Raw genomic sequence first — 57,671 nt, 5'->3', positions numbered from 1 at the left:
ATGGAAAGCAACAGGTTCCCGTTCTTGCTGACAATATCAACAAGCATGCTTACGACATGCTCGGCAGACTTATATCCAGCATTGTAATCGTTCTCACCATAATGCCAACCACCGATGCAAGTACATGTCTGCCATGGTTTCTCCTGCGGACGGTCTGGAATCCCCCGCTCCACATCCCACATCATAGCCTCCTTATGTATAGGCTCCAAAATCTTTCCGGTCACCACCATTTCAGGATTGGTATTGTAAGCATGGGCAAGGATATTGAGTCCGATGCTCTCATCACACCCATAAAACGGCAACACCGTGTCGTCGAAATAAAGCATGGCCGGATGATAGGCATTCACACATTGCAGCACACGGTTTTGAAATTTCATCTTGTATTCTTCGCTAGGCAAAGACACACCATTGCCCCATGCCCATTGTCCATGTATAGCACCTGCATCTTGCCATCCTGAACTGTGAGGATGACGTTGTGCATAAAGGTCCTGTGGGTCATAACCTTCCCACCATTTTCCCTTACCATCTTCTTTTGTCATATTGCCATCATACGGTTGGGCGATTTCAAACCACGACCAAGCATGGCTACCATGCATAGACACACCTAATGGCATTCCATACTTCTCGCAAGCCTTGGCCCATTCACCTACCACGTCACGTTTAGGACCGATATTCACTGAATTCCATGGTTGATAAGGAGAATCCCAACAGTCGAAATTATCATGATGCTGCCCCATGGCAAAGAAATAACGTGCCCCCATGCCATGATAGAGCCCAATGAGATGTTCGGGATCCCATTTCTCGGCTTTCCATGCGTTACACAAGTCCTTATAACCGAAGTCGGTATTAGGTACACAAGGATCACCGAAATGGCTTACATGCCAATTGTAATTTCCGCTGCCCTTGAAATACATGCCACGGGCATACCAGTCACCTCCCGCAGCCTGACATTGGGGATCCCAATGTGCCCAAATACCAAATTTGACATCCTGATACCATTCAGGACACTCCCACTTTCCCAAATTATCCCAATCAGGAGCGTATTCCCCCGTTGCAACAGGCACATCTTGTGCGTTTACAGAAAAAGAGGCCAAGAAAACAAATCCGGCCAAATTCTTTCTCAGATTCAGGTTTTTGTTTTTCATATCATCCTTACATTTAGGTAATTAATATAATGCAGACAAATAATGTCTACAAAAATAGAAGATTTTCCACAATATAAAGTAGGACTATCTTAACAAGGAATAGCATTTTATAAGCATCCTAATATATGTAAGATTGCTAATATTCCTATTTTAACAGGAATCCCAAAACAATGCAGGACTTTTAATTACCCTTCCCCCTATATAACCGAATCACGTAGCACCAAAACCGCCTCCGGTCCCATATTAAACAAAAGGTCGACCACACTCAGGTTAGGCAAGAAACCATGTTTCTCTCTAAACACCTGATAGTAAGAATTAGACACAAATCCCTTATCCATAGCTGAAGGCACTTTCGGGCTAATCTTCTCCCGAAAATCATCTACGGCATATTCGACATATCCCACAGCCGAATCCACGCTATTCATCCCATTTATGACACCATAAGAAGCCGTAGGTAAGACTTTCGGGTGCAAGTCTATAAGTTCGCAAACCTTGGCACGTATTGCTTCGTTAAAATCAAAAAGGAAGTCCCACTTCTGTGTATAAAACGGGAGGAAGTCGTCGGCATAATACTCAAAGAAAGGGCTGTTGCGGTAAGCCGTCTCCAAAGCATTCCAATGCAAATGCCGCCAATTGCCATGGTCGGAAATACGGATGTCTTTCATAAGGCACTTATCCGTGCCTGGCTTCACCACCGGGACGGTCAATGCCTGCACGCCGGAAGGAGAAGCGATGAGGCAACGGTTACGGTAGGTCTGCTTCACATAATGTTCATGAGCCTCCATCCACACTTCGGGATAGGCATACAGCTTGGCATAGTATTGCACTGGGCCGAAATAAGTCGTAGAAAGTAAACAAACAGTATTCATCATCATGGATTTGGATTCTCCTGAGACACCTTCATCATCGTGCGGTGAGCACGAAACCGGGCATACCAAGGCACTTTGGTATCCCAAGAATAAAGAATACGGCTCAACCTACCGATAATGTATGTATCGGGCACAAAACCGAAAGTTCGTGAATCGGCATGGTTACGCTCATTGGCCGACGACATCCAATAGTAGTCGTGGGTAAAACGGAAGCTTGACACGAAATGCCCTGACACACAAAGCGAATCATGGATAATGGCTGCATGCACCCCTTCGTGTAGATTAATCATACGGCAATACCATTGCATATTATCGGGCGTGAGCGTGACATAAGCATTCTTCCGTGGAAGCTCAACCACCCTGCATGGGCGACCGACACGCGGACAGGCACGATAGACCTTTCCCAACGAATCAATCCACAAGCTATCGCCAGGAACGGCATAACAGAACCCTACAAAAACATCGCGCTCATCTATAAACCGTTCATCATCCTCACCTGCAGAAGGATCGTTGAAAGCCACCCAATCGCCCCTTGGCACGGGTTCAGCCCACCAACGCACATCTCCCCACCAACGCATAGGCGACAGACGCAACCCGTATGCTATACGGTTCATCGCCACACGGTCACCTGCCATGAAGACGGGACGCTCGCCATCCTCAGGTATCTCGATGAGAGACACCCAACACCCTCTGACCAAGACCACCCCGATGGCAGCGGCCAGCAGCACGGCACACAATCGTCCAACCGTCTTCAACCTATGTCGTCTATTTGATATTGTCTACCCAACGGAACAGGCGATTCCACCGCACATGGCCGTCGAACCATCCACGGTCTTTATCCAACGAAAGCCAAATAAGTATCGGCTTGCCCACAATGTGGTCTTCGGGAACAAAACCCCAATAACGCGAATCGGCTGAATTATGGCGGTTATCACCCTGCATCCAATAGTAATCCATCTTGAACGTATAGCTGTCCGCCTGTTTTCCGTTAATGAAAATCTTCCCGTCCTTCACCTCAAGGTTATTGTGTTCGTATACCCTAATAGGACGTTCATACACGGCGATATTGTCCATGGTCAGTTTGACGGACTCACCTTTGGCAGGAATCCACAAGGGACCGTAATTGTCACGCGTCCAACCCGTCCAGGCATTGAGCGGATACAAACCATCAGGCACGGAATTCGCACTGTCGTAGGCAATACTGTCCACAATGTCCGTACAGGTTTTCAGGCGTTCGTAAGCACGACGCGTCAAAGGCATCGTCCCCGTTTCAGACAGCGAGGCCAGATCTTCCTGGCTGATGCCCAATTCACGCACCAACTCGTCCGGAATATCTTGTTTCAGACGTACGAAGTAATCGTACTGCACATTGTCCGGCTCCTTGTTGGGTTTCCCATCCAGATAGACCACATGATCCTTGATTTGAAGTGTCTGTCCGGGCAGTCCCACGCAGCGTTTCACATAATTTTCCCGGCGATCTACCGGCCGCGACATCACTCCTCCGAACATTTGGGATTTCTGGTCGATATACTGACGACCCATAGCATAAAGTTCGGCAAAGAAGTCACGCTGCTGCTGTCGGGTGAGCGAATCCAAAAGCGGATAACCACCATGCAGCTGCATATATTGCTGACCGCCGATACCGTATGCGATGGCATAAAAATCCATGTTCTGGTATTCCGGGTTCACGGTCACCGTATCGCCCGCCGGGTAATTGAACACCACGATATCGTTCAACTGTACCCGTCCGCCCGGAACACGCTCGTAATCCCACTGCGGCCATTCGATATACGACTTGCACCCCACAAGAGGCATTGTGTGCTGCGTAAGCGGCATGGACAAAGGTGTCTGCGGCTTGCGAGGCCCGTAGCTCATCTTGCTCACGAACAGGTAATCTCCCACGAGGAGTGACTTTTCAAGCGACGACGATGGTATCGTATAGTTTTGGAAAAAATAAATATTGACGAAATACACAGCCACCAAAGCGAATACGATGGCATCCACCCAACTCATCACCGTGCGCGTCACAGGATTTTCTGCTTCTTTCCACCATGTCCAAGGGATGAGTTTTGTAATATAAGCGTCGTAGATGAACGGCACAACCAACAATCCCCACCAACTCTTGATCCATACAAGAAAAGCCAAATAGAGGGCCATTACGACGCCCATCTTTATCCATTGTGCCCGTGTGGGCTTCTGCCTGAGTTTCTTCATGTCTTTCTTTCAAATGTCGTTTAAAATTGGAATAAATCATCCATCGTAAGCAACCCCTCATGTGTGGCCGTATATTCGGCAGCCAGTACGGCACCCAACGCAAACCCTTTCCGGTTGTGTGCGTCATGGGTAATCGTAATACTGTCTGCCTCGCTGTCATACACCACGGAATGAATGCCCGGAACCTCGCCACGACGCACGCTGTCGATACGCAATTCTTTTGTCGCACACGCCTCCGTACCGCTCACGGTTCCGTCCGGTGCCGTAAACGTACCCTTCACCCATTTGTCTTTACGGCCGATAGCATGGATAAGGTCTTCGGCCAACGTAATGGCCGTCCCGCTCGGTGCATCCAACTTATGCACATGGTGCACTTCCTCCATCTTCACATCGTAAGCCGGGAAAGCGGACATGATGCGTGCCAGATAACGGTTCACCGCCCCGAAGATGGCCACACCGAGGCTGAAGTTGCTGCTCCAGAAAAGCGTATGCCCCTCTTCGCGACACAAGCGGCGTACTTCTTCACCGTGTTCGGGTATCCATCCCGTACTGCCCGACACCACTTTCACCCCGGCGGCAAAAGCCTGAAGATAATTGTCGTATGCCGTTTGCGGTGTGGTAAACTCAATAGCCACGTCCGCGCTCCGGAAAGCTTCCGAAGCGAAATCTTCGCGGTTGTCGATGTCGATGATACTCACTATTTCATGGCCACGCTCCAAAGCGATCTGCTCTATCATGTGACCCATCTTGCCATAGCCGATTAATGCGATTTTCATATTTTTCAAGTAATATGCTGATATTTTCTCTCGCAAAGATAGGGATTTGACTTGAATTTCATTACTTTTGTTAGTAAAAATAAACTTTTCAGCCCTTGCACCATGGAAAAGCTGCTGCACTACATCTGGAAATACAAACTCTTTCCGCTCAAACCGTTGCAAACCACAGACGGCCTGACGGTGGAGGTCATCGACCCGGGAACACTCAACCGAGACGCAGGTCCTGACTTTTTCAACGCCAAAATCAAACTGGACGGTACGACATGGGTGGGCAACATCGAGATTCACGGACGGGCCGCCGACTGGTACGCCCACGGGCATCACGAAGACACCCACTACAACAACGTCATCCTGCATGTGACGGAAACAGCCGACCGCCCCGTCGTCACACAAGACGGGAAGACGCTTCCGCAACTCATCGTGGAAGTGCCCGGCTATCTGCGCGAAAACTACGAAGAATTATGCCGGACAACGGATTATCCGCGATGCCATCGCATCATTCCCCAAATCGACCCGTTCACGGTGCACAGTTGGATGAACGCCCTGCTTTACGAACGGTTGGAACAACGTGCACAAACCGTAGCCGCCCGTGTGGAAAAGCTGCAAGGCGATTGGGAACGGGCTTACTTCATCACCTTGTCCCGTAATTTCGGTTTCGGCATCAACGGGGATGCTTTCGAAGCGTGGGCACAGCATATCCCGTTGCAAGCCGTGGCACACCACCGCGACAACCTGTTCCAGATAGAAGCCATATTCATGGGACAGGCCGGACTGTTGGACTTCGATACCATTCCGAAGAAATACCGCGATGAAGCCATCGACGATGATTATTATCCCCGGTTGAAACGGGAATATGACTATCTGGCACATAAGTTTGCCCTTACGCCCATGGACGCGGCAGCCTGGAAATTCCTTCGCCTGAGACCGCAAAACTTTCCCCATGTGCGCATCGCGCAGCTCACCCAACTGTATTATAACCAAACGGCCGGATTTTCCCGGTTATTGGAAGCCCGGACATTGGAGGAACTGCACGACATGCTCTCCACACACGCCACCCCCTATTGGGAGTCGCACTATATTTTCGGATGTCCAAGCCACAAAAATACCAAGGCCCTGACGGTTGGCTCATTGAACCTTATCACCATCAACACCGTCGTCCCACTGCTGTATGCCTACGGACAAACCCATGGTAATGACAAATATTGCGAACGGGCCTTGCAATTCTTAGAACCGATCAAGGCGGAAAACAACTATATCACACGCCAATGGGCCGAATGCGGCATCAAAGTGGACAGCGCGTCGGATTCGCAAGCGCTCATCCAACTGAAAAAAGAGTATTGCGACCGGAAATACTGCCTGCATTGCCGCTTCGGCTACGAATCCCTGAAACGAAAAAACACTTCTGAATAAAATGAAAACGGATTATATCTTTGAACTGGAGATGAAGGTACGCGACTATGAATGCGACCTGCAAGGCATCGTAAACAATGCCAACTACCAACATTATATCGAACACACCCGGCACGAGTTCCTGCTCGCACAAGGCATCAGTTTTGCCGACTTGCACGCACAGGGCATAGACGCAGTGGTGGCACGGCTGAACATGGCCTTCAAAACACCCCTGAAAAGCGGAGACCGTTTCGTCAGCAAACTGCGCCTAGAGAAAGAAGGTATCAAATATGTATTCTATCAGGACATTTTCCGCCTGCCGGACATGAAATGTTGCCTGAAGAGCCAGGTAGATACCGTATGCCTGATAGAAGGCCGTTTGGGAACTTGCCGCGAACTGGACGACATCGTGCCGAAACCGGAAGATTAAGCTTATGACCGAACAGGAAACCATCTATACCATGGCACTGACGCGTACCCCACGCGTCAATACAGCCACCCAACACCGTCTGATGGAGGAGTTGGGCAGCGCAACGGCCGTATTCGACCACTGCCGCCATATCCGTGATTTTTATCCCGACGCTTCAGACAAACTGGCTGCCGCACTACAAGAAATGGAAGCCCAAGTGCCCCGTGCGGAAGAAGAACTGGAATTCAGCCAGAAACACCATATCAAATGTTTGTGCTACCACGATACAGATTATCCCTCACGCCTTCGGGAATGCGACGACGCTCCTTTGCTCCTTTATTATAAAGGCAATGCAGACCTGAACCGGACACATGTCATCAACATGGTGGGTACGCGCCACTGCACGGAATACGGGAAAGACATTTGCCGCCGCTTCGTGGACGAATTGGCTACCCTTTGTCCTGACGTGTTGGTGGTAAGCGGGTTGGCCTACGGGATAGACATCCACAGCCATCGTGCGGCATTGGACAACGGACTGGATACCGTAGGCGTACTGGCACACGGATTGGACCAGATATATCCCCGCCTGCACCGCGACACAGCCATACAAATGACGTCGCAAGGCGGACTGCTCACGGAATTCATGAGCCGTACGAACGCCGACAAGGTAAACTTCGTACGCCGGAACCGCATCGTGGCAGGCATGGCGGATGCCACCATCGTGGTGGAATCGGCCGAAAAGGGCGGCGCATTGATTACGGCAGACATCGCCACGAGCTACCACCGCGATGTGTTCGCCTTTCCAGGCCGCGTGAGCGACCCTTACTCACAAGGCTGCAACCGCCTGATACGGGACAGCAAAGCTGCCCTGCTGCAAAACGCGCAAGATTTCGTGGAAGCCATGGGATGGCAATCTCGTTCATCGGAAAAGCAAAAAGCCGACGGCATACAAGGCGAACTATTCCCCGACTTGTGCGAAGAGGAACAGCGTATTGTGGACTGCCTGCGCCAGTCGGAATGCCTGCAAATCAACGCACTGGCCGTGGCGACCAACCTTCCGGTACATAAACTCAGTGCGTTTCTCTTCAATCTGGAAATGAAAGGCGTGGTCAGACTTTTAAGTGGAGGAATGTACCGGTTGGCATGAAGAAGGAATCAAGAATATACATCTTGTTACATTCTCTTTTTCATCCGCAACACACTCATCAAAATGATACAAATTCAAACGAACCTGCAACATGGGAGAAAATGCCTTTTAAGAATTTGGTATATTTTTGCAACGGGGTTGGATGTTCCAATCTCATAATCATTAAATACACGAAAAAGATGAAGACATTAACAAAAGGTATTTTGGGAGTTGCTATTACCGCAGCATGCGCGTATTGTGGGTATACCACCTATGATTCTTACATTTACCAACAAGAAAACGCCTTGTTGCTCGCCAACGTGGAAGCGTTGGGACAGAATGAATCAGGACCATTAGGACCATCAGAATGCCCCGGCCCTGAAATTTATTCCATATCTGGTGTAATCGATGCACAACTGAGTTCTAAAACACATAAAAACGACTCAACAGATGTAGTCACAGTATATGCATGTAAGAAATGTGTTGCAACAGGAAGCGGAAGCTTACAAGGCACCAACAATTTGTATTTTGATTTTAGATATGAAAATGAAAGAGAGGAACCGTGTGACGGTAAACATTATAATTTGCCATCATTTTAATAAAGATGAAAATGAATTTAAGCAAAATATTGGCAACCATTATCATGGGACTTATATATGCTTCATGCACACCATCTGAGCATTTAAACAATATAAAAGTCGAACTTTTTGATAGTGGACATTCACTTACATTCTCTTCTTTTTTGGAGGGATATAAAATTATATCGCTATCTTCTGATACCTCTGAAGCCATTGTACACTACCCAGACAGGTTATTGTTCTTCGACAATAGAATTTTCGTCATGGATAGAGGAGGAAATAAAATCATCATGTATGATAGGAATGGGAAATTCCTCAAATCCACAGCAAAAATGGAGGGACGAGGACACAATGAATATATTCGGGTAATTGATGCCTCTATAGATGAAAAAGACAAAAAACTCTACGTACATTGTGACGCACCTTACCAAATGATGATATTCGACCTCGACCTCAATTTGGAAAAAATAATTCCTATGGATTATTATATGGGAGAAATAGCCATAGAAGGGAATCAACTTTATGGAATTTGTTACAATGAACCGAAAGATGGAGGCGGCTATAGATTTGTTACAGTAGACAAAAAGGACTTAAAAAAAGAACCCACAACACTCTTATCGTTTGAAAATGCAATAATAGGAAGATGGACATTGGGAAAATCCCTCATGCCTTGCCATGACGGAGTCTATGTTTGCCTACCATTCGATACTCGAATCTACAAATTCAAAGATGCAACTGTCACGGAAGAATATAACATGGATTTCGGAGAGAAGGGCCTCATTGAACATCCCGTGACCAAAGATATGAACCCAAGATGGTTTGATAAAAACTATCGCGACATCAATTGGTCTATTGTGAACATGACCGAATCTGATTCCATATTATTATTCAATACCAATAAAGCACACGCATTCATCATGAACAAGAACCAATACAAATGTAGTGGGTACTTGAATTTCGACAATGATATATTCCCTATCGCATGTGCAAGAATAATTCCATCACAAGGGCTGTCAAATGGAGTGGTTTACTTCACAATACCTAGTTCCATAGAAAACATGTTGGAACAAGTCAAGAAAGGCAATGAGCCATTGACACCTGCCATAAAAGAAATTAAGCAAAAGTTCGACCCTGACGGCAATCCTATGCTCATTGTTTGGGATATCAAATAATAAATCTCCGGCAGAAGTACTCCCTGCCGGAGATTTTCTCCTTAAAAACATGTCAAACCCAAAGAACAATCAAATGAAACACAATATTTTTTTATACACCGCCCTTCTGGCCTGCCTTTCATGCAGCACGAAACAAAAAGTGACGGTAGAATACAAGGACTACCGCCCCCTCAACATGTCGTCGTTCATCACCCTCCAAAAGAACATCCTGCTGGACACTCCGACAGAGGAAAAGCGTACCATAGAAGACTTTCTCCATATCGGACGGCTGCTTTTCGCCCAAGACAAACTGTACGTAATGGATGACAGGGGAAACAAAATCCTGATGTTCGACGATGAGGGAAAGTTCCTCAAATCCATAGGCGGTGCAGCAGGAGAAGTTTCCGGAAACCGCCTCAAAATACAGGATGCCGCCCTTGACGCACAATCACAAAAGCTCTATGCCTATTGCAGCACAACTTGCCAAATCATGGTGTTCGATCTCGACCTGAATGTGGAAAAGACCATCCCAATGGTTACTCCTTTTCTCGAAATCGGGTTGGACGGAAACTGCCTGTATGCCATCCGGACATCCCTGAAAAGAGACGGCTGCGAGCTTGTGGCGTTCGACAAGAACAGGTTGGAGGACGCGCCTTCCGTCTTGTGGAAACAAGCAGGTATCCCTTCCGGGAAACAAACTCCCGGAGAAACATCCATCCTGCCCGGAAAATCGCTTTCCCCTTCCAAGAACGGCACCTATGCAAGCTTGCCGCAAAGCAACCGGATTTGCCAAATACAGAACGGGAAAATCACGGCAACCTACAACTTGGATTTTGGCGGGCAAGCCCCTCAATCCGCTTCCTATAACATCTACAACATCTGTGCCTCGGACTCCTTCCTGATTTTCAACACGGACAGCTCTAAGTCATGGTTCATCCTGAACCGAAAGACCGGAAAATGCATCGTAGATGAAAACCTGCGCAACGACGTGTGCCTTGGGCAGAATTCCCGGATCATCCCCGTGCAAGGGAAGGACAACGGGTTGGCATACGACATGCCGGCCGTAGTCGTGTCACAAACGCTGCAGCACCTCAAAAAGCACAAGGAGGAATTCGAGCAATTCGACCAAATGAAATTATATCGTCCTTACCTGCCTTTCCTCGAAAAGGACATCGCTCCACAGGACAACCCGATGCTATATCTTTGGGAAATCAGGTAAACCGATATAAACTAACTTTCTGACCATTGGCATAAAGATACTCCACTTTTTTCTATTTCACCTTCAAAGGGTGTCAGACTTACAACCACAAAAAGCCATATATTTACTTTCAAAAAGACAACATCACAAAACCAGAATGATAAATACATGAACATTTCGCTATAAAAACATAAAATAAGGCCACAAAACGGTAAATCAGCGACAGGCCAACACTGCGATATTTGCAAACAGACGTACTTCCGCCCGCAAATTCCGCAAGGATTTCAAGGTTCCGTCCGAGTTCCGCAAAGCTGTCAGACAGAAAGTATGTTAAAAACATAAGCCATTTCGCAATACATATCCAAACGTAGTATTAAGCCGTTTTTGGGAACGAACAAAGCAATACCGTACCTTTGGAAAGAAATATAAAAAGGCGATGGAGCAAAGTATCTGGCAAGAGATAGGACAGCTATACCATTTCATGGCATCCCAATTAAAGAAATCGCTTTCTTTGGAGATTGAGAAGTTCAATGCTTCACAGAAGAAAGGTTTTGGCTTTCTTTTCTAAAATATATCAGGAGCAGCTTTTGTTTCTTCGGCAACGCCCCAAAACGCCCCCTCCAAGGGATTTCCCAAAAACACATTCCAGACGACCATAGACCAAAATAAAACGCGTCCACCCTGAACGGGGGACGCGTTTTATTTTCCATGCAAACGTGCTTAGGAAAAGCCTAAGCGCTCGCCTTTTAGTCGTTCAACTTTGCCTTGATGAACTCACGGTTCAGACGGGCGATATTGGCGATACTTTCACACTTCGGACATACGGCCTCACAAGCGCGGGTGTTCGTACAGTTACCGAATCCAAGTTCGTCCATCTTGGCAATCATGGCCTTGGCACGACGAGCAGCTTCAGGACGGCCCTGCGGCAACAAAGCCAACTGGCTCACCTTGGAAGAGACGAACAACATGGCAGAACCGTTCTTGCAAGCTGCCACGCAGGCACCGCAACCGATACAGCTAGCGCAATCCATGGCTTCGTCGGCATTCTGCTTCGGAATCAAAATGGCATTGGCATCCTGAGGCTGTCCCGTACGCACGGTCACATAACCGCCGGCTTGCATGATTTTATCGAAAGCCGTACGGTCTACCATGCAGTCTTTGATAACCGGGAAACCGGCGGAACGCCACGGCTCCACGGTAATCGTATCACCGTCCTTGAATTTACGCATATAAAGCTGGCATGTAGTGGCACCGCGTTCGGTCTTGCCGTGGGGCGTACCGTTGATATACAAAGAACACATACCGCAGATGCCTTCCCGGCAATCGTGGTCGAATACGAACGGCTCTTTGCCTTCTTCTACCAGTTGTTCATTCAAAATGTCCAACATCTCCAGGAATGAGGTATCGCCCGGTATGTCTTTCATCTCACGCTCGTCAAAATGGCCCTTGTCTTTCGGTCCGTTCTGGCGCCAATATCTAAGCTTAAATGATATATTTTTCTCCATTGTTGTTTTTCTTTATAATCGTTGAACAAACCGTTTATTAGCTCTTGTAGTTACGTGTCTGAACCTTGATGGCTTCGTAAACGAGAGGTTCCTTGTACAATACGGGAGCCACGTCGTCGGAGCCTTGGTACTCCCAACAAGACACGTAGAAGTAGTTCTCGTCGTCACGCTTGGCTTCGCCTTCTTCCGTCTGGTATTCTTCGCGGAAATGACCGCCGCAAGACTCGTTACGGTTCAGGGCATCGTAAGCGATGAGTTCGCCCATAGTGATGAAATCGTTCAGGCGCAAAGCCTTCTCCAATTCGATGTTCACGCCTTCCGTAGAACCCGGGATGAACAAGTTAGTCTCGAACTCCTGACGAATCTCCTTCAACAGTTTCAACGCTGTCTTCAGACCTTCTTCCGTACGGCCCATGCCGACATATTCCCACATGATATGACCCAGTTTCTTGTGGATGGAATCCACTGATTCCTTACCCTTGATGCCCATCAAATGGTCGATGCGCGCCTGAACGGCTTTCTCTGCCTCTGCGAATTCAGGCAGCTCGGTAGAGAAACGCGGAACGGTAATCTGGTCGGCCAGATAGTTCTGGATGGTGTAAGGCAGGACGAAGTAACCGTCGGCCAAGCCTTGCATCAAAGCGGAAGCACCCAAACGGTTGGCACCGTGGTCGGAGAAGTTACATTCACCGATGGCGAACAAGCCCTTGATGGAAGTCTGAAGCTCGTAATCTACCCAGATACCGCCCATCGTGTAGTGGATAGCCGGATAAATCATCATCGGGTTATAGTATTTCACGCCATTGATTTCGTTGGCCAACTTGCCAGGATTCACGTCGGTGATTTCTTCGTACATGTCGAAGAGGTTGCCGTAACGCTGGAGCACCACGTCGATACCCAAACGCTCGATACTCTCAGAGAAGTCGAGGAATACGGCCAAACCGGTATTGTTCACACCAAACCCCTTGTCACAACGCTCCTTGGCTGCACGTGAAGCCACGTCGCGAGGTACCAAGTTTCCGAAAGCAGGATAACGGCGTTCCAGATAATAGTCACGGTCTTCCTCCGGAATATCGCTGCCCTTTTTGGTTCCGGCCTGCAATGCCTTGGCATCTTCCAACTTCTTCGGCACCCAGATACGGCCGTCGTTACGCAGAGACTCTGACATCAAAGTCAGTTTGGACTGCTTGTCGCCGTGGACGGGAATACATGTCGGATGGATTTGTACGTAAGCGGGGTTTGCGAAATAAGCTCCCTTGCGGTAACACTGCATGGCAGCCGAACAGTTGCAGCCCATGGCGTTGGTAGAAAGGAAATACGTATTACCGTAACCTCCGGTAGCGATAACTACGGCATGGGCGGCAAAACGCTCCAATTTACCGGTCACCAGGTTGCGGGCGATAATACCGCGTGCACGGCCGTCCACCATCACCAAATCCATCATCTCGTAACGGGTGAACAATTTCACCGTACCGGCGTTCACCTGACAGCTCAAAGCCGAATAAGCACCAAGCAACAACTGCTGTCCGGTCTGTCCTTTGGCGTAGAACGTACGGGATACCTGTGCGCCACCGAACGAACGGTTGGCCAACATGCCTCCGTATTCGCGGGCAAAAGGAACACCTTGTGCCACACACTGGTCGATGATGTTGTTGGAAACCTCGGCCAAGCGGTACACATTGGCTTCACGGGCACGGTAGTCGCCACCCTTCACCGTATCGTAGAACAAACGGTAAACGGAGTCACCGTCGTTCTGGTAATTCTTGGCCGCATTGATACCTCCCTGTGCGGCGATGGAGTGTGCGCGGCGCGGAGAATCCTGAATACAGAAATTAAATACTTTGAATCCCATCTCGCCGAGAGAAGCTGCGGCAGAGGCACCGGCCAGACCGGTACCGACCACGATGATGTCCAAACGGCGCTTGTTGGCCGGATTCACCAATTTCTGATGTGCCTTATAATTGGTCCATTTCTCAGCTACCGGTCCTTCCGGAATCTTGGAATCGATTATCTTTGTCATAGTTCGTTTCAATTTAATGATTCATTAATTAATATTAGTAGCACACGCTTCCGCTGCAACCGCCGCAGAAAGAGAAATACAATGCCACTACCAAGAACATCAGGATGACGATAGTGGTGTAGATGTTGCCGATGCACTTCCAACGGTTGAACCACACCTTACCGTTCCAACCCAGTGTCTGGATGGCACTCCAGAAGCCGTGCGTCAAATGGAACCACAGGGCAGCAAGCCAGATGATGTACAATACGGTATAAACCGGACAACTGAACGTTTTCACGATGTAACCGTAACCATCCGTTGCGTGCAGGCCGCCCATGTAGGGATCGCCCATCAACTCGGCGAACATCATGTTATACCAGAAATTGTACAGGTGCAGAACCATGCCCAACACAACGATGATGCCCAACACCAACATGTTCTGTGAAGCCCACTCCACCTTGTCAGGCTTGCTCGTCACGTCGTAACGGTTGTTACCGCGCGCCTTACGGTTTTGCATCGTCAGCCAGAAAGCATAGATGATGTGAATAACCACCAAAGCCGCTAATGCCAACGTTGCCGCTACGGCGTACCAGTTGGAGCCCAGAAATTCACAAATCATGTTATAGCCTTCTGCCGAGAACAGAGCCACAACGTTCATCGACGCATGGAACGTCAAGAACAGGACAAGCGCGATACCGGTAACCGACATCACCACTTTCCTACCAATAGATGAATCACATAACCACATAAATGATTGAATTTAAAATATTTAATAAATAATATAAAGGAATTCCTACATCTTCATCCTCCTGATAAGGTTCTGCAAAATTACTCTAAATCCTGAATAACACAAAGAAATAGCCGAATTATATTCCTAAAAATCACTACTTTTGTAACCGTAAAAACAAGTTAAAAATGAAGTTCGACTACGATGTGATAGTGATAGGCGGCGGCCATGCAGGCTGCGAAGCAGCAGCAGCCTCTGCCAACATGGGAGCGCAAACCTGCCTTGTCACCATGGACATGAACAAGATAGGACAAATGAGCTGCAATCCAGCCGTGGGGGGCATTGCCAAAGGACAAATCGTCCGGGAAATAGACGCTTTGGGCGGCTACATGGGTATCGTGACCGACCGCACTGCCATACAATTCCGTATGCTCAACCGTTCGAAAGGACCGGCCATGTGGAGCCCCCGCGCCCAGTGCGACCGTGGAAAATTCATCTGGGCATGGCGGGAAATCCTGGAAAATACACCCAATTTGCATATCTGGCAAGACCAAGTGAAGGAACTCCTCGTAGAGCACGGAGAAGTGACAGGTGTGAAAACCTATTTCGACGTGACGATTCGGGCACGGTGCGTCATCCTGACGGCCGGCACATTCCTGAACGGCTTGATGCACATCGGACACACGCAGTTGCCCGGAGGCCGTGTGGCCGAACCGGCATCATACCATTTGACCGAATCCATCGCCTGCCATGGTATAAACTACGGGCGGATGAAAACAGGGACACCGGTACGCATCGACGGAAGAAGCGTACATTTCGAGGAAATGGAAATACAGGAGGGAGAACACGACTACCATAAATTTTCATTCATGGGGCGCGACCGCCAACTGAAACAACTTCCGTGTTGGACTTGTTTTACCAATCCGGAAGTCCACGAAGTACTGAGAAGCGGCTTACCGGATTCCCCCCTTTACAACGGACAAATCCAAAGCATAGGACCGCGCTACTGCCCGAGCATCGAGACTAAACTGGTCACCTTTCCCGAACGCGGCCAACACCAACTTTTCTTAGAGCCGGAAGGCGAAAGCACGCAAGAATATTATCTAAACGGATTTTCATCGAGCCTGCCACTCCACATCCAAATCGAAGCCTTGAAAAAAATCCCGGCTTTCCGCGATTTGGCCATATACCGTCCGGGCTATGCCATAGAATACGATTATTTTGACCCCACCCAACTGTACCATACGTTGGAATCGAAAATACTGCCGGGCTTGTTCATGGCCGGACAAGTCAACGGGACCACAGGTTACGAAGAAGCAGGCGGGCAAGGCATCGTAGCCGGCATCAACGCCGCCTTGAAATGTTCCGGAGGAGAACCTTTCATCATGCATCGCGACGAATCCTATATCGGCGTACTCATCGACGATTTAGTCACTAAAGGAGTAGACGAGCCTTATCGCATGTTCACGTCGCGGGCAGAATATCGTATCTTGCTTCGCCAGGATGATGCAGACGCACGCCTCACGGAACGTTCTTACCAGATAGGACTGGCTACACATGAACGCTATGACCATTGGCTTTCTAAAAAGGAAGCTGTCGAGCATATCGTAAGTTTCTGCAAAGACTTCTCGTTGAAACCGGCCCTGATCAATCCCGGACTGGAAGCTTTAGGCACGACACCGCTCAAATACGGATGCAAACTTTTCGAATTAATCAACCGTCCGCAAATCACGGTGAAAAACATTGCCGAACATATCACACCGTTAAAGGCTCTGCTCGACACATTGACCGACCGACGGGATGAAATCATCGAAGCTGCCGAAGTATTGATAAAGTATGATGGGTATATTGCCCGCGAAAGAATCATCGCCGACAAGATGCAGCGCTTGGAAAGCATTAAGATAAAAGGCCGCTTCGATTACAAAAGCATGAATTCCCTGTCTACTGAGGCCCGCCAGAAATTAGAGAAAATCAACCCGGAAACATTGGCACAAGCCGGACGCATCCCTGGCGTTTCTCCTAGCGACATCAACGTGCTGCTCGTGCTTTTGGGACGGTAGCCAAAAGCTCTACGTTTCACGTGAAACAAAACTTAAATTATCAACAGATAAAATACTGGTTATGAACAATCCAACATTACTGAAGAATCTGCGAAACATTCCGGACTTCCCTATACCCGGAGTTCAGTTCAAGGACGTAACGACACTCTTCAAAAACGCGAAGTGCATGAAGATCATGCTGAATGAATTGTATGAAATCTATAAGGACAAAGGCATCACAAAGGTGGTCGGCATAGAGTCGCGCGGCTTCGTCCTCGGTGCCGCCCTTGCGGTGAAACTGGGTGCTGGTTTCGTCATGTGCCGGAAACCCGGAAAGCTTCCGGCCGAAACCTTACAGGAAAGTTATATGAAAGAATACGGCAAGGATACGATAGAAATACATAAAGATGCCATTGACGAAAAAGACGTGGTGCTCATTCATGACGATTTGCTTGCCACAGGCGGTTCCATGAAAGCGGCCTACAACTTGGTGAAGAAGTTTAATCCGGCACACGTCTACATCAATTTCATTATCGAACTGACGGGCGAAGGATTGAACGGACGTGAGGTTTTCGACGAAGGCATTGAAATCAGCACCCTCCTACGTGTCTAAAAATTGCTTTTTCAACGGGGACATGCAGCACGCTGTATTGTCCCCTTTCCATATCCAATTCCAAACGCCATGACGACCGAAGAAAAAGAAAAGCTAGACGCTTATTTGAAAGGTATCGTCCTAAACCTGCCGGACAGCCCGGGATGCTACCAATATTTGAACGACGATGGGGAAATCATTTATGTGGGCAAAGCCAAAAACCTGAAACGGCGCGTCTATTCCTATTTCAGCAAAGACCACCAAAGCCGGAAAACAGCCATGTTGGTCAGTAAAATCAGGGATATCAAGTATATAGTAGTAAACAGCGAAGAAGACGCGCTTTTATTGGAAAACAACCTTATCAAACGCTATAAACCGCATTACAACGTGTTGCTGAAGGATGACAAGACCTATCCGTCCATTTGTGTGACCAACGAATACTTTCCCCGCATTTTCAAGACACGGCACATCGTACGCAACGGATCCACATACTTCGGCCCTTACAGCCACATCCCCACGCTGAATGCCTTACTCGAACTCATCAAGAACCTCTATCCGTTGCGCACGTGCCACCTCGCGCTCACACCTGAAAACATCCGTAGCGGAAAGTTCAACGTCTGTCTGGAATACCACATCAAGAACTGCAAAGGCCCCTGCATCGGAGCGCAAAGCCGCGAAGAATACCTCCAATCCATCCAAGAAGCCAAGGAAATCCTGAAAGGAAACACAGCCGAAATCAGCCGGAACATGCTCGCCGAAATGCAAGCGTTGGCGGCAGAAATGCGTTTCGAAGAGGCGCAGACCATCAAAAGGAAGTACAACCTTTTGGAAAGTTACCGGAGCAAGAGCGAAGTGGTGAGCAACGTCCTTCACAACATCGACGTTTTCTCCATTGAGGACGATGAAAACGCAGCTTACATCAACTACTTGCACGTGACGAACGGGAGTATCAACCAGGCCTTCACCTTTGAATATAAAAAACGGATGAACGAATCTCCCGAAGAACTGTTGACACTGGGCATCGCAGAAATGCGGGAACGCTACAAGAGCCGTTCCAAGGAAATCATCACCCCCTTTCCCATCGAAGTGGAAATGGAAGGCGTCACCTTCACCGTCCCGCAAAGGGGAGACAAGAAGAAACTGCTGGAACTCTCCGTACTCAACGTAAAACAATACAAACTGGACAGGCTCAAACAGGCCGAAAAGCTCAATCCGGAACAGAAAAGCGTACGGCTGATGAAAGAAATACAGCAAGCCATGCACCTTGAGAAACTCCCCATGCGCATCGAATGTTTCGACAATTCGAATATCTCGGGGACGGATGCCGTGGCAGCCTGCGTAGTCTTCAAAAAGTGCAAACCCAGCAAACAAGACTACCGCAAATACAACATCAAAACCGTGGTCGGGCCGGACGATTATGCCTCGATGAAAGAGGTGGTACGCCGCCGGTATTCACGCGCCATGGCTGAACAAGGCGAATTGCCCGACCTCATCATCACGGACGGCGGACGGGGACAGATGGAGGTGGTACGCGAAGTGGTAGAAGACGAACTCGGCCTGCGCATACCCATCGCCGGACTGGCTAAAGACGACCGCCACCGCACCAACGAACTGTTGTTCGGCTTCCCGCCGATCGTCATCGGTATGAAGACAGACAGCCCAGTGTTCCGGCTCATGACCCAGATACAGGATGAAGTGCACCGCTTTGCCATCACTTTCCATCGCGACAAACGCAGTAAACACCAAACCGTTTCGGCACTGGACACCATCAAAGGCATCGGCGAGAAGACCAAAACCCAGTTGCTCAAACGGTTTAAAAGCGTGAAACGTATCCGGGAAGCTTCGTTCGACGAACTGGCCGCGGAAATCGGGCAGGCCAAAGCGAAAATAATACAAGAAAACCTGCCTGCTGGAGCATGAGATGCAGGCTTTTTCCGTATCTTTGCAAAGAACCAAACGCACGCTAAACACATGAGAACCGTGATACAACGCGTCAGCCATGCGTCGGTGAGCATCGGCTGTCACTGCAAATCGGCCATACAAGGCGGACTTTTAATCCTGTTAGGTATAGAAGAAGCTGACAATGAAGAGGATATAGATTGGTTGTGCCGTAAGATTACAGGACTTCGCATCTTCGACGACGAAAACGGCGTAATGAACCGGAGCATCCTCGAAACAGGAGGTGACATATTGGTTATCAGTCAATTCACCCTGATGGCTTCGTACAAGAAAGGCAACCGTCCCTCGTATATCCGTGCTGCCGGGCATGCCACGGCTATCCCCCTCTACGAAAGCTTCTGCCGGAAATTGGGCGAAGCGCTTGGCAAACCCGTGCAGACGGGAGAATTCGGAGCGGAAATGAAAGTGGACCTGTTGAACCACGGCCCCGTCACCATCTGCATGGACACTAAAAACAAAGAATAAAAAAGGAAAATATGACTATAGACGAAGCACAGAAACAGGTAGACGAATGGATTAAAACGGTCGGTATACGTTACTTCAGCGAACTGACCAACATGGCTTGCCTGACCGAAGAAGTGGGCGAACTGGCCCGTGTCATGGCCCGCCGCTACGGCGACCAGTCTTTCAAGGAAGGAGAAAGCTGCAACCTGGAAGAAGAGATGGCCGACGTGCTCTGGGTACTGATTTGCCTGGCCAACCAGACGGGCGTGAACCTGACGGAAGCACTCCGCAAAAGCATCGAAAAGAAAACCCGAAGAGACAAAGAACGACATATTAACAATCCCAAATTACATTGAATCATGAGCGAGCACACACATCATCACGAGCCTGAAACCAGCAAGTACGAACAGGCATTGAAGAAGTACGACCTCAACCTCAGCGACGAGGCCGTGAAAGAAGCCGTGGCGAAAATCATCGCCGAAAAAGTGCCGGAAAACGACACTACGGAAGTCAAAAGATTCCTGATGGGCAGTGTGGAACTGACCTCATTGAACACCACGGACAGCGAAGAAAGCATCCTCCGCTTCACGGAACGCGTGAACGCATTCGAGGACACCTACCCCGACCTGCCGCACGTGGCCACCATCTGTGTCTATCCCTGCTTCGCACAAATCGTCAGCCAATCGCTCGAAGTAGAGGGCGTGGAAGTAGCCTGCGTGTCGGGCAGTTTCCCCTCCTCGCAAGCCCTGATTGAAGTCAAAGTGGCCGAAACGGCCCTGGCCATCAAGGACGGCGCCACGGAGATAGACATCGTCATGTCCGTCGGCAAATTCCTGAGCGGCGACTACGAGACGCTCTGCGACGAAATCAGCGAGCTGAAAGCGGCCTGCGGCGACCATAAGATGAAAGTCATCCTCGAAACGGGCTGCCTGAAGACTGCCGCGAACATCAAGAAAGCCTCCCTGTTGGCCATGTATGCCGGAGCGGACTACATCAAAACGTCCACCGGGAAACTCGAACCGGCCGCTACGCCGGAAGCAGCCTATGTCATGTGCCAGGCCATCAAGGAATACTATGACGAAACGGGCATACAGATAGGTTTTAAGCCCGCAGGAGGCATGCACACGGTACATGACGCCCTTGTGTACTACACCATCGTCAAAGAGGTCTTAGGCGAAAAATGGCTTACCAACCAGTGGCTGCGCCTCGGCACAAGCCGGTTGGCCAACCTGCTGTTGGGCGAAGTGACGGGAGAAGAGGTGAAATTCTTCTAATCCCTCCCCTTTTGACAGTTTGACAAAACGACAAACATGTCCCCACGAGAACGGCGCATTTGCATACCGGTGAAGCACACGTCGGTTCTACGCGATTCTCGCGCATCGTGAAAATGACATTCTGACACCCATGCGGATGGTTTGCTGACACCCAAAAGGCAGCACAACGCCACCGTCAGTACAAAACCCAATGCCTGCCACAAAAAAGCCGGAAACGGTGACAAATGTGGCAGGTATTTTTGTATGCTTTTCCGTCCCAAATAAAAGAAAAACCTTTCATTTCCGGAGGCCTTATCCCCCACTCCATCCCGTTCTCACGCCATTTTTCGGAGATTCCCATCCCAATCTGCTGAGAAACATTTTCCGCTTTCAGCCAAACGATTTTTCGTTCGGCTGAAAGAAATCTGGATTTTAGCAGAGAAATGCGCGATAAGAGCAATAATCCTATCTTAAATATTAAAACAAGAACATCTTTTTCCTCTATTTTATCTATCCTTTACCATAGCCCAACATGAAAAAAATAGCAAAATGTCATTGTTTCCAACAAGCACAAAGATATTTATTAAAAAAAACAGCTTTTACCATAATGCAGTAAGAACAAGATAAAAAAATACTTTCTCATTGAATCATTTGACGAAAACTATCTTATGACAGTGAACGACAAAACATGCAACGCGGACAGCAACTGTTCTTCAAGGAAAGGAGCTTGTACTACGCTTCCTTCCCCATACAGCAGCAGGGAAAGCGCGGCGATTGGGATTACCAACTCAAGGCCGTGTACGTCATCGCCATACTGAATTTCGTGTTCGACCACACCCACGACGGGTACTTCCACCACGAAGTGCAGTTGACCGACAGCAAGACCCGGGAGGTGTTCTACGACAAGCTGACGTTCATCTATCTGGAAATGCCCAAGTTCAACAAGAAAGAAGAAGAACTTGACAGTATGTTCGACAAATGGCTCTTCGTGCTACGCAACCTCACGCGGCTGATGGAAAAGCCCGCTACGCTACAGGAACGCGTCTTTACCCGGTTCTTCGAGGCAGCAGAAATCGCGAAGTTCACCGTAGAGGAATACCACCACTACGAAACGAGCCTGAAAGTATACCGCGACTGGAGAAACACCATTGACTTCGCCGTTCAAAAAGCCACAAAGGAAGGAGAACAAAAAGGGATGCAAATAGGGATGCAAAAAGGTATTGAAAAGGGAATGCAAGAAGAAAAGCTAAACATAGCCAGACAGATGAAAGCCAATGGCATACCAACCCATACGATAGCAGCCTGTACAGGATTGGATACGGAAGAAATCAATCGTCTATAATCGGACTGGAGGAAACAAATCATCCTCCCACCCTATTAAGACACTCGTTTCAATACGAAATCCAAGTACAAACGTAAGGCTTCACCTACGGCCTCGTTCCCGTCAGCACCTATCAAACCGACCGCTTGTTCACGAATTTCATCCATCTTACGACGGGCATACTCTATACCGCCCGACTGCTTGGTAAAGTTCACTAAAGCCGAGATTTCTTCTTCTGTGGCCCTGCCCGCACGTACTTTCAACGCCGTCTCATGCCACGTCTCTGCGCCAGGCTGAAGTACGGCATGCACCACCGGAAGAGTAAGCTTACCTTCTTTCATGTCATTTCCCGTAGGTTTACCTACTTCAGCATCATAATAGTCGAAGACATCGTCACGAATCTGAAAGCAGATACCTACGTAAGTGCCGAACTCACCCAAACGAAGGATTTCATTTTCCGATGCTCCTGACAACAAAGCACCGACTTCGGCACATACGGCAAACAAAGAGGCTGTTTTACGCCGAATCACTTCGAAATACTGATTTTCGCTGATTTCATCGGACTTCACGTTAGACAACTGCTGCAATTCCCCATCGGAAAGCGTCTGCCCCAAACGAGCGACCAAATCTACTACCCTCAGGTCACCGGCCATGGCCGCATGCTTCAAAGCCGTAGACAAGAGATAATCGCCCACCAAGACGGCTGCCTTATTATCCAAAAGGGCATTCACAGAGGACTGTCCCCTACGTACGCCACTCTCGTCTACCACATCATCATGCACCAGACTGGCCGTATGCAACATCTCCAAACTCACGGCGGCATGCAATACGGAATCATTGATTTCACCGTACTTTTTTGCAGCCAACAAAGTCAAAATCGGACGCATCAACTTCCCCTTACGGCTCAACACATGCCGCAAGGCTATCATGAGAAGAGGATTCTGGTGCTGCAGAGTAATACCGAAAAGCGACTCGAAATCTTTCATTTCACGCTCCACCGGTTTCCGGATTTGAGTTAATACGTCCATATAATCAGCTGATTTCGGAATACAAAATTACATAAAAATCAAAAGCCACTCATATTTTTTACGTAAATTTACGGAGAAAATCATCATAACGTATGGACAGACTTTTTTTACTCGATGCCTACGCGCTCATTTACAGGGCCTACTACGCATTCATCAAAAGCCCCCGCATCAATTCGAAAGGGCTTAATACATCAGCTATCTTAGGTTTTGTCAACACATTGGAGGAGGTGCTCAACAAAGAGCATCCTTCGCATATCGGTGTGGCTTTTGACCCTGCAGGTCCCACTTTCCGCCACGAAGCCTATCCCGAATATAAGGCACAACGGGAAGAAACACCGGAAGCCATCCGCACCGCCGTACCTATTATAAAAGATATCATACGGGCTTACCGTATCCCCATCCTCGAAGTCGCCGGATTTGAAGCTGACGACGTCATCGGCACTTTGGCCACACAGGCTGCCGCACACGGGAATTTGGAAACTTACATGATGACACCCGACAAAGACTACGGCCAATTAGTCAACGAGAGGGTCAAGATGTACCGTCCGAAATTCGGAGACAAGGATTTTGAAATCATGGGGGTAAAAGAGGTCACCGAAAAATTCGACATCTCTTCTCCGACCCAGGTCATTGATATTCTCGGACTGATGGGAGACTCGTCCGACAATATTCCGGGTTGTCCCGGTGTGGGCGGAAAAACCGCATCCAAACTCGTCAACCAATTCGGCAGCATCGAAAATCTGTTGGAACATACGGACGAACTAAAAGGCAGCATAAAAAACAAAGTGGAAACCCACCGCGACATGATTGCCTTCTCCAAGTTCCTGGCCACCATCAAGACGGACGTGCCCATTACGCTCGACTTGGAAGCACTCACCACAAAAGAGCCGGACGCAGAAGCCTTGCAACGTTTATTCGAAGATTTAGAGTTCCGGACTTTACTGGAACGAAAGTTCTCCAAAAAGCAACCTAGCGTAGAACCGGGCTTTTTCCAAGGCTCTCTCTTTGCAGAATTTGCAGACGAATCCCCGGAAGCAAGCAAATATTCAAATCTCAGCAAGTACAAAAAGGAGGATTTCGACTACCAACTCATTGAAACGAAAGAAGATAGGAGTCGAATCATTGACTTATTCGTTACAAAAGATTTTCTCTGTCTAGACACGGAGACCACCGGAACCGACCCCATCAGTGCCAAATTGGTGGGATTGAGCTTTAGTGTCAAGGAAAATCAGGCTTTTTACGTACCGATTCCGCAAGACCCTGAAGAAGCGCAAAAGATAGTTAATGAATTTAAATCAGTCTATGAAGACGAACGAATACTCAAAATCGGGCAAAACATCAAATATGATTTGATGGTATTACAAAACTACGGCATCACGTTGAAAGGCGAAATCTTCGACACGATGATTGCCCATTATCTTTTGCAACCTGAATTACGTCATGGCATGGACTATCTGGCCGAAGTCTATCTGAACTACCAGACCATCCATATCGAAGAACTTATCGGACCGAAAGGAAAGAACCAGAAGAACATGGCAGACCTTCCTCCGTCGCAAGTATATGAATACGCATGCGAAGATGCCGACATTACCTTGAAACTGAAAAACGTGTTTGAACCGAAGTTAAAGGAGGAAGGATGTTATGACCTGTTCCGCGAAGTAGAAATGCCGCTCATGCCGGTATTGGCTTGGATGGAACGCAACGGAGTGTGCATCGACACCGAAGCGTTGAAGGAAACTTCTACGCTCTACACCAAAGAAATGAACCGTTTGGAAGAAGAGATACACGCCCTGGCCGGTGAACCGTTCAACATAGCCTCTCCCAAACAGGTAGGCGAAGTCTTGTTTGAAAAACTGAAAATAAGCGAAAAGCCCAAGAAAACCAAAACAGGACAATATGTCACCTCGGAAGAAGTATTGGAAACATTACGCACACGCCATCCCATAGTGGAAAAAATCCTGGAACACCGAGGACTGAAAAAACTGTTAGGCACATACATCGATGCCTTGCCTAAGCTTATCAATCCCGAAACCGGACATATCCACACCTCCTTCAATCAAACCATTACCACGACCGGACGGTTGAGCAGCAGTAACCCGAACCTGCAAAACATCCCTGTACGCAACGAGGAAGGCAAAGAAATCCGTAAGGCTTTTATCCCGGAACCAGGTTGTGAATTCTTCTCGGCCGACTACTCCCAAATCGAACTGCGTATCATGGCTCACTTGAGTGGCGACCCACACATGATAGAGGCTTTCCGCGAAGGGCACGACATCCATGCCGCTACCGCCGCAAAGGTTTACAAAAAACCTTTGGAAGAAGTTACCCGCGAAGAACGAAGCAAGGCCAAAACAGCCAATTTCGGCATCATATACGGTATCACCGTATTCGGATTGGCCGAACGGATGAACGTAAGCCGTGCGGAAGCCAAAGAATTGATTGACGGCTATTTCACCACGTATCCCAAAGTGAAGGAATACATGAAGAAGAGCATTGAAACAGCGCGTGAAAAGGGATATACCGAAACCATTTACCATCGTAAATGCTATCTGCGCGACATCAACAGCCACAACGCAGTGGTGCGCGGTTATGCCGAACGCAACGCCATCAATGCCCCGATACAGGGCAGCGCGGCAGACATCATCAAAATTGCCATGATAGCCATTTACCGCCGCTTCCAGAAAGAGCACATACGTTCTAAAATGATTTTACAAGTACACGACGAATTGAACTTCAGCGTCTATCCGGAAGAAAAAGAACGCGTGCAGCAAATCGTCATCGAAGAAATGGAACGCGCCTACACCATGCAAGTCCCGCTCGAAGCCGATTACGGTTGGGGAAAGAACTGGTTGGAAGCACATTGATACTCCGGAAAACGTTATCGGAAAGTTCCAAAACCGTCCGCTCCAAAACGGGAAACCACCGCGCAGAGAATGGAAAATCACTTGGCGCAGAACGAAAAAGATTTCCCACATACCGGATTTATTCTTAATTTTGCACCTAATTAATAAGGTAATTGATAAAAACGAAATAAACTATGGCTTTAAAAGCAGGTATAGTAGGTTTGCCCAACGTGGGCAAGTCTACCCTTTTCAACTGTCTGTCGAGCGCCAAGGCACAGGCTGCAAACTTTCCGTTCTGCACCATCGACGCACAAATGGGACAAATCACCGTACCGGACGAACGTCTGAACAAACTGGCGGAATTGGTCCACCCCGGGCGCATCGTTCCGGCCACCTGTGACATCGTGGACATTGCCGGACTGGTAAAAGGAGCCAGTAAGGGAGAAGGCTTAGGCAACCAGTTCCTCGGTAATATCCGTGAGACCGATGCCATCATCCACGTATTGCGTTGTTTCGACAACGACAACATCGTGCACGTGGACGGGTCGGTAGATCCCGTACGCGACAAGGAAATCATCGACACGGAACTACAGCTCAAAGACTTGGAAACCATCGAAAACCGCATCAAACGCGTGGAAAAAGTGGCCAAAGTGGGCGGTGACAAACAAGCCAAAATAGAGTATGACGTGCTATTGCAATACAAAGAGGCTTTGGAACAAGGCAAATCGGCCCGTACCGTCACCTTTGAAAACGAGGACGAACAGCAAGCAGCCAAAAACCTCTTCCTGCTCACAGCCAAACCGGTGCTCTACGTCTGCAACGTGGACGACACCTCTGCCGCTCACGGTAATCCATACGTGGATACCGTACGCGAAGCCATCAAGGACGAAAATGCCGAACTGCTCATCATCTCCGCCCAAACGGAGGCCGACATTGCCGAACTGGAAAGCTACGAGGAAAAACAGATGTTCCTGGAAGACATGGGGCTGAAGGAATCGGGATGCGACCGACTCATCAAAGCCATCTACCACTTGCTGAACTTGCAGACGTTCATCACAGCCGGAGAGATGGAAGTGAAAGCCTGGACCTTCCGCAAGGGATGGAAAGCCCCGCAGTGTGCCGGCGTCATCCACACGGACTTTGAAAAAGGCTTTATCCGCGCGGAAGTCATCAAATACGAAGACTACATCCGTTACGGTTCGGAAGCAGCCGTGCGCGAAGCCGGCAAGATGGGAGTGGAAGGAAAAGACTATGTGGTGCAGGACGGTGACATCATGCACTTCCGTTTCAACGTATGACCGCCATGGACAGCCTGTTATTTATCACGTGGAATCCCGACCTGTTCGCTTTCCACCTCGGTTCATTCGGTGTGCGTTGGTATTCGCTGTGTTGGTGCTTTGCCCTGTTGGCAGCCTACGTATTGGTGCAACGCCTGTACCGCAGGCAGCACATCGCCGACAAACTGTTCGACCCGTTGTTTTTCTATTGTTTCGTGGGCATCCTCGTAGGTGCCCGTCTGGGGCACTGCCTGTTCTACGAACCGGACTATTTCCTTGCCCACCCCTTGGAAATGATTCTACCTATGCAACAGACGGCCAACGGTTGGGTGTTCACCGGTTACGCCGGACTAGCCAGCCACGGCGGCACGATAGGACTGATGCTCGCCCTATGGCTTTACGTCAGGAAAACGAAACTGAACATCATGCGCGTGTTGGACAACATCGCCATCGCTACTCCGGCCAGTGCCATGTTTATCCGTTTGGGCAACCTGATGAACTCGGAAATCATCGGCAAGCCAACCGATGTGCCTTGGGCATTCGTTTTCGAGCGCGTCGACATGCTGCCACGCCATCCCGGCCAACTCTATGAAGCCATCTGCTATTTCGTATTTCTCATCGTCGGATACGTACTTTATCATAAATATCCGCAGAAAGTCGGCACGGGATTCTTTTTCGGTTTCTGCCTGACTACCATCTTCACGGCCCGTTTCTTCATCGAATATACCAAAGAGGTACAGGAAGCCTGGGAAGCCTCCATGCTCATCAATATGGGCCAAATACTGAGTATACCCTTCATTCTTTTGGGAATCTATTGCATGGCGGGCGGCAAATTCTGTAAAAAGCTAGCCGAAAAGCATTAATCCGTCAGAACGAATGCCTACCCTTTCCTCAGGAATAAAAGTCACTGCATTCTGCATGGCATATGGGCTGACAGCCTCATGTGGTCAGGAAACCAAGTCGTTCACCTACGAATGTAAGGACGGGCAAAAAGGAGTGATACGCATGGAGCGTATCCACGACAGCCTGTACATCCTGCATCACCTCATAGACGGGGTAGGGCAATCTTCATGGGAACTGCCCTACCCCGTCTACTGTTTCGATTGCGGTGACCTGACCGGTGACAGTTGTCCCGAAATAGCTGTAGGGGTCATCAAGGCCACGCGCTATAGCCCTACCCGGGACAAACGCCTGTTTCTTTTCAAACTCTACCGAAGACGGCTGATACGTCCGTTATGGTTAGGCTCCAGAATGCCCCACCCTCTTGAAGACTTCCGCCTCGTAGGCGATTCAGTCCCCATGCGGATATGTACTTCCGAACGCAAACCCGACGGCACGCCGTGCAGGGCGTTATACCGTTTGGGAAACTTCGGGCCAGTATTCGAACGTTACCTCCAAGAATAAAACCTTAAAAACGAAATATCATGAAACGCTTTATTTTCCCCATTATTAGCCTCTTTGGCCTCATGGCCTTCCTGTGCATCGCTTGCAAGTCCCCGGCTAAAAAGCCAACAAAAGAAAAAGATGTGCAATCCGAAGAAAATGTGGGCTTCGACATTCCGCCCGTCCATCTGTTGACGGACAGCCTGCTCCCACAATATGTAGATTACAAGCAAGACATCAGCCATTTGAGTTACGAGGAACTGCGCATCCTCAGAAGTTATCCCTACGCCCTCCATGGCTATTGGTTCATGGAAGCCGACCTGAACAGCTTTTTCATCAACAAGACGGATTGGTATTTCAAACTCTGCGACACCCTATACTATGAATACGAATATGCGGTAAATTCGCGCCCATACGCCGACACGTATGACAAGGTCAAGCTCACCCCTACCGAAAAGGCTTTCATCGAAAGAATAGACCGGCGAATGGAAGAACTCGCCACACAGAAATACGTCACCGTTGATGGCTACAAGTTGCTCAACCCGTCGCTTTGCATCAACCTGTTCCAGATAGACCGTCCGGAACCAAAATTTATGGAAATGTTGAGCCGGTATAATTTCGTCATCGCCCCGACGGATTACGAGCAACTTTTCAATGTCTACGAAAGCAACGATTATCACCAAATGCCCAATTTCATCACTACCGACCTTTACCTGCAAGCCTTCCACATGTACTTCAGTTACGTGCTCAAAAGCCTGGAGAAAAACCATTTTACACCAACCCTTCGACGTGTCCTGCATGCCCTATACACCGAAAGCCTGAACTTGAGCCGCCAAAAAGCCATACAGGACGAAGCGGAATACGCCGCCACGTTCTTCGCCATAGCATATCAACTGCTCACCGGCAGCCATCTGCCCGTACCCCACGCTTACCAAGAAGCCTACAAAGACGAACTGCGGCACATCGCAGCTTGCGAAGACGGCTCTTCGGCCTTCCTTGGTTATACAGACATCATATTCCCGTACAGCCTGTTCAAACCGCGAGGACACTACAACCGTGACGAATCTACCCAAAGGTATTTCTGCACCATGATGTGGTTGCAATCTGCCGCTTTCTGCCGGGAAAAAACAGAAGCTCTGTGGCGCACCATCATCATGGCCGCAGCTTTCAACCGAATGGCCGACAATACACGAAAAGCCTGCCTCGGCATGTACGATGCCCTCACGTTCCTGATGGGAGAACCGGACAACGCCTCCATCATCGAAATAGCCGACTTCTTGGACAAACACAACCTCACAGCATCCGTTGCGGAAAAGGACGAAAACGTGGCCGCCCACGTGAACAGCCTGCTCACGGAAGTTTTCAAGACCCGTAACCGTATCACGCCCAAGATACAACTGAGTTGCAACGAAAAAATCAACTTCATGCCCCAACGTTACATGGCCGACAACGAAATATTAGGAACCATGGCTGATGCCACTCCCGGAAGCAACCGGGCCTATCCCAAGGGACTCGACGTGTTTGCCGCCTTCGGCGTGGAAAGCGCAGCCGCCCTGCTCGATACATGCTACCATGAGGACAAGAACTGGAAAGACTTCCGGAAAACAGCCGATAAAATGAAAGAGAAATTCAACCAAAAGGTAGACTGGAACCGCACGATGTACGATAAATGGATAGAATCTCTCATTGTCCTGCAACGCCCCGGGAAAAACTACCCCGGTTTCATGTGTACACCGGCTTGGAAATGCAAGAACTTACAGACGGCACTGGCCTCTTGGAGCGAGTTGAAACACGATGCCTTGCTCTACGGAGAACACCCTTTGGCTGCTGAATGCGGAGGAGCCGGGCTCCCCAACCCCATCGTTGTAGGATATGTAGAACCTAACTTGCCGTTTTGGAGGAAGCTGAAAGAACTACTCGTTCTGAACCGGAAAATATTGGAGAAAACGGGATTTGCCGACCAAGATCTCATGGAAAAGACAAGCACGCTGGAAGAAAAAGTAGACTTTTGCATCCACACGGCCGAAAAGGAACTGCGTAGAGAAACACTCACAGAAGAAGAATACGAAACCATACGCGTGATGGGCAGTTCGATAGAATGGTTCACACTCAGTGTCATCGAGCCAGGAGAACCCTACGATTCTTGGAACCACTTGAAAGGTACGGAACGTTCCGTGGCACTCGTTTCGGACGTGTACACCCGCAACATATCCGGATGCCCGAAAAACGGTATCCTTTACGAAGCCACGGGAAACGCCAATACCATCTATGTACTGCTCGACATCGGCGGACAAACTTATATCACCTGCGGAGCCATATTCGGTTACTATGAATTTACCCGCCCCTTGGGTGAGCGGCTCACCGACGAGGCTTGGCAACAGATGTTAAAAGAAGGCAAGACACCGCCTGCTCCAGAATGGATACGTCCTTACTTTCTGGACCGTCAACCCGAAGCCAACGAATGGATTTTTTACAGCACGGGATGTTAAGGTGGATATCGGGCATATTATGTGTCTTGTGCCTCTTCCCGGCCTGCCGCCGCACACAGGAAGAAGCCTCACTGGACATTCTGTTCACAGGCGACGTGCTGTTGGACCGCGGCATACGGCCTATGGCCGAACGGCGAGGTACGGCATGGCTTTTCAACAACGTAACCCCGGTTTTCCGCCAAGCCGATGCCGTGGTCATCAACCTGGAATGCCCACTGACCACCCGTACCACTCCTCTCAACAAACGGTTCATCTTCAGGGGAGAACCCGAATGGGCAAAAGACCTCCGGCAAGTCGGCATCACTCACGCCGCCATGGCCAACAACCATACCAATGACCAAGGGCGGCAAGGATTGGCTGACACCTACCAAGCCCTTCATACATCCGGCATTACCCCTTTGGGCTACGGATATTCCATGGAAGAGCAACTCACCCCCACCGTCATCCGGAAAAAGGGAATCAAGGTGGCCGTCTTCAATGCCGTACTCTTCCCTCTTGAAAACTGGCAGTACGCAGAGGGTCAGCCGGATGTATGCCGTCCCTCCATCGACCGACTTACAAGCCGAATCCGACAATACAAGGCAGAGCATCCTTCGTCGTTCATCGTGGCCGTACTGCACTGGGGCACAGAATTCCAACCCCATCCCCACGTACAGCAACGTCATTACGCCCATAAACTGATGCAAGCCGGGACGGATGCCATCATAGGACACCATCCACACGTCGTGCAACTCATGGAATACATCAACTCCCGCCCCGTATTCTACAGCCTCGGCAACTTCGTGTTCGACCAAAGCCACCCCGACTGCCGGAAAGCCGTGATGGCTCTCCTGCGCTTCAAGGCTTCCGGAGTGCAAGCAAAGGCCATTCCTATAGAAATCCGGCAATGCAAGCCTCAAATCATCCGGAAACAGCATGAAAACCGATAAAAAACACTATCTTTGTCCACAAAGAAAACCCATTAACCCTTTTCATCATGAAAAAGCTATTGACTTCTTTAGTGTGCCTGCTTGCCGTATGCAGCGGCATGTGCCAATCCCGTGCCAAAAACCATGTGCCCTTGGACTCCATCGTCCTGAGCGACCCTTGCATCCTGCCCGACCGTGCCACCATGACTTATTACATGACCGGCACAGGCGGTAAATTATGGAAAAGCAAAGACCTGCGGTATTGGGACGGCCCTTATACCGTGGCGGAAACCGACCCGGCTTCCTGGATGGGGCCGGAACCGATGATTTGGGCGGCCGAGCTGCATCCATACAAAGACAAGTACTATTACTTTGCCACGTTCACCAACCCGGAAGTGAAGATAGGTATTTTCCGAGGCAACGAAATCGAACGCCGTGCCTGCCATGTGTTGGTAAGCGACAAGGCCGAAGGGCCTTACCGCCCCATGGAAGACAAGACTTACCTGCCTGCCGAAAAACCTACGCTCGACGGTACGCTATGGGTGGACACCGACGGTAAACCCTACATGGTCTACTGTTACGAATGGCTGCAAACATGGGACGGCACAATAGAAAAAATAGAACTGAAACCAGACTTAAGCGGCAGCATGGGCGAAGGCCAATTGCTGTTCCGCGCCAGCGACTCCCCCTGGAGCCGCGAAGTCATCGATGGTGATACGGTGGCCAGCAAAGTGACCGACGGTCCTTACCTTTTCCGCACGCAGACCGGACGGTTGGGCATGATATGGACCAGTTGGATTTACGATGTTTATACCCAAGGAGTAGCCTATTCGGAAAGCGGCACATTGGACGGCCCGTGGGTGCAGGAAGAACAGCCCATCACCCCGCCCAACTTCGGCCATGGCATGTTGTTCCGCACGTTCGACGGCCAGTTGCTCATGTCCGTCCACAGCCACAAGGACATCAACGGACACTACCATCGCGTGCCACACCTCTTCAAGGTGGACGATTCCGGCGACAAGATTGTCGTGAAGGAAGAATATCGGTAAACCTAAAACTTTCATTTTCTCAGACAAAAATCAATCTCCGCAGAACGGAAAATCAATCTCAGCCGAACGATTTTTCATTCTAAGCCAAATGATTTTTCATTCTGCGGAAGAATTTTTCATGTACACAAAACCTTGTAATACATTCATTTATGTATTATCTGAATAACATACAGCTATCAAAATACGGAAAAGTGACAGATATATCAATACTCAGATAATAAAAAAAACGCCGCATACCCCCAAAAAAGGAAGTATACGGCGATATCTTATATGATTGCGTCCGGAATGTACAAACCGAGAAAGGCTAACGAACGGTACTTTATCACCTTATTTCTTGCGGTAAGCTATCGTGCCCGTGGCCTGGTTGGTGGGCATGACCAACACTTCGGCTATCTGGATATGCTCGGGCAAGGAAGCGGCGAAGTAAACCACCTCGGCCACATCGTCGCCCGTGAGCGGACGAAGCCCTTCATACACGTTGTCGGCCGCAGCCTTATCGCCACGGAAACGCACCACGGAGAAGTTCGTCTCCACCAATCCGGGCTTGACGTTCGTCACACGTACGGGAGTATCCACCAAATCTATACGCAAACCGTCCGACAGGGCCTTCACCGCCGCCTTGCAGGCACAGTACACGCTCCCGCCGGGATAAGCATAGTCTCCGGCAATGGACCCCATGTTGATGACGTGCCCCCTGCCCCGCTCCACCATGCCGGGCACCACGAGGCGCGTCATGGCCAAAAGGGCTTTCACGTCGGTGTCTATCACCACGTCCCACTCATTGAGGCTTCCTTCGTGTTCCTTATCCACCCCGATGACCAGACCGGCGTTGTTCACCAACACGTCTATGGCCTTCCACTCTTCGGGAAGAGAATCCAAGGCAGCACGGGCAGCGGCACGGTCGCGCACATCGAACGGCAACAGCCATACTTCGGCCCCATACTTCTCCTCCAATTCCGCCTTCACGGCATTCAGTTTCTCCACGTTACGGCCGTTCAGAACCAACCGATGCCCGTTCATGGCGAACTTGCGGGCGCATCCCTCTCCTATTCCCGAGGAAGCGCCGGTTATCAATACAGTTTTCTTTTCCATTGTCCTATTTTCCTGTTACGATACGTTTAATGTCATTCAATTTGTTCAGAGCCTCCACAGGCGTCAGGTTATTGATGTCGAGATGCAATATCTCGTCCCGGATTTGACACAGCACCGGGTCGTCCAGTTGGAAGAAGCTAAGCTGCACACCGTTGTCCGCCTGCATGACCTGCTTTGCCCCACGGCTGTTTTTCATCACATCCTTGCTGTTGGCAGATTCCAGTTCCTTCAATATGGTATTCGCCCGCGACACGATGCTCTTCGGCATGCCTGCCAACTTGGCCACGTGGATACCGAAGGAGTGCTCGCTTCCACCCCGTTCCAACTTACGCAGAAAGATGACTTTCTGATCCACTTCGCGCACCGACACGTTATAGTTCTTCACGCGGGGATACAACTTCTCCATCTCGTTCAGCTCGTGGTAATGCGTGGCGAAGAGTGTCCTTGCCTTCCCTTTTTTATTTTCATGGATGTATTCCACGATAGCCCACGCGATGCTGATACCGTCGTACGTGGACGTGCCACGCCCCAATTCGTCGAAAAGCACCAAGCTACGCGAGGATATGTTATTCAGGATATTGGCCGCCTCGTTCATTTCCACCATGAACGTACTCTCGCCCATGGAAATATTGTCGCTTGCCCCCACGCGGGTGAATATCTTGTCCACCAATCCGATATGGGCAGATTCGGCCGGAACGAAGCAACCTATCTGGGCCATAAGCGTAATCAAGGCCGTCTGGCGCAACAGAGCTGACTTACCGGCCATATTCGGACCCGTAATGATAATGATTTGTTGTTTCTCCGTGTCCAGATAGACATCGTTGGCAATATATTGCTCCCCTACCGGCAACTCCTTTTCAATCACCGGATGACGCCCTTGCTTGATGTCCAACACATCGTCATCTTGAATCACCGGACGGATATAACGGTTGTCTTGTGCCACTTGGGCAAAAGACAGCAGGCAGTCCAACCGTGCCAACAAATTGGCATTAATCTGGATGGCCGGCGTGAATTCGGCCAAGGCCAACACCAGTTCATTATACAACTTCGTTTCGAGCACAAAGATTTTATCCTGTGCGCCCATAATCTTTTCTTCGTATTCCTTAAGTTCCTGGGTAATGTAACGCTCGGCATTCACCAACGTCTGCTTGCGTATCCAATCGGCAGGCACTTTGTTCTTATGGGTATTCCGCACTTCCAGATAATACCCGAAGACATTGTTATAAGAAATCTTCAGGCTCGGGATTCCGGTGAGTTCCGTTTCTCTTTGCTGTATCTTCAGCAGATAATCCTTACCTTCAAAGGCGATATGGCGAAGCTCGTCCAATTCACGGTCTACTCCTTCGGCTATCACTCCCCCCTTGTTGACCAACAAAGGCGGGTCGTTCTGTATTTCGCGGGCTATGCGGTCGCGGATGGAAGCACAGAGGTTCAACTGTTCCCCTATCCTCTTCAAAGTCTCGTCCGAAGCATGCTCGCAAGCTATCTTAATCGGTTCGATGGCTTGTAAGGCCACTTTCAGTTGCACCACATCGCGTGGCGACACCCGTCCTACGGAAACTTTGGAAATGATGCGTTCCAAATCGCCCATCAGATGCAACTGGTCGCTAACCAGTTCCTTAAACTCCGGTTCGCGGAAAAAGTAATCCACCACATCCAAACGCTCGTTGACCGGCTTCTCGTCTTTCAACGGAAACAATATCCAACGGCGCATCAAGCGGGCACCCATCGGGGTAATCGTACGGTCTATCACGCCCAACAGCGAATTACCACCGTCTACCATGGAATTCAACAATTCCAGATTGCGCACGGTGAATTTATCCAAACGGACGTAACGCTCCTCTTCGATGCGCGAAATGGACGTGATATGCCCGATCTGGCTGTGTTGGGTCATCTCTAAATATTGCAGGATAACACCCGATGCCACGATGCCGCATTTCAAATGGTCGATGCCGAAGCCTTTCAGATTTTTCACTTCGAAATGCTTCAGCAGCTTTTCCGTGGCCGAACGTTCGGAAAAGACCCAGTCATCCAACTCGAACGTAAAAAACTTTGTTCCGAAATTACCCTCAAACAGATTCCGTTTTCCCCGCTCGAAAAGCACTTCTTTCGGCGAAAAATTCCCCAAGAGTTTGTCTACATATTCAGCCGTACCCTCTGCCGTGAGAAACTCTCCCGTGCTGATATCCAAAAAGGCTACGCCACAAACATTCTTATTGAAATGCACAGCGGCAAGGAAATTGTTTTCCTTGTAACTCAATACATTGTCATTCATTGAAACTCCGGGAGTCACCAATTCCGTAATTCCACGCTTCACCAATGTCTTGGTCAGCTTAGGGTCTTCCAACTGGTCGCAAATGGCCACACGCCGCCCTGCCCGGATGAGTTTAGGCAAATACGTATCCAAAGCATGGTAAGGAAATCCGGCCATTTCCACAGGCTCTCCATTCCTTCCGCCATTACTACGTTTTGTCAAGGTAATACCCAATATTTCAGAAGCAACGACGGCATCTTCACAATAAGTTTCATAGAAATCCCCACAGCGGAACAACATAATCGCATCGGGGTGTTTTGCTTTCAAATCATAAAATTGCTTCATCATCGGGGTCAACCCTTCTTTTGCCATAATCGCTAACTTTTTAGAATGAACCACAAAAATACGATTATTTTTTTTGATTTGAAATGGATTATTCTGTTTTTCTACAAGATACGAAAAACGGGACAACCCTCAAATCACAAGAGGAAAGCCCCGACAAACAAATCTTTAATCTCTCAAAATTTTTCTCATAAACACTCAACGAACTATTCGTTTGCTTTTCCTATTAAACCACTGCCTCACGCAGTCCTATGCTCAACATTATACTGTAACAATCTTTTTTACCTCAATCTAATACCTAACCTATCTACATCTCACGATGCTTTCAATATCGTCTCTTGTTTTAAGACAATGCAAAGTTACGCGATATTCCTGAAAGCCGCATGCTTTCGGACGTAATATTCCCATTATGCCTCTTTTTCTTGATTTACGTCAAGGAATATCCTGAAAAAATTCGCTGCGACATGTAAAATCCGTATATTTGTTTCCACGAAAATAGGAGGCGGCTCGGCAAAGACAAATCAGAAAACTGCGTTTTCATTTGTCTCTGCACTCGCCTTTCACTATCTTTGTACCTTATTATAAAAAGAAAAGAGATGAAAAAGGTAGAAGTCTCAGAACTTACGGAGAATTTTTTCGAAACGATCAGCAAAGAATGGATGTTGGTCTGTGCCGGCGATGCCAACCGATATAACATGATGACCGCATCATGGGGCGGAGTAGGGTGGTTATGGAACAAACCTGTAGCTTTCGTATTCATTCGTCCCGAACGCTATACTTTTGAGTTTACGGAAAACAACGACTTCATGACGCTCTCTTTCTTTGGGAAATCACCCAAGGCGCGTGAAGTATATAACTTGTGCGGTTCAAAATCCGGACGGGATATAGACAAGACACTCGAAAGCGGACTTACGCCATATCCCCTTGAAGAAGGCAAATGCGTAACTTTTGAACAGGCACGGCTTGCTTTGGCCGGCAGGAAGTTGTATGCCGGCAACTTGGCTCCCGAAGCTTTCCTCGACCCATCGCTCAACGGAAGATGGTACGGCAAACAAGGCGGTTACCATAAAATGTATATTGTGGAAATCACCGGCGCGTGGATAAACGACATCATTCTATAAACAGATTAAAATAAAAATATCAATATATAAGATGGAATACAATTTTAGGGAAATAGAGCCGAAATGGCAGAAATATTGGGTGGAGCACCAGACTTACAAAGTTGTGGAAAACAATAGCAAAGAGAAGTTCTACGTGCTCAACATGTTTCCTTACCCCAGTGGTGCAGGGCTTCATGTAGGACATCCGTTAGGTTACATCGCTTCGGATATTTACGCACGTTACAAACGCTTGCAAGGATTCAACGTATTGAATCCCATGGGATACGATGCTTACGGACTTCCGGCCGAGCAATATGCCATACAGACCGGGCAACACCCGGCCGTTACCACGGCAGCCAATATCAACCGCTACCGTGAACAGTTGGACAAGATTGGTTTCTGCTTCGACTGGGATAGGGAAGTACGTACTTGTGACCCGGCCTATTACCACTGGACGCAATGGGCTTTCCAAAAGATGTTCGACAGTTATTATTGCAATGACAGGCAGCAAGCACGCCCTATTGAAGAACTGATAAAGGCATTTGATAAAAAGGGTACGGAAAGCTTGAACGTGGCTTGTAGCGAGGAACTGCGGTTCACTGCCGAAGAATGGAAAGCCATGGACGAAAAGAAACGGCAGGAGACGCTCATGAATTACCGCATCGCCTATTTGGGCGAAACGATGGTGAACTGGTGTCCGAAACTCGGTACGGTGTTGGCCAACGACGAGGTAGTGGACGGCGTGAGCGAACGCGGAGGTTATCCCGTCGTTCAGAAAAAGATGCGCCAATGGTGCCTGCGTGTCAGTGCATACGCCCAACGCTTATTGGATGGGTTGGATACGGTGGATTGGACGGATTCATTGAAAGAGACACAACGCAACTGGATAGGACGCTCTGAAGGCACGGAAGTGCAATTTAAAATAAAAGACAGCGATAAGGAATTCACAATCTTTACCACACGGGCCGACACCATGTTCGGTGTCACGTTTATGGTATTGGCTCCCGAAAGCGAATGGGTACCGGAAGTTACCACCGAAGGGCAGAAGACGGAAGTGGAAGCTTATCTTGATGCCACCAAAAAACGTACGGAACGTGAACGTATCTCCGACCGCCGCGTAACCGGTGTGTTCTCGGGTTCGTACGCCATCAACCCTTTCACGGGCGAAAACATCCCTATCTGGATAAGTGATTATGTGTTGGCCGGATACGGGACGGGAGCCATCATGGCCGTACCGGCGCACGACAGCCGTGACTATGCCTTTGCCAAACATTTCAACTTGCCTATCATCCCGTTGGTGGAAGGCTGTGACGTGAGTGAGGAAAGCTTCGATGCCAAAGAAGGAATCGTAACCAATTCGCCACGCACCGGAGTGACTCCCTATATTGATTTCTCGCTCAACGGATTGACCATCAAGGAAGCCATTGCAGCCACAAAAGAGTATGTCAAAACGCATGGATTGGGTAGGGTAAAGGTTAACTACCGCTTGCGCGATGCCATTTTCAGCCGCCAACGCTACTGGGGCGAACCCTTCCCGGTATATTACAAAGGCAACATGCCTTACATGATTCCCGAAGATTGCCTGCCGTTGGAATTACCGGAAGTCAGCAAATTCCTCCCCACGGAAAGCGGGGAACCGCCATTGGGACATGCCACGAAATGGGCATGGGATACCGTAAACCGTTGCGTGACGGAAAACTCACACATCGACCACCAAACGGTTTTCCCGTTGGAATTGAACACCATGCCGGGATTTGCAGGCAGTTCTGCCTATTATCTCCGATACATGGACCCGAAAAACGACCATGCACTGGTAGACAAGGACGTGGATGCTTACTGGCAAAACGTAGACCTATACGTAGGCGGTACGGAACACGCTACCGGCCATCTGATTTACAGTCGTTTTTGGAACAAATTCCTGCATGACTTGGGTTACAGTTGCAAAGAAGAACCGTTCCAAAAGCTCATTAACCAAGGAATGATACAGGGACGGAGTAACTTTGTGTATCGTATCAAGGATACCAACACGTTCGTTTCGCTAAACCTGAAAGACCAATACGATACTACGCCCCTGCATGTGGATGTCAATATCGTATCGGGCGACGTGCTAGACATCGAAGCTTTCCGTAACTGGCGGCCGGAGTATCACGATGCGGAATTTATCCTGGAAGACGGCAAATACATCTGCGGATGGGCCATTGAAAAAATGAGCAAGAGTATGTTCAATGTGGTCAATCCGGATATGATAGTAGAGAAGTTCGGAGCCGACACGCTCCGCCTGTATGAAATGTTCCTCGGGCCAGTGGAACAAAGCAAACCTTGGGATACCAACGGCATCGACGGTTGTCATCGTTTCCTGAAAAAGTTCTGGGCCTTGTTCTACGACCGGACAGGTAATTTCCTGCCCACGGAAGGAGAAGCCGACAAGGAGTCATTGAAATCGCTGCATAAGCTTATCAAAAAAGTCACGGCGGACATCGAAGCCTTCTCTTATAACACTTCTATCAGTGCATTCATGATTTGCGTGAATGAACTTTCCCAACAAAAATGCCATAACCTGGGCATTCTTCGTACGTTGGTCACCCTTATGGCTCCCTTTGCTCCGCATATCGCAGAAGAATTGTGGCACGCCTTGGGAGAGGCAAAGAGCGTATGCGATGCCCTATGGCCTGAATGGAAGGAAGAGTACCTGACAGAAGACAGCATGAAACTGAGCATTTCCTTCAACGGAAAAACTCGTTTCACATTGGATTTCCCTGCAGATGCAGACAATGCTTCCATTGAAAAGACGGTACTGAACGACGAACAAACCCAAAAATATACAGAAGGTAAGCAAATAGTTAAGGTCATTATCGTACCGAAACGTATCGTAAATATAGTATTAAAATAGTGTCAAACCTTTTAGGAGACTACTTGTTTGTCAAGTAGTCTCCTATATAAAAATCTTTGTATTCAATAAATATGAAATACTCAAAAGAAGATATTTGGCAAGAAACCAAAGATTACATTAGTCTTTTTATAGGACTTACTATTTACGCGTTAGGATTCACCGCTTTTATCTTACCTTACCAAATTACAACCGGTGGATTATCCGGTGTATCCGCTATCATATATTACGCCACAGGTTTTCCTGTACAATATACTTATTTCTTGGTTAACGCAGCCTTACTTATCGCTGCCATCAAAATATTAGGCTTCCGTTTCTGTTTAAAAACGATTGTAGGTACATTAGCCCTGACATTTGAATTTGACCTTTTCCAAAAACTTTTGTCTGACGAAAGCGGACAACTTCCTACGATTTTAGGCGACCAGACTTTTATGGCCTGTGTGCTTGGAGCATGCTGCGAAGGAGTAGGGCTTGCCATTGTCTTTTTAAGTAACGGTAGTACAGGAGGAACTGATATCATAGCTGCCATTGTCAACAAATACCGCGACATCAGTTTAGGACGCGCATTAATGTTTTGCGATATTGCCATCGTATCTTCCAGCTACTTTGTGTTTCACGAATCGCAAAAAGTCGTATTCGGATTTTGCGTACTCATCATTTCCATGATTATGTTGGATTATTATATGAATAGTGCACGGCAATCCGTACAGTTCCTTATTTTTTCCAATAAACATGAAGAAATAGCCGAAGCCATTTGTAAACAACTTGACCGAGGAGTCACCATTCTTAACGGCGAAGGATGGTACAGCAAAGAGCCGAGGAAGGTACTGGTCGTTATGGCCAAACGAAGGGAAGGCATAGAAATATTCCGTCTCATTCACCGTATCGACCCCAGAGCCTTCGTTTCGCAAAGCAATGTGGTAGGCGTTTATGGTGAAGGATTCGATAAAATAAAAGTAAGATAAAATGAAAAAGAAATTAGTTTTTGCTACAAACAACGCCCATAAATTGAAAGAAATAAGGGCCATCTTAGGTAATAGCATCGAAATATTAAGTCTCGCCGACATTCACTGCCATGCCGACATCCCTGAAACAGCTGACACTCTTGAAGGCAATGCCCGACAAAAGTCACGGTACGTATACGAACATTACGGGTTAGATTGTTTTGCCGACGATACCGGACTGGAAGTAGAAAGCCTTGGAGGAGCACCGGGTGTGTATTCCGCACGTTATGCCGACGGACAAGGACATGATTCGCAAGCCAACATGAACAAACTCCTGAAAGAAATGGAAGAAAAAAATAATAGAAAAGCACAATTTCGCACCATTATCTCGTTAATAGAAAAAGGAGAAGAAAGGCAGTTCGAGGGAATCGTGAAAGGACAAATTACCAAAGAGAAACGCGGAGAATCCGGATTCGGCTACGATCCTATCTTTCAACCCGACGGTTATGATACCACATTCGCCGAACTGGGTAGCGACATCAAGAACCGCATCAGCCACCGCGCACGTGCAGTAGCTGCCCTCTGTGATTATCTTACAAAAGAATCTTAAACTTAAAAATCGGATTTTATGAAGAAATACATTTTATGGCTTATCGTCTTTATAGGTTGTACGGCCATTTCGTTCGGACAGGCTATCGGTTCGTGGAAAGCTTATCCGGCATTGCAAATATCTACTTATAATATACCGGTAGGCCATAAAATATATTCTCTTTGTAATGGAAATCTTTTCAGTTACAACACCGAAGATACGGAAGTCTACGTGTTCGACAGACTTAACGGGTTGCACGACACCAAAATACAATTCATAAGATATAGCAGTGCAAGCCAAAAGCTTATTCTTGTATATGAAAACGGAAACATTGACCTAATCTATCCGGACAACGAGGTGGTCAACATGAAACAGTTAAAAGACAAAAACTATCCCAACCTCGTCATCAACAATGTTTCCGTAGTAAACGAAAAAGCATATATATGCACGAACTTCGGAATAGTCGTGGTGAATATGGATAAAGAAGAGTTCGAAGCTACATACGATTTAAAATTGAACGTACATAGTTGTACGGCAGATGCACATTACATCTACCTTTGTTGTTCAGAAAACGGTTTCCACATTGGCAATCTGAAACTCAATTTGTTGGACAAGAACAATTGGAAACATATCAGCGGTAATTTTTTCCACGAACTAACATTCTTCAAAGATGAGCTAATCGGATTCAACAAGACTACAGGGTTGTTCATCGTTGACCAACAACACTATACAACCACAGCTCTGACAAAAGGAGCAAACTCTTTTTTTTCTTGCTCTGAAGACGTCATGCTCACCGGAAACTCTTCCAGTATCTATCTGTTCAACAACATCACAGACAAACAGGAAGTCAAACAAGACAATTTATTCAATTATTTAGTTTATAGCAACGATACATATTGGGCAAGCCAAGGCATAAAAGGCTTGCAGCCTTATGTCCTTTCAGGCAAGGCACTCTCTGCCACACAATCTGCCATCCAACCTAACAGCCCCATACGCGACTATTTTTGCAACATGCACTATAATGGCAATCGTTTGCTCATCGCAGGAGGGGACTTGAATTATAACGGCATAGACAGAGAAGGCACGGTTATGTATTACGAAAACGGAACATGGTATAACTTTAATGAAGACGGTATAATCAAACAAACCAATGTGAAATACACCAATACAAGCAGTATTGCACAAGATCCTTCCGACCCCACGCACCACTATGTAAGCTCGGCGGGACACGGATTGTATGAGTTCAAGGATTTCAAATTCATCAAGAGATATGATTATACCAACAGTCCACTGCAAACTATTTTGCCTGACAGCCCCCGCCCACAAGATTACGTACGCTGCGATGCCCTGCAATACGATACAGAAGGTAACCTTTGGATGGTAAACAGTGAGGTAGACACCATCTTGACCATATTGAAAAAAGACAATACTTGGACAAAACTGTATTATGAAGAGCTTAAAAAAGCCCCCAACCTTCCTGCTATGTTTTTCGATGACAAAGGAAGGCTATGGGTTCTCTCCAAAAGGAATTCCACCAATAAAGCTGGCGTTTTCGTATTGGATTACCACGGAACTTTGGAAGACACATCGGACGATATACATATAATAAGAAAAGATATCACCAACCAGGACGGAGTACAATATGATCCCTACTATTTCAACAGCTTTGCCCAAGACCTCAACAAGCAAATATGGGTGGGCACAAACGAGGGACTCTTCGTCATAGAAGACCCGGATGAATTTATCCAAAACGACGACTTCAGGTTCACTCAAATCAAAATCGCCCGTAACGACGGGACAGACTATGCCGACTACTTGCTCAATGGAGTTAATATCAGCAGCATAGCCATTGACGCAGCCAACAGGAAATGGATTGGAACGGGTGCAGACGGTGTTTACCTGATAAGCGAAGACGGGCAGAAAATATTACAACATTTCACTACGGAAAACTCTCCGCTCATATCTGATGAAATACAGAGCATAGCTGTCAATCCGCAAACAGGAGAAGTCATGATAGGTACCTTTTTAGGGCTTGTATCGTATATGAGTGATGCCAACACGCCTGCCGCAGAATTGGATAAAAGCAACGTGCGTGTGTATCCCAATCCCGTAAAACCGGACTACAACGGAGTCATCGCAGTAGACGGGCTGACCTTCAATGCTGAAGTCAAAATCACTACCGTCACAGGACAGTTGGTATATTCCGGCCATGCCAATGGTGGTCTGTTCACTTGGGACGGACGGAACCAAAGCGGAAAGAGAGTCTCTTCAGGAGTCTATAACATCATCTCCACCAATGCAGAAGGGAAAAAAGCCATCGTAAACCGCGTCACTTTTATCCATTAAAAGTATTTACGGCGGTTACCACCGAATTGATTTCCTCGTCTGTCAATAAAGGGGACATCGGCAGGCTCAATTCCTCACGATGAATACGCTCCGTCACCGGCAATGACAGCGAAGCGTACGCTGACAATGCACCTTGCCGATGGGGGGGGATAGGGTAGTGTACCAGAGACTGCACGCCACAATGCTCCAAATGCTCACGTAGTCTGTCACGTCCAGGAGTGAATATCGTAAAAATATGGAATACATGCGCATCTGCTTCGGTTGCCATTTGTGGCAAAACCACTTTCGGATTCTTTATTTCCTTCATATATCTGCAAGCCACCCGGCGACGGCGTTCGTTGTCTTCGTCCAACCGTCCGAGCTTCACATTCAAAACCGCCGCCTGCAACTCGTCCAGACGGCTGTTGATACCCACGTATGGATGCACATATTTGGCTGAAGAACCGTAATTGGCCAACATGCGTACCCGCTCAGCCAAATCCTTATCACCGGTCGTGACAGCCCCGGCATCTCCTAAAGCTCCCAGATTCTTGCCAGGATAGAAACTGAATCCTGCGGCATCCCCCAAAGCACCGGCTTTCACACCTCGATACACCGCTCCATGAGCCTGCGCACAGTCCTCTACCACCAACAAACCGTTTTTACGGGCCGTACGGCTTATCTCATCCATCCGGCACACCCTGCCATAGAGATGCACCACCATGACCGCTTTTGTGCGCTCAGAAATCAAATTTTCCACTTTCCCGGGGTCTATGTTGCAAGTATCCCATTCAGGTTCGCAAAGTACGGGTCTCAAACCGGCACGCATGACCGCCAATATGGAAGCTATGTAGGTATTTGCCGGCACGATGACTTCGTCTCCCGCCTTCATCCGCCCCATGCTGACGTAAGCCATGAAGATAAGCGTAAGGGCATCCAGTCCGTTCCCTGCCCCCACGCAATACCCGACCCCGCAATAACGGGCAAACCGCTGCTCGAAAGTCTCCACCTCTTTCCCGAACAGATACCATCCGGAACGCACTACCCGTGCTACAGCTTCCGACAATTCCAGTTCGAAAGAATCATTGATTTTCTTTAAATCCAAATATTTTACCATTACTTTACTTCAAACTTTTCAGGAAGCTAAATTACAACTATTTTTCTTTCAGGGAAATTTTTCAAGCTTTTTATTTCCCTACTTACAAACCTCTACCACTTCTGGAACCACAAGGATTTTATCATTCACGGAACCTTCATACTCCCTATATGACAAACGGTTAAAGTGAATGCTTAACACTTTTTATATCATTCAGGCACTGCATTTCCGGTGAAAGCCGGTGAAGGCACGGTGAACCCTTCCACCCCACAAAGTTCACCTTAACCGCTTGTCATCCAAACAGTATGAATGGGTGAAGCCTTTTTCAAGCAAAAAACCTATTAGGAGAGGAGTTCATAAAGCCCTCGGCACATCGTAAAATCATTCTCAGCAGATCTGAAAATCATTCACAGGAGATTGAAAAATCGTTTGCCGCACAAAATTACACGACTTTTCATACCTCCATCTCGTACGTATCATACACGACAGCCCGGCCGCCGAAACCCTCTTTTTGGAATATCAGCCCCTCATTCAACACACGGCCGCCTTCCTCTACGGAAGTCCCCATGTCAAAGCAAGGAACATCCTTGTATGTCTCGTGAATCAAATGGTGGAACAACAAATCCACGGCTCCGTACGCCCTTCCTTCGGGAGTGGAACCAATATATTGTACATGAACCACCCTTTCCGTCACGTACAACACGCAACCGGCCACTGTACGCTCCGCCGCACGGCAAACCCTGTACAGCAATATCTGTTGCGGAAACCGACGATGCAACAACATGATTTCTTCCAAGGTATGCACGGGACGCGACTGGTGGCGTTCCATCAGATTCCCTTCCAATACCGCCCAAAAAGACGTAAAATCGTCATCCTGCCTGATGGACAATCCTTCACGCAAAGCACACCTCACTTTACGTTTCCGAAGCGTACTGAATCCCCACGCTGCGGCAGAGGGAATGACCGTGGAAACTTTACGGCCTGATAGGCGTGCCCCAAAGCGGTACAATGCATACAAATCCTCTTCACTGGGATAACGGGCATATATATAAGGTACGGGCGAATAAATCCACTTGACTACCGATGTATACGTCCGTAAATAGCGAAAGATTTCCCCAAACAACCCCAACATGAGCGCAGCCGTCATCTTTTCATCCGTCACCACTCCGCCATACGTCAGTCCACGATGACTGCAAAACTCCGTCGCCGTACAGTGTGCGGGTAGCAAAGCATGCAGCCGTCCGTCCCTGTAAGCCATAAGGGAGAAGTCCGCGAAACGGTCGGCATGATAATCCATATAACCGCGCATGAAAAGGAAAGTCCCGTTGCGGGACTCCCGTACGAAACCGTCCCATTCTTCCTTACAGTCATCGCTATACCGCTTTATTTCCCATCCGGTTTCCATCTCCACACCACCTATCCTATTCATGAATGATACGCAGGAACTCTTCGTAAGAGTTTATATACATTTCAGGCCGGTAAGGTTGGGAAGACAAGACCAACAACACGGCGTCTTCTGAGAAATGCAGCAACTCGTTCCACGTGAGCGGCGGGATGAGAAGCCCCTTGTCCGGTGCGTCGAGCACATACGTCCGCCGTCCGTCCTTGTCTTCCAAGGCGATTGTCACGCACCCTTTCACGGCCACTAAGTACTGGTAGGTAATACGGTTGGCATGCTTGCCACGTTCATGTCCTTCGGGTACACCATAAATCCAGTATACCCGCTTCACTTCAAAAGGCAAATCCTTTCCGGTCTCAGCCACGGTAAGGCTACCACGTTCATCAGTAAAAGTCTTCAAACGCTTCATTACAATCCTAACTTCTCGGAGATTTCCAACATTCTGTGAATCGGTTTGACAGCCTTTTCCGCCACCTCCGCATCCACTACGATTTCCGGCCACTCATATTTCAAGGTATTATAGAGCTTTTCCAACGTAATCAACCTCATGTAATTGCATTCATTGCAGGCACACGTACTGTCGTCCGGAGGAGCCGGAATGAACGTTTTCTCCGGACAAGCCTTCTGCATTTCGTGCAGTATGCCGCTTTCCGTGGCCACGATGAATTCCTTTCCTTCATGGCGGATGGCATATTTCAGCAATGCTGCGGTAGAACCTACCACATCCGCCAGTTTCAACACTGCTCCCTTACATTCCGGATGAGCCAACACCTTGGCCTCGGGATGGGACTCTTTCAATTCCAATATCTTCTCCACGGAGAATTTCTCATGCACGTGGCAAGCTCCGTCCCAAAGTAACATATTACGTCCGGTAACGGAATTGATATAGTTGCCGAGGTTACGGTCCGGACCGAAAATGATCTTTTCGTCCGAAGGGAAACTTTCCACAATCTGACGGGCGTTGCTCGAAGTGACCACCACATCCGTCACCGCCTTGGTGGCAGCCGTGGTATTGACGTACGATATGACCGTATGGCCGGGATGTGCCGAGACAAACCGCGAGAATTCATCTGCCGGACAACTTTCGGCTAGCGAACAGGTGGCATTCAAATCCGGAACCAAGACCTTTTTGCCGGGACAGAGAATCTTATTGGTCTCTCCCATGAAATGCACACCGCACATGACGATGATATCCGCTTCGGTCTTGGCAGCCTTTTGAGCCAGTGCCAAACTGTCTCCCACGAAGTCAGCCAAATCCTGGATGATTCCTTCCGTATAGTAATGCGCCATGATGACGGCATTCTTCTTCCGGCAAAGTTCCCTGATTTCACTTTTCAAATCAAGCTCCTTTGCTATGGGTTCATCCACGAACCCCTTGTCTATCCATTCTTTCTTAACCATATATATATTATTAATTCTTATTTCTATTTTTTGAAAAAATCTAATGTAAATGATAATAGGCTGTTGATAGTGTCGATAAAAAAGAAGCCTGAAACTTGTTTTTTAAGTTATCAAAGCGGAGTATCGAGTAATGTGTCACTTTTCAACACGTGCCTTGGGACTCTTATTCTTTAAACTGAATGCATTATCGTATGTTCTTTATCGTTTTTAACGAGTTGTTCATAACCTACAAAGTTAAAAACTTTAATGGAAAAAGGCTGCATAAATCTGATGAAAATACGGTTTAAAGTTCATTTCTATCTTTTACTAATTTATTTGGTGGTTTGAAATATTCCTGTAACACGGTTGATTTTCTAAATCCAAAGTTTCTTTTCAATAATCTGTTTACGATTTGTGAACGAGTTATCAAGTAGTTTTTATGGGTTTTATTATCTTTGTGAACAAATATGTTGAAAGCAATGAGAAAACTTAAAATAACGGAACTGAATAGAATCTCTGCCGAAGAATTCAAGACGGCTGAAAAACTTCCTTTGATTGTGGTACTGGACCATGTAAGAAGCTTATATAATGTAGGTTCCGTATTCCGTTCGTCCGATGCTTTTAGGGTAGAATCCGTGTATCTGTGCGGAATCACGGCCACTCCGCCACAGGTGGAAATCCATAAGACGGCATTGGGGGCAGAAGATTCCGTGGATTGGGTATATTATGAGCGTACGCAAGATGCCGTGGAACATCTTAAGGCAGAAGGCTACGAAGTTTGGGCTGTGGAACAAGTGGAAGGCAGTGTCATGTTGCAGGATTTCCGGCCGGATAAGGCAAAAAAGTATGCTATCATATTAGGAAATGAAGTGAAAGGCGTGCAACAAGAAGTTGTTGACCAATGCGACGGGTGTATAGAAATACCCCAGTTCGGGACGAAACATTCTTTGAATGTTTCCGTTACAGCCGGAATACTGGTATGGGAGTTTGCCCGTAAGATGAAGTTGTGAACATATAAAGGTATGATGTCATAACGTACCGGCTTCTACCATCCTAACCACCCGTTCCGTCAGCCGGTCATCAGCTTCAGGGTCATAGTCTTTTTTCAGGCTAGCTCCGAATATGCTAGCAAACGCCTGATAAAATCCGGCTTTGAAAGGACCGAAAAAGGCTTTCACTATTTCGAAGGAACTTTGGTTGCATTCGCGGTCCACTAACTTGATGAGCAGTTTCCCCTGTGAATAAGTCAGCTTCTTCATTTGTGGGGTATATTGCTTTTTTATGCCTTTCTCTACAGCTCGGATGTGAGCGTCTTTTTCTTTTTTAGTAGGTAGTTTTTCCAGATATTCGTATGTCTCGGAGATGGTCTGGTTAACCATTTTGGCAATGGGAAGTGTTTTTTTCACGTTATAAACCAATTTGTTATATCGTATGATTTCCCTTTTGTTCTTAAACTTCAGTGGGGGATATACCGGAAGTTCGGGCATGATGATCACGGTGATGGAGTCGCCTTGATAAAATTCCTTTTGTGCTTTCTTGTAAAACACTACTTTTATTCTCGGTTCCCCATCTACAGGAATAAATTCTTCTTGCGCTTTCACTTGTAAAGTAAAGGCACCTAATAAGATTAATATGATAAGCCTGTATATTCCCATATCCGTTGCAAAAATATAAATTAAATACTTTCATCGCGTGTATTTTACAAAGAATAGTTCATTTTTTGTAGTATTTGCAATAGTTGTATGACATGGTATAAAGTATCTGTAACATTGTGTGGATTTTCAAATACTGTTTTTCCATACCTTTGCCTTCATCTTACCAATAAACTTATTAAAGATGAAAAAAACTGTTTTTTACATCCTTTTGATGGTATTTTTAGGTGGTTTTAGAAGTTATTCAGCTGATTTGCGGGCGACAGGGGACGTAAGTATCCAATATAAGGAGAATGGATTGGAGGGAGACAAGGGGCAAGCCGTGGATTCCGCTTTCCATATTTATTTGTGTTTCGGGCAATCTAATATGGAGGGGAATGCGGATATAGAAAGTGTCGACACGGAAGATGTGGACAAACGTTTCCGGGTCATGAGTGTCTGTGACGAGGATCTTAAAATGGGACGTACGCCAGGAGATTGGTACACGGCTGTTCCTCCGTTGTGCCGTTATGGGGCCAAATTGAGTGTGGCGGATTATTTCGGCCGCACTATGGTGGATAATTTGCCGGAATCTTGTAAGGTAGGTGTCGTGATGGTGGCCATAGGAGGAGCCGGTATAGATTGTTTTGACAAGGCTAGTTATGAAAAATATTATGAACAGGCCGATGAATGGCAGAAATATTTGATGGGGTTATATGGTGGGAATCCTTATGCGAAATTAGTGGAATTCGGCAAGAAAGCCAAGGAGCACGGCATTATCAAAGGCATTTTGTTGCATCAGGGGGAAAGCAACAATGGGCAAGCGGACTGGCCGGAGAAAGTGGAGAAAATCTACAGGGATTTGCTTTGTGATTTGGACCTTAAAGAAGAAGAGGTGCCTCTGTTTGCGGGGGAAATGCTGAGTGGGGCAGAAGGAGGAGTTTGCGCGGGGCACAATGAATATGTTGGCATGCTGCCGTGGTTGGTAAACGCGCACGTCGTTTCATCGGAAGGCTGTGAAGGGGCGAGTGACGGGCTTCATTTTACCTCTGAAGGTTACCGTGAAATGGGACGGCATTATGCCAGGGTGGTCTTAAATAAAGTGTATGGCATTCCGTTGGACATGCCGGACATGCCCGTGACAAATATAGATATGCCGGACAAGGACTTGGAAGTACAAATAGGGAAAGGGCAGAAATTGGAATTGATGGCTGCTTTTGAAGACGGGCATACGGAGGATGTGTCTTATATGGCCGAGTATGAAATAGAAAATACTGAAGTGGCAGACATCAAGGACGGGGAGGTACGTGGCTTTTCGCAAGGACGTACGGGAGTGAAGGCAACCTATACAGACGCGGCGGGAAAAATGTCCAGTCTGTCATTCACCCTCAATTCCACCTGTTTTCCTTTCGGTGAAGAATTCATTGAAACTGCATTGTTCGGGAACGGCACGTACCGCGAGGCCGTGAGGGCGTTTTTTCCGGGCGAGAATGGGCAGATGGGATGGAAGTATACCTATGGATTGGATATGAGCGGTTACAAGTACTTGGTATTGAAATTGGATAAAGTCCAAAAAGTAGGGGCTTGCATTATGCTTTATACAGAGAACAATATCTGGTCTGATTGTTGCCAATACCCTGTGGGAGGGGAGGTCTTGGTGGCCGTTCCCCTTCATGACATCACTTATACGAGTGGAGAACTTCAAGGCGAACCGGTGGACGTTTCCCGTGTCATGATTGTCGCCCTGTATGCCGGACAAAGTGGAGTTATTGATGTGGCCGACATGTATTTGACCAACAATGACGATTATTCGCCCGATGCAGTTCCTGTGTTTTCTATGGACTCCAAAGCCTCAAAGGCAGATGGAATAGTGTATGGCTTATCCGGCATCCGGATAAATGGAACGGATAATTTACCTAAAGGCATATATATAAGAGATGGAAAGAAGTTTGTAGTGAGGTAAAGCCTTTGTCACGTGGTGAATGCGGATTCTAATGCAGTGATTATTTGTAGGGGATAATTTGTCATACCGGAAATAGTTGCTTATATTTGAAGCATGGCAGAAAAACACTTTACTTGCATTTATCTACAACGCTTGTGGATAAACATGTTAATGTATTGTGTACTACAAATATATCCTGTGGATAAAGTCATTGCACAGCATTATTCCTGGGAAGAATTTGTAGAGAAGATTTCTGTGGATGAGTATGACGACGGGGAAGACATGAGTCCGCTTTTGGAAGAGTTGGCGGGATTGCATGAGCATCCTTTCAACCTGAACACGGCTACGAAAGACGATTTGGAACAGTTGCCTTTTCTGGATGCGGACGAGATAGAGGAAATCTTGGCATACGTGTACCGTTACGGCCCGATGCAATCGTTGGGAGAATTGATGTTGATAGAGGAACTGGACTACCAGACCCGTCAGTTCCTTGCTTTGTTCGTCTACGTGGAAAATCCTGTGGAGGAAAAAGAAAAGTTACGGTTGAAAACCTTGTTGAAAGGAGGGCGGCATGAGGTGACGAGCCGGTTGGATGTGCCTCTGTATAAACGTGATGGATATCAAATACCGGAAGATGAAGTATTGTTGAAAAACCCCAATAAGGTATATCTTGGTAATTCGTTGTACCATAACATACGCTACACTTATCAGTACAGGAACAGGCTGTTTTGGGGATTCACGGCGGAGAAGGACGCAGGAGAACCGTTCGGCAGTTATGGCAATATGGCTTACGATGCCTATTCGTTCCATTTCCTGTTGAAAGATTGTGGAAAACTCAAGGCATTGGCATTGGGAGACTACCGGGTGGGGTTCGGTGAAGGTTTGGTGGTGAACAGTGATTTTTCTTTAGGGAAATCCACTTTGTTTAATATGGGCGACACGAGACCGTCCATCAAGAAATTCTCTTCTACGTCCGAAACTTCCTTTTTCAGGGGAATGGCCGTTACTTTCCGTTTCGGGAAAGTGGACGTGTCGGCTTTCTATTCCTATTTGCCTACAGATGCCACTTTAAGGAAGGACGGGACGGTTTCTTCGTTGAAGACCGATGGTTTGCACCGTACTTTGTTGGAACTGTCCAAAAAGCATAATGTCATGGAGCAGTCTGCCGGGGCAGACGTGACTTGGAATACGGAATATTTTTCTTTGGGTGCGACTGCGTTTTACCAACATTTCAGTCGTTCTTTCTCAAAAGGCACGGAACTTTACCGGCAATATTATCCGGAGGGTAAGGATTTCCTGAATGCCAGTCTGCACTACCGTTGGCATCGTGACAGGTTTTCGTTTTCCGGCGAGACGGCGTTCAGCAACGTATATGGCGGTTGGGCCACGCTGAACAAAGCCATTTACCGTTTCAACCACCGGTACAGTGTGGTAGCTTTGCAGCGGTTGTTCGCTTACCAGTATGTGGGATTGCGTGCCAACAGCTTTTCCGAAGGTGGGGCGGTCAGGAACGAAAGCGGATTTTATATGGGAGTGGAGGCAGCCCCGCTGAACGAGTTGAAGTTGTCCGCTTATGTGGATTATTTTTATTTTCCGTGGGTGAAGTTTGGGATACCTCATGCTTCCGAAGGGGTGGAAGGGACGTTTCAGGCCGATTGGGTCGTATCGCGGAAGTGGGAATTGTCCGGACGTTACCAACTGAAGCGGAAAGAACGCTATGGGCAGCCTTACCTGTATCATAAATTGAAGGTGCAGGCGCAGTGCATGCCTTCAAAAGTCTGGGAATGGCGCGGGGTGGCACGATATACAAGGGTGAGGGACGTGTATGGACGGCATGTCGGAGGATACATGGGAGGGAGCATCCTGAAATGGAAGGACCGGAAAAACCGCTTGAATGTGGCCGGGTCGTGCGTGTATTTCGACAGCGAGGACTACAAGGCGCCGATGTCTTTCTATGAGCCTTCGTTGTTGTATGCCTTTGCTTTCATGACGATGTACGGACAAGGAATGAGGGCGGCGGTGAATGCCCGGTGGAACGTGGCAAAACATTGGATGCTGATGTGTAAATACGGGGCTACCGGATATTTCGACCGGGACGAGATAGGGGAGGGGTTGCAACGCATAGGCGGCCGATGGAAAAACGACCTTTCTTTCTTGTTGCGTTACAAGTTTTGAAAAAAGATTGTGTTACCTTTGCAGGTAGTTTTTTTAGAATATAGCCATGTCTACAGTCATTTATCCTTCTCCCATATTCGGGCCGGTGCACAGCCGTCGGTTGGGAGTTTCTTTGGGCATCAACCTGCTTCCGGAAGACGGGAAGTGGTGTACGTTCGATTGTGTGTATTGCGAATGCGGGTTCAACAAGGATTTCCGTCCCAGGAAGCCGTTGCCCACGCGTGAGGAAGTACATGTGGCCTTGGAAGAAAGGCTGAAGGACATGTCCGCGAACGGCCCTGTACCGGATGTGCTGACGTTTGCCGGAAACGGGGAACCCACCCTGCATCCGCATTTTCCGGAAATCATAGAAGACACCCGTGCCTTGCGCGACCGGTATTTCCCGAAAGCTAAAATCAGCGTGTTGAGCAATGCCACCCAAATATTCAGGCCGGAGGTTTTCGAGGCTTTGGGGAAGGTGGACAACAACATCCTGAAACTGGATACGGTGGACGGGGATTACATTAGCCGGGTAGACCGTCCTACGGGGCGTTATGAAGTGGGTCGGGTGGTGGAACGCCTGAAAGATTTCCGAGGCAAAGTCATCATACAGACGATGTTCATGAAAGGCATGTCGGACGGTGTGGACGTGGACAATACTTCCGACCGTTTCGTGGAACCGTGGTTGCGTGCCGTGAAGAAAATAGCTCCATCGCAGGTCATGATTTACACCATCGACCGCGAAACGCCCGACCATGAGTTACGTAAGGCCACGCATGAAGAGTTGGACCGCATTGCCGGACGCATCCGGCAAGAGGGATTGGAAGTTTCCGTGTCTTATTGAGAAGTGTTGCGGTCGGTCTACGAACCGTATGGCCGTATTTTCCATGATATCATCAGCAGGAAAGGCTTTATGAAGATGAATATCTGTAAGGATATTTGTTGTTTTTATATATTTGATATTCAAATGCTTGTAGTTTATAAATCAATCTGCGCCAAACGGAAAATCATTTGGCGCAGATTGAAAAATCGTTTGGCTGAGAACGGAATTTCGTTCTCCGTAGAATGAATTTTGTATAATAATTGGGTGATACTTTTTTATAAAAAGTGAGTTTTATCGGGCAGCAATAGTTTTTTTACTATATATCGCAAATGATCTTTCTTGGGTGAATTAGATCTGTTGTTGAATAATTTGCGTGAGAAAGTGCGAGTCAAGAACGTTCAAAGTTCCGAATCGTTTTTGTTTCTTTGTTAGTATTATATTTATTTTTTCACTATATTCACGACCTAAATATTCAAAGTTAATTTTTTGTTTTATGAAAAAGATTTTGTTTTTTGTTGCCTTGTTTGCAGGAATTTGTATGATTGCAATCGGTGCCTATGGTTGGAATGTTTATTCTAATAGCGCAAAAGGCTCACTTCTTTTCATGGAAAATGTAGAGGTGTTGTTTCGTGGTGAATCGGTAGATGGATACACTAAATTTTTTGGCGAATGCAGTCGCCCATGTGAATATAAAGCATGGGGTTCTTGTAAGTCAGGAGACCCGGATGAGTGCTATCCTTCTGACTGCTGTTGACATTTGGGGTTCGCTTGTTGGACTTAATGAAGTCTTACAAGCGGACTTTTTGATGTAATTCGTACAAGAAAGAAATAAAGTTCATTGCTAACTTAGAAAAACATGAAAATGAGCAAGTATGCGTATATTGCGATTTTTATTGCTATGGTAATTTTCTCTTGCGGTAAGGATACGGCAGACGACAATGCCAAGGTGTTTACTATAGAAGATTCTGATTTCAAAGATTGGAACAGTTTTTTGCAAATAAAAGAAGAGGTAAGACTTCAAGGTAATGACAGCTCTTGCATTATCACATATTGTGATAAGTGCATAGTAGATAGTGGCTATATGTACTTTTGGGATCACAAGGCGAAAGTCATATACCGCTTTTCTGCTGATGGTAAGTTCGTCTGTAAGATAGGAGAGAGAGGGCGTGCTTTATCCGAGTATATTGAAATTAAAGATATGCAGGTGGACAAACAAGCTTCTGTGCTGAAAGTGCTTGACGACAGAGGAATATTGAACTACCGCTTACAGGACGGAAAATTCATTGGACGCACTAACTTTTTTTCGTCAATACCAACCGAATATGATAGGTTTGCTATAATAGGAAAGGACAGTTTTCTTTGTTTCACTGACATCCGAAACAAATTCAGCATAGTTTTGGACACGCCTGCCGGGCAAGAAGGATTGAGGGAAAGCAAGAGGTTTCATTTGGTCACAAATTGTTTTTATACGTATGATGGCCGGTGTAGGGTGGTGTCTGATTATGGTGAGTTTTATATTGATGAATATGCAGATGGCAAACTTACGACATTGTACAAATTTGATTTGGGAAACAAGCAACTTCCTGGCAATGTGCTGCCCCAAACATTAGAAGAATTTAATGTGGTGGACAATGACCCTACATACTTTAAGTGCATTACAGACGTTTACGAAACGTCGTCATGGCTTTATGCTTTGTTTGTTGGGCCAGAACAAACTTATTATCATGCATTCATAAACAAAAACTCAGGTAAGTATGTGTTCGGCAAAAACTTGGATGTTGTCATTATTGGGGCTGACGAAACGTATTTTTATGCGTTGGTTTATCCTGGATATATCTCACCAGAGTCTGACATATGGAACATTGTCAAATCAAAGCCGAATGAAGATAATGAAGATCCAATATTCATAAGATTCTCGATAAATGAAAACAAAGTATAGCATATTTGGGAACTTGACTTTATGCTTTATTTAGGAAATATCTATAGACTCCATGACTCTGCAGTATGGTTTGCGAAGAATTCACCGGACGCATAGACAACAC

Annotated in this window: 47 protein-coding genes and 1 pseudogene (1 of these 48 running past the window's edge); 32 read left to right on the top strand and 16 right to left on the bottom strand. The window is 47.7% G+C overall.

Annotated elements, in window-relative coordinates; translation table 11 throughout:
- From AC5RDV_RS05430 to dapB, 5 genes are all read right to left on the bottom strand, one after another.
- Nucleotides 1-1,145: the 5' portion of an alpha-L-fucosidase gene (locus AC5RDV_RS05430; RefSeq protein WP_282747735.1), read on the bottom strand. The gene continues 1,990 nt to the left of window position 1, outside the view; the window shows 1,145 of its 3,135 coding nt (coding positions 1-1,145); its start codon is at nucleotides 1,143-1,145; its stop codon lies beyond the left edge, outside the window.
- A gap of 197 nt (nucleotides 1,146-1,342) precedes the next feature.
- Nucleotides 1,343-2,017 (bottom strand): WbqC family protein, encoded by a 675-nt coding sequence (locus tag AC5RDV_RS05425; RefSeq protein WP_040602932.1) that lies wholly within the window; start codon nucleotides 2,015-2,017, stop codon nucleotides 1,343-1,345.
- Nucleotides 2,017-2,769, bottom strand: coding sequence for a signal peptidase I (lepB, locus tag AC5RDV_RS05420; protein ID WP_282747736.1), 753 nt, complete (start codon nucleotides 2,767-2,769; stop codon nucleotides 2,017-2,019). Before lepB ends, AC5RDV_RS05425 begins: the two co-directional genes overlap by 1 nt.
- Before the next feature lie 10 nt (nucleotides 2,770-2,779).
- Nucleotides 2,780-4,228: a S26 family signal peptidase gene (locus AC5RDV_RS05415; RefSeq protein ID WP_282747737.1), complete on the bottom strand. Its 1,449-nt coding sequence runs from the start codon at nucleotides 4,226-4,228 to the stop codon at nucleotides 2,780-2,782.
- Between the two features lie 20 nt (nucleotides 4,229-4,248).
- Nucleotides 4,249-5,004: a 4-hydroxy-tetrahydrodipicolinate reductase gene (gene dapB, locus AC5RDV_RS05410; protein ID WP_282747738.1), complete on the bottom strand. Its 756-nt coding sequence runs from the start codon at nucleotides 5,002-5,004 to the stop codon at nucleotides 4,249-4,251.
- 102 nt (nucleotides 5,005-5,106) lie between these two features.
- On the opposite strand from dapB, the gene AC5RDV_RS05405 reads away from it, so the two are divergent.
- The 7 genes from AC5RDV_RS05405 (at nucleotide 5,107) to AC5RDV_RS05375 (ending at nucleotide 11,423) form a co-directional block, all read left to right on the top strand.
- On the top strand, nucleotides 5,107-6,414 hold the full coding sequence (locus tag AC5RDV_RS05405; RefSeq protein WP_282747739.1) for a DUF2851 family protein: 1,308 nt from the start codon (nucleotides 5,107-5,109) through the stop codon (nucleotides 6,412-6,414).
- Nucleotide 6,415: 1 nt separating this feature from the next.
- Nucleotides 6,416-6,823: an acyl-CoA thioesterase gene (locus AC5RDV_RS05400; RefSeq protein WP_282747740.1), complete on the top strand. Its 408-nt coding sequence runs from the start codon at nucleotides 6,416-6,418 to the stop codon at nucleotides 6,821-6,823.
- Between the two features lie 4 nt (nucleotides 6,824-6,827).
- Nucleotides 6,828-7,949, top strand: a complete 1,122-nt coding sequence (dprA, locus tag AC5RDV_RS05395; RefSeq protein ID WP_276787505.1) for a DNA-processing protein DprA — start codon at nucleotides 6,828-6,830, stop codon at nucleotides 7,947-7,949.
- A gap of 179 nt (nucleotides 7,950-8,128) precedes the next feature.
- Nucleotides 8,129-8,527, top strand: a complete 399-nt coding sequence (locus tag AC5RDV_RS05390; protein WP_147639903.1) for a hypothetical protein — start codon at nucleotides 8,129-8,131, stop codon at nucleotides 8,525-8,527.
- A gap of 5 nt (nucleotides 8,528-8,532) precedes the next feature.
- Nucleotides 8,533-9,678 carry a DUF4934 domain-containing protein gene (locus AC5RDV_RS05385; RefSeq protein ID WP_008628099.1) on the top strand — a complete coding sequence of 382 codons (1,146 nt, stop codon included), beginning with the start codon at nucleotides 8,533-8,535 and terminating at the stop codon, nucleotides 9,676-9,678.
- Nucleotides 9,679-9,751: 73 nt separating this feature from the next.
- Nucleotides 9,752-10,876, top strand: coding sequence for a DUF4934 domain-containing protein (locus AC5RDV_RS05380; RefSeq protein WP_282747741.1), 1,125 nt, complete (start codon nucleotides 9,752-9,754; stop codon nucleotides 10,874-10,876).
- Between the two features lie 415 nt (nucleotides 10,877-11,291).
- Nucleotides 11,292-11,423 (top strand): hypothetical protein, encoded by a 132-nt coding sequence (locus AC5RDV_RS05375; protein WP_008628092.1) that lies wholly within the window; start codon nucleotides 11,292-11,294, stop codon nucleotides 11,421-11,423.
- Between the two features lie 178 nt (nucleotides 11,424-11,601).
- On the opposite strand, the gene AC5RDV_RS05370 is transcribed toward AC5RDV_RS05375, so the two are convergent.
- From AC5RDV_RS05370 to AC5RDV_RS05360, 3 genes are read right to left on the bottom strand one after another with little or no spacing between them, the layout of a single operon-like run.
- Nucleotides 11,602-12,360: a succinate dehydrogenase/fumarate reductase iron-sulfur subunit gene (locus tag AC5RDV_RS05370; RefSeq protein ID WP_008619073.1), complete on the bottom strand. Its 759-nt coding sequence runs from the start codon at nucleotides 12,358-12,360 to the stop codon at nucleotides 11,602-11,604.
- Nucleotides 12,361-12,397: 37 nt separating this feature from the next.
- Entirely contained in the window at nucleotides 12,398-14,380 is a 1,983-nt protein-coding gene (locus AC5RDV_RS05365; protein WP_008628089.1) for a fumarate reductase/succinate dehydrogenase flavoprotein subunit, read from the bottom strand.
- A 34-nt stretch (nucleotides 14,381-14,414) separates the two neighbouring features.
- A complete protein-coding gene (locus tag AC5RDV_RS05360; RefSeq protein ID WP_040602903.1) occupies nucleotides 14,415-15,107 on the bottom strand; it encodes a fumarate reductase in 693 nt (230 codons plus the stop codon).
- A 167-nt stretch (nucleotides 15,108-15,274) separates the two neighbouring features.
- Between AC5RDV_RS05360 and mnmG the strand changes: the two genes are divergently transcribed.
- From mnmG to AC5RDV_RS05325, 7 genes and pseudogenes are all read left to right on the top strand, one after another.
- Entirely contained in the window at nucleotides 15,275-17,146 is a 1,872-nt protein-coding gene (gene mnmG / locus AC5RDV_RS05355; RefSeq protein ID WP_282747742.1) for a tRNA uridine-5-carboxymethylaminomethyl(34) synthesis enzyme MnmG, read from the top strand.
- Between the two features lie 61 nt (nucleotides 17,147-17,207).
- Nucleotides 17,208-17,738: an adenine phosphoribosyltransferase gene (locus AC5RDV_RS05350; RefSeq protein ID WP_008619069.1), complete on the top strand. Its 531-nt coding sequence runs from the start codon at nucleotides 17,208-17,210 to the stop codon at nucleotides 17,736-17,738.
- Between the two features lie 69 nt (nucleotides 17,739-17,807).
- Nucleotides 17,808-19,637, top strand: coding sequence for an excinuclease ABC subunit UvrC (uvrC, locus tag AC5RDV_RS05345; RefSeq protein ID WP_282747743.1), 1,830 nt, complete (start codon nucleotides 17,808-17,810; stop codon nucleotides 19,635-19,637).
- Nucleotides 19,638-19,688: 51 nt separating this feature from the next.
- Nucleotides 19,689-20,141 (top strand): D-aminoacyl-tRNA deacylase, encoded by a 453-nt coding sequence (gene dtd / locus AC5RDV_RS05340; RefSeq protein ID WP_008628081.1) that lies wholly within the window; start codon nucleotides 19,689-19,691, stop codon nucleotides 20,139-20,141.
- A gap of 11 nt (nucleotides 20,142-20,152) precedes the next feature.
- On the top strand, nucleotides 20,153-20,476 hold the full coding sequence (locus AC5RDV_RS05335; RefSeq protein ID WP_282747744.1) for a nucleotide pyrophosphohydrolase: 324 nt from the start codon (nucleotides 20,153-20,155) through the stop codon (nucleotides 20,474-20,476).
- A gap of 3 nt (nucleotides 20,477-20,479) precedes the next feature.
- Nucleotides 20,480-21,394: a deoxyribose-phosphate aldolase gene (gene deoC / locus AC5RDV_RS05330; protein ID WP_282747745.1), complete on the top strand. Its 915-nt coding sequence runs from the start codon at nucleotides 20,480-20,482 to the stop codon at nucleotides 21,392-21,394.
- Between the two features lie 667 nt (nucleotides 21,395-22,061).
- A pseudogene (locus AC5RDV_RS05325) lies at nucleotides 22,062-22,715 on the top strand (Rpn family recombination-promoting nuclease/putative transposase); the annotation flags it as partial.
- A gap of 35 nt (nucleotides 22,716-22,750) precedes the next feature.
- On the opposite strand, the gene AC5RDV_RS05320 reads toward AC5RDV_RS05325, so the two are convergent.
- Nucleotides 22,751-23,722: a polyprenyl synthetase family protein gene (locus tag AC5RDV_RS05320; RefSeq protein WP_008628075.1), complete on the bottom strand. Its 972-nt coding sequence runs from the start codon at nucleotides 23,720-23,722 to the stop codon at nucleotides 22,751-22,753.
- A 92-nt stretch (nucleotides 23,723-23,814) separates the two neighbouring features.
- Between AC5RDV_RS05320 and polA the strand changes: the two genes are divergently transcribed.
- The 7 genes from polA (at nucleotide 23,815) to AC5RDV_RS05285 (ending at nucleotide 33,671) form a co-directional block, all read left to right on the top strand.
- Nucleotides 23,815-26,586 (top strand): DNA polymerase I, encoded by a 2,772-nt coding sequence (gene polA, locus AC5RDV_RS05315; protein WP_282747746.1) that lies wholly within the window; start codon nucleotides 23,815-23,817, stop codon nucleotides 26,584-26,586.
- Nucleotides 26,587-26,759: 173 nt separating this feature from the next.
- Nucleotides 26,760-27,863: a redox-regulated ATPase YchF gene (ychF, locus tag AC5RDV_RS05310; protein WP_282747747.1), complete on the top strand. Its 1,104-nt coding sequence runs from the start codon at nucleotides 26,760-26,762 to the stop codon at nucleotides 27,861-27,863.
- Nucleotides 27,860-28,705 carry a prolipoprotein diacylglyceryl transferase gene (gene lgt / locus AC5RDV_RS05305; protein WP_282747748.1) on the top strand — a complete coding sequence of 282 codons (846 nt, stop codon included), beginning with the start codon at nucleotides 27,860-27,862 and terminating at the stop codon, nucleotides 28,703-28,705. Before ychF ends, lgt begins: the two co-directional genes overlap by 4 nt.
- A gap of 55 nt (nucleotides 28,706-28,760) precedes the next feature.
- Nucleotides 28,761-29,246 carry a nuclear receptor-binding factor 2 gene (locus tag AC5RDV_RS05300; RefSeq protein ID WP_282747749.1) on the top strand — a complete coding sequence of 162 codons (486 nt, stop codon included), beginning with the start codon at nucleotides 28,761-28,763 and terminating at the stop codon, nucleotides 29,244-29,246.
- Nucleotides 29,247-29,266: 20 nt separating this feature from the next.
- Complete coding sequence (locus AC5RDV_RS05295) at nucleotides 29,267-31,714, top strand: DUF3160 domain-containing protein (protein WP_282747750.1); 2,448 nt, start codon at nucleotides 29,267-29,269, stop codon at nucleotides 31,712-31,714.
- Complete coding sequence (locus tag AC5RDV_RS05290) at nucleotides 31,708-32,643, top strand: CapA family protein (protein ID WP_282747751.1); 936 nt, start codon at nucleotides 31,708-31,710, stop codon at nucleotides 32,641-32,643. Before AC5RDV_RS05295 ends, AC5RDV_RS05290 begins: the two co-directional genes overlap by 7 nt.
- A gap of 47 nt (nucleotides 32,644-32,690) precedes the next feature.
- Nucleotides 32,691-33,671 (top strand): glycoside hydrolase family 43 protein, encoded by a 981-nt coding sequence (locus AC5RDV_RS05285; protein WP_423804213.1) that lies wholly within the window; start codon nucleotides 32,691-32,693, stop codon nucleotides 33,669-33,671.
- Nucleotides 33,672-33,998: 327 nt separating this feature from the next.
- Here the strand turns inward: AC5RDV_RS05285 and AC5RDV_RS05280 are convergent, their stop codons facing one another.
- Entirely contained in the window at nucleotides 33,999-34,763 is a 765-nt protein-coding gene (locus AC5RDV_RS05280; RefSeq protein ID WP_008628058.1) for an SDR family oxidoreductase, read from the bottom strand.
- A gap of 4 nt (nucleotides 34,764-34,767) precedes the next feature.
- A complete protein-coding gene (gene mutS / locus AC5RDV_RS05275) occupies nucleotides 34,768-37,389 on the bottom strand; it encodes a DNA mismatch repair protein MutS (protein ID WP_282747752.1) in 2,622 nt (873 codons plus the stop codon).
- A gap of 566 nt (nucleotides 37,390-37,955) precedes the next feature.
- Here mutS and AC5RDV_RS05270 point away from each other — a divergent pair.
- The 5 genes from AC5RDV_RS05270 to porZ all read left to right on the top strand — a co-directional run bounded on the left by AC5RDV_RS05270 (nucleotide 37,956) and on the right by porZ (nucleotide 45,225).
- Nucleotides 37,956-38,480: a flavin reductase family protein gene (locus tag AC5RDV_RS05270; protein ID WP_008628054.1), complete on the top strand. Its 525-nt coding sequence runs from the start codon at nucleotides 37,956-37,958 to the stop codon at nucleotides 38,478-38,480.
- A 31-nt stretch (nucleotides 38,481-38,511) separates the two neighbouring features.
- Nucleotides 38,512-41,349 carry a leucine--tRNA ligase gene (leuS, locus tag AC5RDV_RS05265; protein WP_282747753.1) on the top strand — a complete coding sequence of 946 codons (2,838 nt, stop codon included), beginning with the start codon at nucleotides 38,512-38,514 and terminating at the stop codon, nucleotides 41,347-41,349.
- A 71-nt stretch (nucleotides 41,350-41,420) separates the two neighbouring features.
- The gene (locus AC5RDV_RS05260) at nucleotides 41,421-42,311 is read left to right on the top strand and encodes a YitT family protein (RefSeq protein ID WP_008628050.1); all 891 of its coding nucleotides are present in this window, start codon (nucleotides 41,421-41,423) and stop codon (nucleotides 42,309-42,311) included.
- Nucleotide 42,312: 1 nt separating this feature from the next.
- Nucleotides 42,313-42,900 (top strand): non-canonical purine NTP diphosphatase, encoded by a 588-nt coding sequence (locus AC5RDV_RS05255; RefSeq protein ID WP_130893800.1) that lies wholly within the window; start codon nucleotides 42,313-42,315, stop codon nucleotides 42,898-42,900.
- Between the two features lie 18 nt (nucleotides 42,901-42,918).
- Nucleotides 42,919-45,225 (top strand): type IX secretion system anionic LPS delivery protein PorZ, encoded by a 2,307-nt coding sequence (porZ, locus tag AC5RDV_RS05250; protein WP_282747754.1) that lies wholly within the window; start codon nucleotides 42,919-42,921, stop codon nucleotides 45,223-45,225.
- Here the strand turns inward: porZ and AC5RDV_RS05245 are convergent.
- The 4 genes from AC5RDV_RS05245 to nadA form a co-directional block, all read right to left on the bottom strand.
- Complete coding sequence (locus tag AC5RDV_RS05245) at nucleotides 45,215-46,321, bottom strand: DegT/DnrJ/EryC1/StrS family aminotransferase (RefSeq protein WP_282747755.1); 1,107 nt, start codon at nucleotides 46,319-46,321, stop codon at nucleotides 45,215-45,217. The genes porZ and AC5RDV_RS05245 overlap by 11 nt on opposite strands.
- 433 nt (nucleotides 46,322-46,754) lie before the next feature.
- The gene (locus tag AC5RDV_RS05240) at nucleotides 46,755-47,729 is read right to left on the bottom strand and encodes a GNAT family N-acetyltransferase (RefSeq protein ID WP_282747756.1); all 975 of its coding nucleotides are present in this window, start codon (nucleotides 47,727-47,729) and stop codon (nucleotides 46,755-46,757) included.
- Nucleotides 47,722-48,108 (bottom strand): sugar 3,4-ketoisomerase, encoded by a 387-nt coding sequence (locus AC5RDV_RS05235; RefSeq protein WP_276787547.1) that lies wholly within the window; start codon nucleotides 48,106-48,108, stop codon nucleotides 47,722-47,724. Before AC5RDV_RS05235 ends, AC5RDV_RS05240 begins: the two co-directional genes overlap by 8 nt.
- Entirely contained in the window at nucleotides 48,108-49,100 is a 993-nt protein-coding gene (gene nadA / locus AC5RDV_RS05230; RefSeq protein WP_008628038.1) for a quinolinate synthase NadA, read from the bottom strand. Before nadA ends, AC5RDV_RS05235 begins: the two co-directional genes overlap by 1 nt.
- Before the next feature lie 458 nt (nucleotides 49,101-49,558).
- Here nadA and AC5RDV_RS05225 point away from each other — a divergent pair, with 458 nt between their 5' ends.
- Nucleotides 49,559-50,089 (top strand): RNA methyltransferase, encoded by a 531-nt coding sequence (locus AC5RDV_RS05225; protein WP_040602922.1) that lies wholly within the window; start codon nucleotides 49,559-49,561, stop codon nucleotides 50,087-50,089.
- Nucleotides 50,090-50,107: 18 nt separating this feature from the next.
- Here AC5RDV_RS05225 and AC5RDV_RS05220 read toward each other — a convergent pair whose 3' ends face one another.
- Entirely contained in the window at nucleotides 50,108-50,734 is a 627-nt protein-coding gene (locus AC5RDV_RS05220; protein ID WP_008628035.1) for a DUF4294 domain-containing protein, read from the bottom strand.
- Between the two features lie 181 nt (nucleotides 50,735-50,915).
- Here AC5RDV_RS05220 and AC5RDV_RS05215 point away from each other — a divergent pair, with 181 nt between their 5' ends.
- From AC5RDV_RS05215 to AC5RDV_RS05195, 5 genes are all read left to right on the top strand, one after another.
- The gene (locus AC5RDV_RS05215; protein WP_282747757.1) at nucleotides 50,916-52,673 is read left to right on the top strand and encodes a sialate O-acetylesterase; all 1,758 of its coding nucleotides are present in this window, start codon (nucleotides 50,916-50,918) and stop codon (nucleotides 52,671-52,673) included.
- Between the two features lie 177 nt (nucleotides 52,674-52,850).
- Nucleotides 52,851-54,827: a helix-hairpin-helix domain-containing protein gene (locus AC5RDV_RS05210; RefSeq protein ID WP_282747758.1), complete on the top strand. Its 1,977-nt coding sequence runs from the start codon at nucleotides 52,851-52,853 to the stop codon at nucleotides 54,825-54,827.
- A 46-nt stretch (nucleotides 54,828-54,873) separates the two neighbouring features.
- Nucleotides 54,874-55,650, top strand: coding sequence for a radical SAM protein (locus tag AC5RDV_RS05205; protein ID WP_130893794.1), 777 nt, complete (start codon nucleotides 54,874-54,876; stop codon nucleotides 55,648-55,650).
- A gap of 472 nt (nucleotides 55,651-56,122) precedes the next feature.
- Complete coding sequence (locus AC5RDV_RS05200) at nucleotides 56,123-56,383, top strand: hypothetical protein (protein WP_282747759.1); 261 nt, start codon at nucleotides 56,123-56,125, stop codon at nucleotides 56,381-56,383.
- 102 nt (nucleotides 56,384-56,485) lie between these two features.
- A complete protein-coding gene (locus tag AC5RDV_RS05195; RefSeq protein WP_282747760.1) occupies nucleotides 56,486-57,568 on the top strand; it encodes a DUF4934 domain-containing protein in 1,083 nt (360 codons plus the stop codon).
- Nucleotides 57,569-57,671 lie beyond the last annotated feature (103 nt).

The sequence above is a fragment of the Paraprevotella sp. genome, assembly GCF_986071375.1.
Note: the sequence above shows the minus strand (reverse complement) of the source record. Positions and strands in the feature narration are given on the sequence as shown.

Coding starts and splice junctions, on each gene's coding strand:
- mnmG (WP_282747742.1), top strand. CDS start 15,275: ATGAAGTTCGACTACGATGTGATAGTGATAGGCGGCGGCCATGCAGGC.
- AC5RDV_RS05385 (WP_008628099.1), top strand. CDS start 8,533: ATGAAAATGAATTTAAGCAAAATATTGGCAACCATTATCATGGGACTT.
- polA (WP_282747746.1), top strand. CDS start 23,815: ATGGACAGACTTTTTTTACTCGATGCCTACGCGCTCATTTACAGGGCC.
- AC5RDV_RS05215 (WP_282747757.1), top strand. CDS start 50,916: ATGAAAAAAACTGTTTTTTACATCCTTTTGATGGTATTTTTAGGTGGT.
- ychF (WP_282747747.1), top strand. CDS start 26,760: ATGGCTTTAAAAGCAGGTATAGTAGGTTTGCCCAACGTGGGCAAGTCT.
- AC5RDV_RS05285 (WP_423804213.1), top strand. CDS start 32,691: ATGAAAAAGCTATTGACTTCTTTAGTGTGCCTGCTTGCCGTATGCAGC.
- AC5RDV_RS05360 (WP_040602903.1), bottom strand. CDS start 15,107: ATGTGGTTATGTGATTCATCTATTGGTAGGAAAGTGGTGATGTCGGTT.
- dapB (WP_282747738.1), bottom strand. CDS start 5,004: ATGAAAATCGCATTAATCGGCTATGGCAAGATGGGTCACATGATAGAG.
- AC5RDV_RS05415 (WP_282747737.1), bottom strand. CDS start 4,228: ATGAAGAAACTCAGGCAGAAGCCCACACGGGCACAATGGATAAAGATG.
- AC5RDV_RS05425 (WP_040602932.1), bottom strand. CDS start 2,017: ATGATGAATACTGTTTGTTTACTTTCTACGACTTATTTCGGCCCAGTG.
- AC5RDV_RS05260 (WP_008628050.1), top strand. CDS start 41,421: ATGAAATACTCAAAAGAAGATATTTGGCAAGAAACCAAAGATTACATT.
- AC5RDV_RS05220 (WP_008628035.1), bottom strand. CDS start 50,734: ATGGGAATATACAGGCTTATCATATTAATCTTATTAGGTGCCTTTACT.
- deoC (WP_282747745.1), top strand. CDS start 20,480: ATGAGCGAGCACACACATCATCACGAGCCTGAAACCAGCAAGTACGAA.
- dtd (WP_008628081.1), top strand. CDS start 19,689: ATGAGAACCGTGATACAACGCGTCAGCCATGCGTCGGTGAGCATCGGC.
- AC5RDV_RS05350 (WP_008619069.1), top strand. CDS start 17,208: ATGAACAATCCAACATTACTGAAGAATCTGCGAAACATTCCGGACTTC.
- mutS (WP_282747752.1), bottom strand. CDS start 37,389: ATGGCAAAAGAAGGGTTGACCCCGATGATGAAGCAATTTTATGATTTG.
- AC5RDV_RS05195 (WP_282747760.1), top strand. CDS start 56,486: ATGAAAATGAGCAAGTATGCGTATATTGCGATTTTTATTGCTATGGTA.
- AC5RDV_RS05400 (WP_282747740.1), top strand. CDS start 6,416: ATGAAAACGGATTATATCTTTGAACTGGAGATGAAGGTACGCGACTAT.
- AC5RDV_RS05320 (WP_008628075.1), bottom strand. CDS start 23,722: ATGGACGTATTAACTCAAATCCGGAAACCGGTGGAGCGTGAAATGAAA.
- AC5RDV_RS05255 (WP_130893800.1), top strand. CDS start 42,313: ATGAAAAAGAAATTAGTTTTTGCTACAAACAACGCCCATAAATTGAAA.
- AC5RDV_RS05375 (WP_008628092.1), top strand. CDS start 11,292: ATGGAGCAAAGTATCTGGCAAGAGATAGGACAGCTATACCATTTCATG.
- AC5RDV_RS05295 (WP_282747750.1), top strand. CDS start 29,267: ATGAAACGCTTTATTTTCCCCATTATTAGCCTCTTTGGCCTCATGGCC.
- lgt (WP_282747748.1), top strand. CDS start 27,860: ATGACCGCCATGGACAGCCTGTTATTTATCACGTGGAATCCCGACCTG.
- AC5RDV_RS05380 (WP_282747741.1), top strand. CDS start 9,752: ATGAAACACAATATTTTTTTATACACCGCCCTTCTGGCCTGCCTTTCA.
- dprA (WP_276787505.1), top strand. CDS start 6,828: ATGACCGAACAGGAAACCATCTATACCATGGCACTGACGCGTACCCCA.
- AC5RDV_RS05280 (WP_008628058.1), bottom strand. CDS start 34,763: ATGGAAAAGAAAACTGTATTGATAACCGGCGCTTCCTCGGGAATAGGA.
- AC5RDV_RS05235 (WP_276787547.1), bottom strand. CDS start 48,108: ATGAAGCGTTTGAAGACTTTTACTGATGAACGTGGTAGCCTTACCGTG.
- nadA (WP_008628038.1), bottom strand. CDS start 49,100: ATGGTTAAGAAAGAATGGATAGACAAGGGGTTCGTGGATGAACCCATA.
- AC5RDV_RS05290 (WP_282747751.1), top strand. CDS start 31,708: ATGTTAAGGTGGATATCGGGCATATTATGTGTCTTGTGCCTCTTCCCG.
- uvrC (WP_282747743.1), top strand. CDS start 17,808: ATGACGACCGAAGAAAAAGAAAAGCTAGACGCTTATTTGAAAGGTATC.
- AC5RDV_RS05370 (WP_008619073.1), bottom strand. CDS start 12,360: ATGGAGAAAAATATATCATTTAAGCTTAGATATTGGCGCCAGAACGGA.
- AC5RDV_RS05300 (WP_282747749.1), top strand. CDS start 28,761: ATGGCATATGGGCTGACAGCCTCATGTGGTCAGGAAACCAAGTCGTTC.
- AC5RDV_RS05270 (WP_008628054.1), top strand. CDS start 37,956: ATGAAAAAGGTAGAAGTCTCAGAACTTACGGAGAATTTTTTCGAAACG.
- AC5RDV_RS05240 (WP_282747756.1), bottom strand. CDS start 47,729: ATGAATAGGATAGGTGGTGTGGAGATGGAAACCGGATGGGAAATAAAG.
- AC5RDV_RS05200 (WP_282747759.1), top strand. CDS start 56,123: ATGAAAAAGATTTTGTTTTTTGTTGCCTTGTTTGCAGGAATTTGTATG.
- leuS (WP_282747753.1), top strand. CDS start 38,512: ATGGAATACAATTTTAGGGAAATAGAGCCGAAATGGCAGAAATATTGG.
- porZ (WP_282747754.1), top strand. CDS start 42,919: ATGAAGAAATACATTTTATGGCTTATCGTCTTTATAGGTTGTACGGCC.
- AC5RDV_RS05405 (WP_282747739.1), top strand. CDS start 5,107: ATGGAAAAGCTGCTGCACTACATCTGGAAATACAAACTCTTTCCGCTC.
- AC5RDV_RS05365 (WP_008628089.1), bottom strand. CDS start 14,380: ATGACAAAGATAATCGATTCCAAGATTCCGGAAGGACCGGTAGCTGAG.
- AC5RDV_RS05245 (WP_282747755.1), bottom strand. CDS start 46,321: ATGGTAAAATATTTGGATTTAAAGAAAATCAATGATTCTTTCGAACTG.
- AC5RDV_RS05335 (WP_282747744.1), top strand. CDS start 20,153: ATGACTATAGACGAAGCACAGAAACAGGTAGACGAATGGATTAAAACG.
- AC5RDV_RS05205 (WP_130893794.1), top strand. CDS start 54,874: ATGTCTACAGTCATTTATCCTTCTCCCATATTCGGGCCGGTGCACAGC.
- AC5RDV_RS05390 (WP_147639903.1), top strand. CDS start 8,129: ATGAAGACATTAACAAAAGGTATTTTGGGAGTTGCTATTACCGCAGCA.
- AC5RDV_RS05225 (WP_040602922.1), top strand. CDS start 49,559: ATGAGAAAACTTAAAATAACGGAACTGAATAGAATCTCTGCCGAAGAA.